Origin of the sequence: Nocardia wallacei (assembly GCF_029869545.1) — a bacterium.
In the GTDB taxonomy this organism is placed as follows: Bacteria; Actinomycetota; Actinomycetes; order Mycobacteriales; family Mycobacteriaceae; genus Nocardia; species Nocardia wallacei_A.
Genome location: NZ_JARWQD010000136.1, coordinates 1 through 57,671, shown reverse-complemented (window position 1 = coordinate 57,671; position 57,671 = coordinate 1). Strand labels below are relative to the sequence as shown.

General features: G+C 66.7%; 49 protein-coding genes and 1 pseudogene (1 of these 50 running past the window's edge). 34 read left to right on the top strand and 16 right to left on the bottom strand.

Annotated features, from left to right (window positions below):
- Positions 1-647, bottom strand: the 5' portion of a protein-coding gene (locus QH290_RS10895; RefSeq protein WP_280382765.1) for a helix-turn-helix domain-containing protein. Its footprint begins 466 nt before the window's first position; 647 of the gene's 1,113 nt are visible here — the first part of the coding sequence; it begins with the start codon at positions 645-647; its stop codon lies off the left edge, out of view.
- 531 nt (positions 648-1,178) lie between these two features.
- Between QH290_RS10895 and QH290_RS10890 the strand changes: the two genes are divergently transcribed.
- The 10 genes from QH290_RS10890 to QH290_RS10845 all read left to right on the top strand — a co-directional run bounded on the left by QH290_RS10890 (position 1,179) and on the right by QH290_RS10845 (position 10,095).
- Positions 1,179-1,448 (top strand): hypothetical protein, encoded by a 270-nt coding sequence (locus QH290_RS10890; protein WP_280382764.1) that lies wholly within the window; start codon positions 1,179-1,181, stop codon positions 1,446-1,448.
- A gap of 262 nt (positions 1,449-1,710) precedes the next feature.
- Positions 1,711-2,403 carry a 6-phosphogluconolactonase gene (gene pgl, locus QH290_RS10885; protein WP_280382763.1) on the top strand — a complete coding sequence of 231 codons (693 nt, stop codon included), beginning with the start codon at positions 1,711-1,713 and terminating at the stop codon, positions 2,401-2,403.
- Positions 2,375-3,478, top strand: a complete 1,104-nt coding sequence (locus QH290_RS10880) for an ROK family protein (protein WP_280382762.1) — start codon at positions 2,375-2,377, stop codon at positions 3,476-3,478. Before pgl ends, QH290_RS10880 begins: the two co-directional genes overlap by 29 nt.
- A gap of 11 nt (positions 3,479-3,489) precedes the next feature.
- The gene (locus tag QH290_RS10875) at positions 3,490-4,617 is read left to right on the top strand and encodes a sedoheptulose 7-phosphate cyclase (protein WP_280382761.1); all 1,128 of its coding nucleotides are present in this window, start codon (positions 3,490-3,492) and stop codon (positions 4,615-4,617) included.
- Positions 4,618-5,736 carry a hypothetical protein gene (locus QH290_RS10870; RefSeq protein WP_280382760.1) on the top strand — a complete coding sequence of 373 codons (1,119 nt, stop codon included), beginning with the start codon at positions 4,618-4,620 and terminating at the stop codon, positions 5,734-5,736. It begins immediately after the preceding gene.
- A gap of 128 nt (positions 5,737-5,864) precedes the next feature.
- A complete protein-coding gene (locus QH290_RS10865) occupies positions 5,865-6,818 on the top strand; it encodes an MDR/zinc-dependent alcohol dehydrogenase-like family protein (RefSeq protein WP_280382759.1) in 954 nt (317 codons plus the stop codon).
- A complete protein-coding gene (locus tag QH290_RS10860) occupies positions 6,818-7,936 on the top strand; it encodes a DegT/DnrJ/EryC1/StrS family aminotransferase (protein WP_280382758.1) in 1,119 nt (372 codons plus the stop codon). Before QH290_RS10865 ends, QH290_RS10860 begins: the two co-directional genes overlap by 1 nt.
- Positions 7,933-8,616 carry a ribulose-phosphate 3-epimerase gene (locus tag QH290_RS10855; RefSeq protein ID WP_280382757.1) on the top strand — a complete coding sequence of 228 codons (684 nt, stop codon included), beginning with the start codon at positions 7,933-7,935 and terminating at the stop codon, positions 8,614-8,616. The genes QH290_RS10860 and QH290_RS10855 overlap by 4 nt, the downstream gene beginning before the upstream one ends.
- A 221-nt stretch (positions 8,617-8,837) precedes the next feature.
- Positions 8,838-9,284: a GNAT family N-acetyltransferase gene (locus QH290_RS10850; RefSeq protein ID WP_280382756.1), complete on the top strand. Its 447-nt coding sequence runs from the start codon at positions 8,838-8,840 to the stop codon at positions 9,282-9,284.
- 163 nt (positions 9,285-9,447) lie between these two features.
- Entirely contained in the window at positions 9,448-10,095 is a 648-nt protein-coding gene (locus tag QH290_RS10845; protein ID WP_280382755.1) for an NUDIX hydrolase, read from the top strand.
- Positions 10,096-10,528: 433 nt separating this feature from the next.
- On the opposite strand, the gene QH290_RS10840 is transcribed toward QH290_RS10845, so the two are convergent.
- Positions 10,529-10,822 (bottom strand): hypothetical protein, encoded by a 294-nt coding sequence (locus QH290_RS10840; RefSeq protein ID WP_280382754.1) that lies wholly within the window; start codon positions 10,820-10,822, stop codon positions 10,529-10,531.
- 526 nt (positions 10,823-11,348) lie between these two features.
- Between QH290_RS10840 and QH290_RS10835 the strand changes: the two genes are divergently transcribed.
- From QH290_RS10835 to QH290_RS10825, 3 genes are read left to right on the top strand one after another with little or no spacing between them, the layout of a single operon-like run.
- Positions 11,349-11,714, top strand: coding sequence for a hypothetical protein (locus tag QH290_RS10835; protein WP_280382753.1), 366 nt, complete (start codon positions 11,349-11,351; stop codon positions 11,712-11,714).
- Between the two features lie 10 nt (positions 11,715-11,724).
- A complete protein-coding gene (gene mycP / locus QH290_RS37905) occupies positions 11,725-15,171 on the top strand; it encodes a type VII secretion-associated serine protease mycosin (RefSeq protein WP_342213724.1) in 3,447 nt (1,148 codons plus the stop codon).
- A 58-nt stretch (positions 15,172-15,229) separates the two neighbouring features.
- Positions 15,230-15,379, top strand: coding sequence for a hypothetical protein (locus QH290_RS10825; protein ID WP_280382752.1), 150 nt, complete (start codon positions 15,230-15,232; stop codon positions 15,377-15,379).
- 425 nt (positions 15,380-15,804) lie between these two features.
- Here QH290_RS10825 and QH290_RS10820 read toward each other — a convergent pair whose 3' ends face one another.
- Both QH290_RS10820 and QH290_RS10815 read right to left on the bottom strand, forming a co-directional pair.
- Positions 15,805-18,240 carry an ATP-binding protein gene (locus QH290_RS10820; RefSeq protein WP_280382751.1) on the bottom strand — a complete coding sequence of 812 codons (2,436 nt, stop codon included), beginning with the start codon at positions 18,238-18,240 and terminating at the stop codon, positions 15,805-15,807.
- A gap of 53 nt (positions 18,241-18,293) precedes the next feature.
- Positions 18,294-18,776, bottom strand: coding sequence for a hypothetical protein (locus tag QH290_RS10815; RefSeq protein WP_280382750.1), 483 nt, complete (start codon positions 18,774-18,776; stop codon positions 18,294-18,296).
- Between the two features lie 550 nt (positions 18,777-19,326).
- On the opposite strand from QH290_RS10815, the gene QH290_RS10810 reads away from it, so the two are divergent.
- The gene (locus QH290_RS10810) at positions 19,327-20,307 is read left to right on the top strand and encodes a nitronate monooxygenase (protein ID WP_280382749.1); all 981 of its coding nucleotides are present in this window, start codon (positions 19,327-19,329) and stop codon (positions 20,305-20,307) included.
- Positions 20,308-20,347: 40 nt separating this feature from the next.
- Here QH290_RS10810 and QH290_RS10805 read toward each other — a convergent pair whose 3' ends face one another.
- The 6 genes from QH290_RS10805 to QH290_RS10780 form a co-directional block, all read right to left on the bottom strand.
- Positions 20,348-23,020: a TniQ family protein gene (locus QH290_RS10805; protein WP_280382748.1), complete on the bottom strand. Its 2,673-nt coding sequence runs from the start codon at positions 23,018-23,020 to the stop codon at positions 20,348-20,350.
- Positions 23,017-24,156 carry an ATP-binding protein gene (locus QH290_RS10800; RefSeq protein WP_280382747.1) on the bottom strand — a complete coding sequence of 380 codons (1,140 nt, stop codon included), beginning with the start codon at positions 24,154-24,156 and terminating at the stop codon, positions 23,017-23,019. Before QH290_RS10800 ends, QH290_RS10805 begins: the two co-directional genes overlap by 4 nt.
- Positions 24,153-26,321: a Mu transposase C-terminal domain-containing protein gene (locus QH290_RS10795; RefSeq protein WP_280382746.1), complete on the bottom strand. Its 2,169-nt coding sequence runs from the start codon at positions 26,319-26,321 to the stop codon at positions 24,153-24,155. Before QH290_RS10795 ends, QH290_RS10800 begins: the two co-directional genes overlap by 4 nt.
- A complete protein-coding gene (locus tag QH290_RS10790) occupies positions 26,321-27,061 on the bottom strand; it encodes a TnsA-like heteromeric transposase endonuclease subunit (protein ID WP_280382770.1) in 741 nt (246 codons plus the stop codon). The genes QH290_RS10795 and QH290_RS10790 overlap by 1 nt, the downstream gene beginning before the upstream one ends.
- 155 nt (positions 27,062-27,216) lie before the next feature.
- Entirely contained in the window at positions 27,217-27,597 is a 381-nt protein-coding gene (locus QH290_RS10785; RefSeq protein ID WP_280382745.1) for a DUF397 domain-containing protein, read from the bottom strand.
- Positions 27,598-27,616: 19 nt separating this feature from the next.
- On the bottom strand, positions 27,617-28,438 hold the full coding sequence (locus tag QH290_RS10780) for a helix-turn-helix domain-containing protein (RefSeq protein ID WP_280382744.1): 822 nt from the start codon (positions 28,436-28,438) through the stop codon (positions 27,617-27,619).
- A 359-nt stretch (positions 28,439-28,797) separates the two neighbouring features.
- Here QH290_RS10780 and QH290_RS10775 point away from each other — a divergent pair, with 359 nt between their 5' ends.
- The 12 genes and pseudogenes from QH290_RS10775 (at position 28,798) to QH290_RS10720 (ending at position 36,002) form a co-directional block, all read left to right on the top strand.
- Positions 28,798-29,277, top strand: coding sequence for a hypothetical protein (locus QH290_RS10775; protein WP_280382743.1), 480 nt, complete (start codon positions 28,798-28,800; stop codon positions 29,275-29,277).
- Positions 29,274-29,420 (top strand): hypothetical protein, encoded by a 147-nt coding sequence (locus QH290_RS10770; protein ID WP_280382742.1) that lies wholly within the window; start codon positions 29,274-29,276, stop codon positions 29,418-29,420. The genes QH290_RS10775 and QH290_RS10770 overlap by 4 nt, the downstream gene beginning before the upstream one ends.
- Positions 29,417-30,268, top strand: coding sequence for a hypothetical protein (locus QH290_RS10765; protein WP_280382741.1), 852 nt, complete (start codon positions 29,417-29,419; stop codon positions 30,266-30,268). Before QH290_RS10770 ends, QH290_RS10765 begins: the two co-directional genes overlap by 4 nt.
- Positions 30,269-30,402: 134 nt before the next feature.
- Complete coding sequence (locus QH290_RS10760; RefSeq protein ID WP_280382740.1) at positions 30,403-30,702, top strand: hypothetical protein; 300 nt, start codon at positions 30,403-30,405, stop codon at positions 30,700-30,702.
- Positions 30,699-31,049: a hypothetical protein gene (locus QH290_RS10755; RefSeq protein ID WP_280382739.1), complete on the top strand. Its 351-nt coding sequence runs from the start codon at positions 30,699-30,701 to the stop codon at positions 31,047-31,049. Before QH290_RS10760 ends, QH290_RS10755 begins: the two co-directional genes overlap by 4 nt.
- Positions 31,034-31,291: a hypothetical protein gene (locus QH290_RS10750; protein WP_280382738.1), complete on the top strand. Its 258-nt coding sequence runs from the start codon at positions 31,034-31,036 to the stop codon at positions 31,289-31,291. Before QH290_RS10755 ends, QH290_RS10750 begins: the two co-directional genes overlap by 16 nt.
- Entirely contained in the window at positions 31,291-31,647 is a 357-nt protein-coding gene (locus QH290_RS10745) for a hypothetical protein (RefSeq protein ID WP_280382737.1), read from the top strand. The genes QH290_RS10750 and QH290_RS10745 overlap by 1 nt, the downstream gene beginning before the upstream one ends.
- Positions 31,631-32,050, top strand: a complete 420-nt coding sequence (locus tag QH290_RS10740; protein WP_280382736.1) for a hypothetical protein — start codon at positions 31,631-31,633, stop codon at positions 32,048-32,050. Before QH290_RS10745 ends, QH290_RS10740 begins: the two co-directional genes overlap by 17 nt.
- Positions 32,047-32,331 carry a hypothetical protein gene (locus tag QH290_RS10735; RefSeq protein ID WP_280382735.1) on the top strand — a complete coding sequence of 95 codons (285 nt, stop codon included), beginning with the start codon at positions 32,047-32,049 and terminating at the stop codon, positions 32,329-32,331. Before QH290_RS10740 ends, QH290_RS10735 begins: the two co-directional genes overlap by 4 nt.
- 289 nt (positions 32,332-32,620) lie before the next feature.
- The gene (locus QH290_RS10730; RefSeq protein WP_280382734.1) at positions 32,621-33,061 is read left to right on the top strand and encodes a hypothetical protein; all 441 of its coding nucleotides are present in this window, start codon (positions 32,621-32,623) and stop codon (positions 33,059-33,061) included.
- 14 nt (positions 33,062-33,075) lie between these two features.
- A pseudogene (locus QH290_RS38055) lies at positions 33,076-33,351 on the top strand (translation initiation factor IF-2 N-terminal domain-containing protein); the annotation flags it as partial.
- A gap of 1,505 nt (positions 33,352-34,856) precedes the next feature.
- A complete protein-coding gene (locus tag QH290_RS10720; protein WP_280382733.1) occupies positions 34,857-36,002 on the top strand; it encodes a hypothetical protein in 1,146 nt (381 codons plus the stop codon).
- Positions 36,003-37,178: 1,176 nt separating this feature from the next.
- Here the strand turns inward: QH290_RS10720 and QH290_RS10715 are convergent.
- The 3 genes from QH290_RS10715 to QH290_RS10705 form a co-directional block, all read right to left on the bottom strand.
- On the bottom strand, positions 37,179-37,397 hold the full coding sequence (locus QH290_RS10715; protein WP_280382732.1) for a hypothetical protein: 219 nt from the start codon (positions 37,395-37,397) through the stop codon (positions 37,179-37,181).
- Complete coding sequence (locus QH290_RS10710) at positions 37,394-38,377, bottom strand: TRM11 family SAM-dependent methyltransferase (protein ID WP_280382731.1); 984 nt, start codon at positions 38,375-38,377, stop codon at positions 37,394-37,396. Before QH290_RS10710 ends, QH290_RS10715 begins: the two co-directional genes overlap by 4 nt.
- Positions 38,378-38,454: 77 nt before the next feature.
- Positions 38,455-39,078, bottom strand: coding sequence for a hypothetical protein (locus QH290_RS10705; protein ID WP_280382730.1), 624 nt, complete (start codon positions 39,076-39,078; stop codon positions 38,455-38,457).
- A 465-nt stretch (positions 39,079-39,543) separates the two neighbouring features.
- Between QH290_RS10705 and QH290_RS10700 the strand changes: the two genes are divergently transcribed.
- The 8 genes from QH290_RS10700 (at position 39,544) to QH290_RS10665 (ending at position 53,002) form a co-directional block, all read left to right on the top strand.
- Positions 39,544-40,473, top strand: a complete 930-nt coding sequence (locus tag QH290_RS10700) for a hypothetical protein (protein ID WP_280382729.1) — start codon at positions 39,544-39,546, stop codon at positions 40,471-40,473.
- A gap of 83 nt (positions 40,474-40,556) precedes the next feature.
- Positions 40,557-40,871, top strand: coding sequence for a pilin (locus tag QH290_RS10695; RefSeq protein ID WP_280382728.1), 315 nt, complete (start codon positions 40,557-40,559; stop codon positions 40,869-40,871).
- A 2-nt stretch (positions 40,872-40,873) separates the two neighbouring features.
- Positions 40,874-42,883 carry a TrbL/VirB6 family protein gene (locus tag QH290_RS10690; RefSeq protein WP_483244246.1) on the top strand — a complete coding sequence of 670 codons (2,010 nt, stop codon included), beginning with the start codon at positions 40,874-40,876 and terminating at the stop codon, positions 42,881-42,883.
- A complete protein-coding gene (locus QH290_RS10685; protein WP_280382726.1) occupies positions 42,880-46,026 on the top strand; it encodes a TraG/VirB4 family ATPase in 3,147 nt (1,048 codons plus the stop codon). The genes QH290_RS10690 and QH290_RS10685 overlap by 4 nt, the downstream gene beginning before the upstream one ends.
- Positions 46,026-48,566 carry a type IV secretory system conjugative DNA transfer family protein gene (locus QH290_RS10680; protein ID WP_280382725.1) on the top strand — a complete coding sequence of 847 codons (2,541 nt, stop codon included), beginning with the start codon at positions 46,026-46,028 and terminating at the stop codon, positions 48,564-48,566. Before QH290_RS10685 ends, QH290_RS10680 begins: the two co-directional genes overlap by 1 nt.
- Positions 48,567-48,721: 155 nt before the next feature.
- Positions 48,722-49,636: a replication-relaxation family protein gene (locus QH290_RS10675; RefSeq protein WP_280382724.1), complete on the top strand. Its 915-nt coding sequence runs from the start codon at positions 48,722-48,724 to the stop codon at positions 49,634-49,636.
- Positions 49,633-50,604, top strand: coding sequence for a C40 family peptidase (locus QH290_RS10670; protein WP_280382723.1), 972 nt, complete (start codon positions 49,633-49,635; stop codon positions 50,602-50,604). Before QH290_RS10675 ends, QH290_RS10670 begins: the two co-directional genes overlap by 4 nt.
- 1,132 nt (positions 50,605-51,736) lie before the next feature.
- On the top strand, positions 51,737-53,002 hold the full coding sequence (locus QH290_RS10665; protein WP_280382722.1) for a cutinase family protein: 1,266 nt from the start codon (positions 51,737-51,739) through the stop codon (positions 53,000-53,002).
- A 538-nt stretch (positions 53,003-53,540) separates the two neighbouring features.
- Here QH290_RS10665 and QH290_RS10660 read toward each other — a convergent pair.
- The 3 genes from QH290_RS10660 to QH290_RS10650 form a co-directional block, all read right to left on the bottom strand.
- Positions 53,541-55,937 carry a WD40 repeat domain-containing protein gene (locus tag QH290_RS10660; protein WP_280382721.1) on the bottom strand — a complete coding sequence of 799 codons (2,397 nt, stop codon included), beginning with the start codon at positions 55,935-55,937 and terminating at the stop codon, positions 53,541-53,543.
- 439 nt (positions 55,938-56,376) lie between these two features.
- On the bottom strand, positions 56,377-56,754 hold the full coding sequence (locus QH290_RS10655) for a hypothetical protein (RefSeq protein WP_280382720.1): 378 nt from the start codon (positions 56,752-56,754) through the stop codon (positions 56,377-56,379).
- 330 nt (positions 56,755-57,084) lie between these two features.
- The gene (locus QH290_RS10650) at positions 57,085-57,231 is read right to left on the bottom strand and encodes a hypothetical protein (RefSeq protein ID WP_280382719.1); all 147 of its coding nucleotides are present in this window, start codon (positions 57,229-57,231) and stop codon (positions 57,085-57,087) included.
- Positions 57,232-57,671 lie beyond the last annotated feature (440 nt).

Genomic DNA, 57,671 nt, shown 5'->3' with positions numbered 1-57,671 from the left:
TCCACGCCGTACCCGAACGTCGCCCAGGTGAGGTCCAATAGCTGTCCCGGCCGAGGGTTCGGCAGCGTGAACACACTGATGTCGGGGTTGCCGTATTCGACGGTCGGCGCAGTCAACGTGAATTGCTCACCGACCTGGCTGGTCGGCCCACCGGCACCGGAGTCCCCGGTCTGCACCCACGCGGTCGCGGATTGCGCTGGGGTGCGCGGTGGTTGTGGCTGCGCGTCATGGGTGAACTGTTTGAGCGACAGCTGGTCTTCGATCGGCAGGCGTTCGTAGGCTTCGGCGACCAGTTCGGTCGGCGAGATCTGTTCGTCGGCAATGCCGAGCGGTCCGCGCCCGTAGGCGGTGCACAGGATCAGCACGCTCGACATCGACGGGGGTGAGCCTCGTCCGCGTCCGCGGGCCCAGGATTCCCAGGCGTTGATGGAGGTGCCACCGAGGCTCGTCTGGTGGTCGGTGGCCTCGTTGTAGCGCTCGGCAGCTTGATCCTGGGACAGACCGGCGGCGTACCGATGCGCCTGCAGGCTCGGCACATCCGGGTATCGGGCCATCAGCTCGGTCGCCGCGCGTGTTACCGACCCCATCTCGGTCCATAGCTTCTTGCCGACGGCGGCCATTTCCCGGCCGCGTGCCTGCGGGCTCAACGATTGGCTCGTCCGAGAATTCGCGTTCGACGGTCTCGATGAGACACCCACGGCAGACAGCCCTCCCCACACCCGGAACGGTCACGGCGCACTCAGGTTACCCATCGAGATGGGCAATCTCAGAGTTCCGGGGAAACCCGCAGGTCACGCCAACCCATGGACCGGGTGATCGTCGAACTGTCGCGCAGGTGTGAGGGGAACAGTGCTGGTGCGACGGTTATTGGAAGCCCGACGAACCACTACGGGAGGTAGCCGCATGACCGATGCCACGCAGAACACGATGCGCCGGTGTCGGCTGCCAACACAGCACCGCGACGACGGAACGCCTTCTGTCGCAGCGGTAGTCCGGATAGGCGAAGGGTGCCGATCACGGGTGCCTGAGCGATCCGGGCTGGGGGTTCGACAGGTGGCGACGGACCGTTCAGCGGGGGTGCTGGCATGACATATCCGTACATGCCCAGGCAGGACATGCCGGTGCAGCCTGGTCGGCCATCTGCGATCGGGTACGTGGACAGTGCCTTGCCTGCGAGAGTGGCCAACGAGGAATCCGTCCTCCGACGTGCGGACCATATGGGTTATCGCCTGCTGCGTGTAGTCGTCCGCAATTCAGCGAGAGTCGACGATCCTGTTGCGCGACTGGTTAATACAGCTCGCGGATACGACGTCGCCGCCGTGATCACGCCGAATCTCGATCACATCGGTGGTGACCCAGCGCCGATCTGCCAGGTGTGCGACGTCGTCACAGTAGAGCCGGACCAGACCTACGCACAGGCTCACGTATCGGCGAGCGCGGCACAATGAGCACCCTGGGGAGCCGAGAAAGTGGCTCGACCGCGCAACAGCGGCACTACGCACTTATGGCCGCGTATGAACGACGGTGCGACACCGACAAGGCGGATGCGCTGCGGGCTGGTGGTCCGCCGGAACCGGAACGGCCGGACAGGATTGCGGGCGTGCTGGCCTACTACGTCCACCGCGCTGATCACGGTGATGAGCGGGCGGCCCGCTTCGTGCGGCGGTTGCCTCCGCTGAGTGATCCTCGACAAACCAGCCTGGAGGGATAGTGCCACTCACCTGCGTGTTCCGTGAAACACCCGAGGAGGTCGCGTCGGCAGCGGCCGAACTGATTGCGACCCACGCACGCTCGGCGATCACCGAGACCGGCGAGTGCCTGATCGCGGTCGCCGGTGGATCGACACCTGCGCTGACCTACCGTCGACTGACCAGTTGCGATATCGACTGGGCCAGAGTGAATTTCGTGCAAACCGACGAACGGCTGATCTCGCAGGCCGCCGACCGATCGGCAGCGCTGATCGAGGCCACGCTCGGCCGCATCTTTGCCGGGCATCCAGCAGGCTGGCACCCAGTTCCCACCGCGGGTGACGGCGAGGTCGTCGCTGCGGAGTATGCCGACCAGCTCGCCGCGTTGCGCGCCGACGGAGTACCCGATATCGCGGTGCTGGGTCTCGGGACCGATGGGCATACGGCGTCGATCTTCGGTCACAACGTGAACACCGGCCAGGCCGAGTATGTCGTGTCGACTGTGTATCACGGCGAGCCACGGATCAGCCTCGGCGTCGACTATCTCCGGGCGATCCCGACACGTGTTCTGCTGGCGACCGGCGCCAGCAAGAAGGCAGCGCTGTCCTCGGTTCTGAGCCCTGATGCTCATGTCGTGCCGGTGCCGGCTGCTGTCGTGCTCGGCGACGACGGCTTCGTGTTCGCCGATGCTGCCGCATGGCCGGGAAGGGATTGAGATGCCGGATGTTGGAATCGGCGACCGGCCGGTGATTGTCTTCGATCTCGGTGGCACCTGGTGGCGGTCGGCGGTCTGGTCTCCCGACGGTGCACTTGACGTTCCGGACCGGCATCCCGCGGTCACGAAGGCGCGCACAGGCAGCAACGCCGCGACGCTTCGCGACTTGATGGTGAAGTTTCTGCTGGACCGGACACGCCAGTTGCTGGACCGCGAGCCCGGCGTGCAGGAGGTAGGCATTTCCATCGGGGCCGCGACGAATGGTCATACCGGGCAGGTGCTGGCCAGTGCACCGCTCTGGGGTGACAGCACCGATCGTTACGATCTGGCCGCCGCTCTGGCAGCGGCCGAGCCCAGTGTGCGGTGGTGGGTCGTCAACGATGTGACGAGCCTGGCGCTGGCGATCACCGCTAGCAGCCGAGTCGGCGACAGTGGTCTGCGAAGGATTGCGGCGGTGACGGTGAGCAGTGGAATCGCCGCCCGCACAATCGATGTGGCCTCCGGCGAGGTCCTGTTGGACCGCGTGCACGGAGTCCAGGGCGAGATCGGGCATCTACCGGCCGTGGCGGCCGCGCCCATGGGGATCGAGCAGCCGGTGTGTGACTGCGGCGCGGTCGGGCACGTGTCGTCGATCGCTGCGGGGAAGGCGATCGAGAGGCTGCTCTCGCAGTGGGCGAACATTCTTGGTCTCGGTGAGGAGGCCGAGGAGGGGACGGTCTCGTATCTCGGTCAGCTGTGCGCGGCGTTGGACGCGAACATCCCTACGGCGACAACGTTTCTCGACTACGTGACGGCTCCACTCGCGCGGGCGTTGCTGTATGCGATGGCCATCGATCCCCGTATCGACCACATGTACCTGTCCGGCGGGGTCGTCGACACCTTGGGCGACCACTACATGACGAGCCTGTACCGGACCTTGGAGGCCGACGGGCTCTATCTCGTATCCACCTATCAGCCCAGCGTTTTCCGAGACCGGATCTCGCGGTGGGAGTCCGATGGGCTCGATCCATTGCGCGGCGCAGGGTTGTTCGCTCGCCAACAAACGCTACCGGCCGGACGCCGGTACGGGGGATAGGAGTCGATGACGTGGACCGCATTTGGGGTGTCGGTGCGACACAGACGATTTCGTACAAGATCCGGCGGACTCGGCAGTGTTTGGATCCGGACAACAGCGATCTGGCCGACGCGGTCGGGGTGGGGAATCGGCGCACCCTGGTTTTCATCGACTCGACCGTCATGAGCCTGTTCGGCGACCGGATCGTCGGCTATTTCGCCGACTACACCGCGAACTGCACCGTGGTACCGATCGATACGACCGAGCGGAGCAAGAACTCCGACACCGTGAGCCGGATCATCCGCGAGTACGACAAGTTCGGGCTCAGCCGGCGCCGCGACGCCGTCGTCGCGGTCGGCGGCGGTGTGCTGACCGACGTTGTGGGCTTCGCGTCGAGCATCTACCGCCGGGGCGTGCCCTACATCCGGGTCCCGACCACCCTGCTGGGCATGGTCGACGCCGCCGTCGGCGTCAAAACGGGGATCAACTTCAACGGCCGCAAGAACCGGCTCGGCACCTACTTCGCCTCGTCGGAAACCGTCGTCGATCCGTGCTTCCTCACGACGCTGCCGGACCGGCAGATCTCCAACGGCATGGCCGAAGTGCTGAAGATAGCGCTGGTCAAAGACAGCGGACTGTTCGACCGGGTCGAACGAGAATGGACCACCGCGCGCCACTTCGGATCAGACACGACCGTGAGCGGCCCGGTCATCGATGCCGCGATCACCGCGATCCTCGAAGAGCTGGAGCCGAACCTGTGGGAGGACAACCTCGCACGGCTGCCCGACTTCGGGCACACCTTCAGCCCCGCGTTCGAGCTAGCTGCGAAACCGAAGCTGTATCACGGAGAGGCCGTTGCGATCGACATCGCCCTGTCGTGCCTGATCTCGCTCCATCGAGAACTCATCGATGACGACTGTGCAACGAGGATCGTCGCCCTGCTGTCTCGTGTCGGCCTGCCCCTGAGCCACACGTGCCTCACCGACGAGATCCTGCAGGCCGGACTGGCCGATTCGATCCGCCACCGCGACGGCAGCCAGAACATTCCCCTACTCACCAAGATTGGCACAGCCATCTTCGCCCAGGACATTTCCCCCACGGAACTGACAACCGCGGCCAACGCATTGCGCCCGCTCCACCGCGAACTGTGCGAGGCCTGAATGGCGACAACACTCACCATCGACAACCGTGCGCTCGTGCGCATCGGCAGCGGTCTCCAACTCCAGCGCACCGCCAGCCCATTCCAATCTGGAACGGGGCCGGTGCGGCGGGTTCTGCGAGTCGGTGTCTGTGGGACCGACCTGCAGATCCAGCGTGGCGTTCGTTCCGATCGTGCCGCGATCCTCGGCCACGAAGGTATCGCGGTACGGCTCAACAGCGGATCCGGCGCCCGCGAGCGCTGCGAGATCTTCAACCCTGTCGATCCGGACGACCAAGACGTGATCCTCGGCCACAGCCACGACGGGCTCCTGCAGGACTACTTGCTCCACGAGATACCGTCGCACCGTGTCGTCCCCGCCCACGGTGCGCTTCCTCTGGATCTGGGCCCGTTGGTCGAGCCGACTGCGACCGCTCTGTACGCCTGGGAGCTGATGCGTCCGCGGCTGCACTCGGGTGCATCAGTGGCGATCTTCGGGGGCGGGTCCGCCGGGCTGCTGTTGGCAATGCTGGGCGAAGACCTCGGCTACCGCATCCAGGTGGTGCACCCGCGCCGAGAACGGCGGCGATTCCTCCAGCAGCTCGACGTGCTGCATGCCGACGCCATCACGGACTCCGTGCGAACCGGCAGCGTGACCGGAGCCGTCGTGTGCGTGCCGCGCGAAGCCGCGTTCGAGGCTGTCGGCCGGGCCATCGACAGCCTCGCGGCCGACGGTGTCCTCGACTTGTTCGGCGGCATCCCCGCCGACCTGCGCCACCCTGGGCTCCCGGCCGCTGACCTGTCCGCGGTGCGGCGCACCAACGTCTGCGGGCACGGCGTCGCCCCTACCAACGTGGACACGAACCGTGGCCAGCGGCTGTGGCTCACCGGCCACCGCGGAACCTCGGCAATTCAGCTCGGCCACGCCCAGCAGCACCTGCTCGCAGCCCCCGCCCGTTACGCCAGGGTGATCACGCAAGTGGTCTCCTTGGACGAGGCAGCCCAGCGCATCCCGGCGATGGCACAGCGCGACCGGTCGCTGGGCGAGTACGCCAAGGTCGTCGTCGATGCGACCATGGCGCAGCGGACGCGCTCGGTCGACCTCCACACCACCGTGGCCGACCAACTCGGAGGCGCCTGATGAAGCCACGTGGTGCGGCGACCTATCAGCGCATCGAACACCACGATCAAGCCGCATTCATGACTAGCGTGACGCTTGCGGAGACAGAGCTTGGAAATGGTTGCAGCACAGTCCTTCTCGCTCCTCACATGGTCGGGATCTGTCGATCCGACCTCCGCGAGATCAGCGGCACACGGTACGAGCGCCGCGACTTCGGTCACGAAATCGCGGGTACCGTCTTCGCTGCCCCGCCCGCACTGGCGGACCTCCACGGCCGGACGGTCCTGTTCGATCCCCACCCGGCACTGACGGGACGGACCTCCGGGTTCGCCGAAATCGTCGAACTCACCGGTGAGCCGCAGCAGCTCCACGCCGCGCTGGTCCCGGTCCCGGCGGGACTCCCGGACCGGATCGCGGTATTCGGCGAACCCCTGGCGTGCGCGGTGCACTGCGTGACCCGCATGCACGAGGTCACCGCCGAACTCGCGATCGACCCTCACTCGCCGATCGCGGTCGTCGGCGCCGGGATGGCCGGCACATTGATCAGCGCTGTTCTCACCGCGCAACGCCACCGCTGCGTGCTGGTGAACCGGAAGAGCGAACGCATCGAGTTTCTCCGCGACCGCCGCGCGCTACCGCCCGAGATGCTGCGGCCGGTTCCACGCCACACCCAGTTCAACCGGGTTGTGCTGGCGACCGCCGCCGCGACACCGGATTATCTCGTCACCTGTCGGCGGATGCTCGCCGACGCCGGAGCGCTGCTGATCTTCGCTGGAACTCAACCAGGCTCCTGCTATCTGCACGGCATCGACATCGACCCGGTGCGGCGCAACCAGCTCGCCCGGACGGTCCACGGAAACGGCAGGTACTACACGGTGGCAGGCACCTACGGCGCGACCCGAGCCGATTTCCTCGCCGCCTTGTCGCTGCTGAGCCAGCCTTCCGGCACCGACGGGTGGTCCCTGGCCACCTGTGCGCAGCGCCTGACCACGCGCATTGTCGGTCTCGCTGAGGCCGCCGACTGCCTGACGGCCAGCGCGGTGGGCGGGGTGCTCGGCAAGACGATCGTGCAGATTCACCCAGCGATCCACCGGGAGTCGTAATGCACATTCCCCGCTACAACTACCGCGCCCAGTTCGACGACCTGCCCGCCACCTCCGAACGGATTCAGCGCGCGCTGGCCACCGGCGACTACGTCCTCGGCGAGACCGTCGCCGAGTTCGAGCGCCGCTTTGCCGAGTACCTCGGAATCGAGCATGCGATCGGGGTCAACACCGGCACCGACGCGCTCATCCTGGCACTCACCGCGCTCGGCATCGGGCCCGGCGATGAGGTCGTCACGGTCGCAAACACCTTCCACGCCACCGTCCTTGCGATCACCGCGGTGGGCGCCACCCCCGTGCTCGTCGACTGCGAGCGCGACACCTACCTCATGGACCTCGACGCCCTCACCGCGGCCTGCGGGCCGCGGACTCGCGCGATCATTGCCGTCCATCTATTCGGCCGGAGTCTCGACATGGACCGCCTCACCACGATCGCCGACAGCCACCAGGCCGTCGTGGTGGAGGACTGCGCACAAGCCGTCGGGGCCACCTGGCGCGGCCAGCGGGTCGGCACCTTCGGTGCTGTAGCCGCATACAGCTTCCACCCCAGCAAGAACCTCGCCGCCGCCGGGGACGCCGGTGCCGTGGCCACCAACGACGCCGAGATCGCGCGCACCGTGCGCATCCTGCGCGGCCTTGGACAGGACGGACAGAACAACCACGTCAGCCTCGGTACGAACTCGAAGCTCGACGCCCTCCAAGCCATCGTCCTCGACACCAAACTCGGCCACCTGGACGCATGGAACCGCGAGCGCCAACGCATCGCCCGCCACTATGCAGAAGCCTTGGCGCACACGGGAATCGCCGTCACCCCGATACCCGAAAAGCCCGGCGACCATGTCTTCCACCTGTTCCAGATCGCCGTACCGCGCCGAGACGCAGTGCTCGAACACCTCCGCTCCGACGGCGTCGACGCCGTCGTCCGCTACCCCGTCCCCATCCACCGCCAACCCGCATTCGCGCGCTACCGGTTCGCCGCGAACTACCCCAATGCCGAACACCAGGCGACCAGCACCCTCTGCCTGCCGATCCGGCCCGACCTCTCACCGACAGACATCGACTTCGTCTGCCAGTCCCTGCACACAGCCATCACAGCCACCGAGGAGATCCCCGCATGACCGTCTCTGTTGCACCCGCACTGCTGGGCGCCGATCCACTGCACCTGCAAGCCGCGATCGACGCCGTGAACGACAGCAATGCGCCGTACCTGCACCTCGACATCATGGACGGTCACTACACCCACGACATCAGCTTCGGCCTGCGCACCATCACCGCGATCCGCGACCACACGCAGCTGCCACTCGATGTCCACCTGCAAACCATCCAGCCCGACCGATACGTCGACGACCTCGTCCGAATCGGCGTCGACCGCGTCTCCCTGCACATCGACGCAGCAACCGACATCGACGCCACCCTTGACACGCTGCAGACCGCCGGTGTCCGCAAAGGACTAGTGCTCAACCCCGACCTCGGGATCGCGCGGCTCGCCCCCTATCTCGGCCGGCTGGACTTCGTCATCCTCATGACCAGCCAGCCCGGCACAAGCACATTCGACCCCACCGTCCCGGACAAGATCCGCAAGCTCCGAACCATCCTCCAGGACAGGTACCTCGACACCGTCGAACTCGTCGCCGACGGCGGCGTTGCCGGCCACACCGCACCCAAGGTAATCGAGGCCGGTGTCGACACCCTCGTCGCCGCAAGCGCAGTCTTCAAATCCCCCGACACCGATATCCAGACCGCAATCGACAACCTCACCAAATCAGGCAACCCTGCCGCTAACGTCGGAAACTCGTAGCGGAGCCCATTCGCATCGAAGCCGGAGCCGATGCAGCTGACCCGTGCAGGACGTGGGGGACGCGGCAATGCCGGGGCGGGCGGGCCTACCGGTTACGCTAGGTCCGCCCGACATCGCCCGAGAACGCACCTGGCTCCATCGCCTGGGCGGTGATGACGAAACACGGGATACCAGAACGACTTTCGCCGAATCGAGAACCAACGCACGGAAGGATTGCACTGTTGCCGGACACGTCCGAGGCCCTCGCAATCGAAACCGTGACCAATGTCGACGAGGAGACCTTGACGGCGCTCGCGGGCTTGCTGCCACAGCTGTCCACCACCGCCGCACCCCTCACCGCAGAACTGCTCGAGGAGGTTGCGACCAGCCCGTCCACACAACTGCTCGTGGCGCGTCTGGACGGCGACATCGTCGGTGCTCTGACCTTGGTCGTCTACGCAATCCCTACCGGGCTACGAGCCCGGATAGAGGACGTGGTCGTCGATCAGGCTGCACGAGGCCGCGGTGTCGGAAAATCCCTCACGACAACGGCATTGGACATCGCCAAACTACGTGGAGCGCGAACTGTCGACCTCACCTCCACCCCGTCCAAAGTCGCGGCAAACCATCTCTACCAGCAGCTCGGATTCAAGCCACGAGAATCGACAACCTACCGAATGCGCCTATGAGCGCCACGGGACTCAAAACATCCCGGACCGCCAAGAACCCGCAACATCCGCGACACCAGCTGCCAAACAGCCGCCCGCAACCAAGCCCGAAGCCGTACTCCGCCAACGTAATCGCAATCAGCCAAATCCCTGTATATGGCGGACCAACCACCCGAAGGGACGCATGATGGACGACTCGCAGCCGTCGCCGGAAGCTCAGATCCGTACATTCGCCCTAACCCTGGCTTCCATAGCCCACAACGGCCTCGTGTTCGCGACCGATGTGTTCGACCGGCAACGATACGAACAAACCAAGTCCATCGCCGTCGACCTCTTGGCGATGGTCAGCGACGGCGCGCCACACGATCTGAACAAGGTCGTCTCCCTCGAAGAGGGATACATGACCCCAAAGGTCGACGTCCGCGGCGGCGTCTTCAACGACGAAGGGCACATCCTTCTGATCCGCGACCGCAGCGACGAACGATGGACACTGCCCGGCGGCTGGTGCGACATCCTGGAACCACCATCGGTGGCGATCGAGCGCGAGGTCCAAGAAGAATCCGGACTCGTCGTTCGCGCCGGCAAGCTCGTCGCGCTACTCGACCGCGACGTACAGGGACACCAGCCCGTGTTCCCGTACCACGTCTACAAACTCTTCTTCCTCTGCGACACCGTCTCGCACGGCGAACCCAGCCCAGTCGAAACCATGGAGATCGGCTGGTTCCCCGTCGATGACCTGCCCGAACTGTCCCACACCAGGGTGCTCGACAGCCAGATCCAGCTGCTTCACGAGCATTGGAACAAGCCCGAACTGCCCACCGTATTCGATTGAGCCGTGCACGAAGTGGCGCTGGATCGAGCAAAGGGTTGAGTGCGGGCCGGGCCGCAACTGCCGATTCTGCCGCCGCCTAGCGAAGGGAGCGAAACCTCAGCATCGTGCGAACCAGCCGAGTCATGGCCAACCACTCTGAGACTTGGCCATGACTTTCGTGGCCCTGCATCAGTGTAGGGTCTCGAAAGTCGTGGCGGACCGCGAGCTCGCTGACCTGGCCGTTTTCTGGTTGTCTCACGTCGTGACGGGCGTTGCCAGTCTCAATTCGATGGCATTTCCTGATGCTTCGTTCGTGGTCACGAGATCCGACTGCGAGACTGCGCCACGCCACTGCCCGACCAACCACCGCCGGGCGATCGCTCGATAAGCGGCTACAGGATATGTAGCGGCGAGCTTGCAGCGTGGATTCCTGAACCATACGGAGAGGTATCGGCTAGAGGCGGTACTGCGGTGCGGACGAGGTCGGCGACGGCTTTGGATCTGCTGTGCGGTGGCCAGGCGATGACGGTCGTGACGTCGGCGCGTCCGGTACCGGCACGATGGCGTGCTTGTCGCGCAGGTGGGTTCGGACGGGCTCGGGCATGACCGCCCAGGTCCGGCCGAGGGCGATCAGCCGTGTCAGCTGGGTATGGTCGCGAACCTGCGGGCCGTCCGGATAGCTCCCATCGTGTCGAGGCCAGCGCGGCAACGGCAGGTCCGTCAGGTCGGAGACCTCGGCCGAAGACATCTGGGTCCGGTCGGCGAGGGGTGCACCGCGGAGCGCCGCACCCGACGCGCTGCCGTCGATCGACCGGGCGTGGTGCTGGCCACGAAGGTCGGAGCGTCCAGCGAACTGTTGTCGAAGCTGCTACGCCGCCGAACCGGGAGCACCACTCCACTGTCACCGACCTCAACGGCTTCCGCACCCCAACAGGGCGCGGCAATCGCGATTCACCTCGCGACCCTCCCCGATGACGGACCGACCGGCGGATTCTTCGACGACGCCGGAACAGTGCACCTGGTGACAGGCTGACTGGCGAACGGGCACATCCTGTTGCGTCGTGTGTGCGCGTGTGTTGATTCGTCATGTGCCGGAAGTCATTAGGCAGCCAGGACATAGTTCGGAAGCTGGTCGAGATCGGTGGGTGCGCGGTCCCTGGTGTGACGCAGGAGGAGAGGGCGCAAATCCCGTGCGCGGCGGCTTTCGACATTCCTCCCTCAGAGGATTTCCAGTAGTCTGTTGACCACACAAGCTCGTCACACGGGGGATGCGCATGGATCCACTGACGATAATCGCCACGGCGTTGGTTGCCGGCGCTGCGGCGGGGGGTCAGGACGCCGCGTCTGCGACGGTCAGAGACGCCTATGCAGCGCTGCGCGACCGCATCCGCCGCCACGCCGACGATAGCGACACAATCGCGGCAGTCGAATTGAACGAGGCGGCCCCCGGCAGCAATACTGTCGATCTGCAGGCGGCACTGGCCGCGGCGGGATTGAACGACGACCGGGAACTGCGGGCGGCCGCCGAGGTGCTCCTTACGCACCTGCGCCCCGATGGCACAGCAACCCGAATAGACCTCCGCCACGCTAAAGGCGTTCAGGTCGGCGAGCGCAACACGCAGACGAATACCTTCGGGTAAGCACGGCGAAATGGACGCCGATCGGGAACGTGGTGGGGCCGCGGGTGCGGGGGCAGCGGGTCCGGACGGTGAGGTCACGATCGATGCCAAGGGTGCCATGGGGGTACAGGTCGGGTCCGACAACACCCAGATCAACTACCACTATCACGGGACCTGGACAGACGGAGTCGCACCGCCGCCGCTGGTAGACGCGCACGGCGAGATCGAATCCCCGTATCGAGGGCTGGGCTCGTTCGGCGAGCGCGACGCGGCGTTCTTCTTCGGCAGGGAACACGCCACGGCCGAGTTACTGGAGCGGATGGCCCGCTGTGCCGACGGTCCTGGCTTGCTGGTGGTCTCCGGGGTGTCGGGCGCGGGGAAGACCTCGTTGCTGCGCGCCGGGGTGATCCCCCGCTTCCGGGGGGCCGGGTTGACGCCAGTTGCCGGGTCGGCATCGTGGCCGTGCCTGGTCCTCACACCGGGCCATGAGCCGCTCGACGAACTCGCCGTGCGCGTCGGGTCGTTGGCGGGTGCCGACGCCGGCTCCGTTCGGTACATGCTGGATGAGGACCCCACGCGGTTCGCGCTGACTGCGGCTCAAGCCGCATTGGCCCTACCGGGCGAGTCGCCGGTTGACGTCGCCGAACAGGACCAGGACCGACCTCGACGGCTGTTGCTGATCGTCGACCAGTTCGAGCAGACATTCACCCAATGTTCGGATGGGGCTCAGCGGCGCGGTTTCGTTGAGGCCCTGCATGCCGCCGCGACCAACCCTAGGTCGCACGGCACCGCACCCGCGCTCGTGGTGCTTGTGGTACGCGCCGACTTCGAGGCTCGCTGCGCGGACTATCCCGAGCTGACCGACGCGGTGCAGAGTCGCTACCTGGTGACCGCCATGACCGAACAACAGCTGCGGCTGGCGATCACCGAGCCACCCAGGAAGAGCGGTTCACGCGTCGATGCAGACCTCGTCGAGACGCTGCTGCGCGAGATACGGACCCGCAGATCGGATCCGGACGGACCGATCGCGGGCACCGGAGTACTGCCGCTGCTGTCGCACGCCTTGGACCAAGCCTGGCGCCACCGCACCGGCGACGTTCTCGTTCTCGCCGACTACGAGCGCACTGGGGGCATCGAACGCGCCGTCGCCGACAGCGCGCAACACACTTACGACCGACTCACGCCCTCGCAACAAGACCTTGCCCGCCAGATCTTTACCCGCCTGACCGCCACCACCAGCGACGGCGCTGACACCGCCGACCGAGCCGAGCGCAGCGAGCTGACCCGCAACAGAACCGAAGCCGACGCACGCGATATCGACGCCGTCCTCGAAGCGTTCGCAGCCGAGCGTCTGCTCACCATCGCCGCGGAAACTGTCGAGATCAGCCACGAAGTGCTGCTCACCGCCTGGCCGCTGCTGCGTGACACCTGGCTCGCTGAAACACATCAAGACCGTGCGGTGCTGACCCGACTCCGCGTCACGGCGGCCGAATGGGCCAGCCACGCCCATGACCAGGCGTATCTCTATTCCGGTAACGTGCTGGACGCCGCCATCAAGACATCCCGCCGCATCGCCGACAACACGACCCGCCACCCGCCATTGAGCGGACGAGAACGCGAATTCCTTCGGGCCAGCACCCGAGCGCAACGTCGTCGCGTGCGCCGCGGGCGGGCCTTTGTCGCGTTCTTGGTGCTTGTCGTGGTGTTGAGCACGGCCACTGTCATCGTGTACCGGGCGAACCAGAATACGACCCGCGAACGCAACGCTGCACTATCCCGCGAAGTGATCATGCAGTTCGAGTCCGCCATTTATGGCGAACGCAGCGGGGAGAAGGCGCACTCTCTGGTGGCACCCGAAGCGAACATCGGGTCGGCGTCGGAGATTCAGGCCGGCATCGATGCGATTCCGGACGGGGCCACTCACGTCATAGCTATCAGCATGCTCGGCGAAGACCACTACGCGGTGGAGATCACCGAGCGCGAACGCGGCGGTCGGACCAAGGTGTTCCGGCAGACTGCGACCACAACGGTCCGCGGCGGACGCGCGCTCATCACCTTCATCACGTTCGGGAGGACAGTCCCGCCGGTCGTAGACGACGCTGCGTTGGTCAAGGACGCGCAGGCGGCTCCGCCAGAGGCCACCGAGCAGCGGACGTTATGCGCGCAGCCGGTGTTCGATGGTGCCAACCTGCGCGAGCCGCCGCCCGCGCAACGAATGCTCAACCTGCCCGCCGCCTGGCAGTTCAGCCGCGGCGCCGGCCAGAAAGTGGCGATCATCGACACTGGGGTGAACCGGCATCCGCGGCTGCCGGGCTTACAACCCGGTGGCGATTATGTCTCGAACTCCGATGGCACCGAGGACTGCGACGGCCACGGCACTCTCGTCGCGGGAATCGTCGCGGCCCAGCCGAGTGCGGACGATGCGTTCTCCGGTGTCGCTCCCGACGCCACGGTATTGAGCATTCGCCAGCTCAGCCTCGCCTACGAGCGCAAGGACAGCAGTGATGAGCCGGAGCCGGGCTCGATCGCAGGCTCAGGCTACGGCAGCGTGCGGACGCTGGCGTCGGCCGTTGTGCATGCAGTTGACCTGGGTGCGACCGTCATCAACATTGCCGTAAACGCCTGCGCCGCAGGCGGAACCGACATCGGAGACGCCGCCCTCGGGGCGTCGGTGAAATACGCCTACGACCACAACGTGGTGGTCGTCGCGGCGGCCAGCAACGTGGAGTCCCGCTTTAGCTCGTCGGCCAGCAACGCGGAGTCCCGCTCGAGCTGCAGGATACAGAACCACAATCCCGACGTCTCCGTGCCGGGATGGTCGACGGTACAGACCGTCGCGAGCCCGGCCTGGTTCGTGCCGTACGTGCTGTCGGTTGCGTCGGTCGACCCGGACGGGAGCCCGTCACACTTCTCACTGAGCGGCCCGTGGGTCGGTGTCGCGGCGCCGGGTGAGGGAATCGTCTCACTGGACAGTGCACCGGGCAGCACAGGACTGGTCAACGGGGTGCAGACAGCGGCCGGGGTCGGCTCGATCCAAAGCACAAGTTTCGCCAGCGCGTACGTAGCGGGGCTCGCGGCGCTCGTCCGGTCCCGCTTCCCGTCGCTCACCGCGCGCGAGGTGATCGACCGGATCACTCGCACGGCACACGCGCCGGGTTCCGGGCGCGACGAGCGGGTCGGCTTCGGGCTAATCGATCCGCTCGCCGCGCTCACCGCCCAGCTACCGAATCGGCCGGACGACCCAGGGGTGAATGCGGTCCAGACGCCAGCGCCATCCGTCGGTTCGCAGAACCCGCTGACCCGGCGGGTCGCGATCATCGGCGCGCTCACCTGTCTCGTCGCGTTGCTGATCGCTATAGCGCGAACCTGGATCCGCAGGAGAAGGCGTTGGCTTCCACCAAGGACGCCATCACGATCTGTCGGCCGCTGGCCGCGGCGAACCCGGCCGCGTTCGAACCCGACCTCACCAAGTCGCTGAGCAACCTCGGATGCGATTCCCCTCATATCGTGGAGGCCGGACCGAAGAGCATAGGCAGGTGGCGGAGAACAGACGCAAGTTCAATTCGGAGTTCCGCGAAAGTACGGTGCGGATCGTGCGGGAGATCGGCGACCGAACTCGCAGGCAGTCCTTGGTGAGCGATCCGTTCCACGGAGGCGTTGTCCTCTTCGTCTGCGCCGAATCGTGACCGCTTCGCCCGGCAAATGTCATAGGTGGACAGGAGTCAGCTTGTCGTGTGATGACCGGCTGAACCTGCAGGCTTTCGTGGACTCGCCGTCCAATGCCCCTTCTTTGCATCGTCTGCCTGCCAATCCAACCACCCGATCATCGGCATTTCCGGATGCTATGCGTCGCGGTCGATCGATCTCGCTGGCGTATCCGGTGGCGCGGCGGTGGTCTTCCGGTTTCGAGACCGCGGAGTCGTCGAGCTGTGTGACTGGCGGGTACAGGCCCGGTATCGCCGCCTTCGGCGGTGGCGACCGGCCGGAGATGCTGTCGGCCTCTGGCCCAAAATTCTTGGCGGACAGGGTGTTTCACTCTTCGGATCGGGCTGAGTGTGAGCACACGTATCTTGGGTACAAGGTATGGACCTCGGCCAGCCGGCTTTGGTTGTCAGTGTGGCGGGGGGTCAGGTGTCAGTGTGGCGAGGTATTCGGCGGCGGGGCCGGTCTGGGGTGCATCGATGCGCTGGTAGATCTCGACCGCCTCTCGTAGTTCGGTGATGGCGGTGGCCGTGTCGTCGAGCCCGACTCGGCACCGGGCTGCTCCTTCCAGTGCACGAGCCTGTTCGAGTTGGTTGCGGATCGTGCGTGCCAACGCGAGCGCGTCGGTGAACTGTAGGAGTGCGTCGCGTCGCTCACCGGTCTCGAGCAGCAGTTGTCCGACTTCGTTGAGCGTCTCGGCTTCGCCGCGGCGGTCGCCGAGCTCACGGAAGAGGGGCAGTGCCTGCCCGAGCAGGTCCGTAGCGTCGGCATAGGCTCCAGCCGATCGGCGCACGACGGCGAGGTTGCCGAGGGTGTTGGCCTGGCCCAGTCGGTTGCCGAGTTCGCGGAAGAGGGTCAGCGCCTGCTGCTGGAGGTCGGCGGCCTCGGCGTAATCTCCGGTCAGTTGGTGCACGACACCGAGGTTGCCGAGAGTGTTGGCTTGGCCGAGCCGGTTTCCGAGTTCACGGAAGAGGGCCACCGCTTGTCGGTGGAGGCTGGCGGCCTCGGCGTGGTTCCCGGTCCACATGTGCACGAGGCCGAGGTTGGTGAGGGTGTCGGCTTGGCCGCGGCGGTTGCCGAGTTCGCGGTAGAGGGCCAGTGCTTGTTGATGGAGGTCGGCGGCGTCGGCGTAGTCCCCGGTTAGTCTGCGGACAAGGCCGAGATGGTCGAGGGCGCCGGCTTGCCCCAGTCGGTCGCCGAGTTCGCGGTAGAGGCCCAGTGCTTGTTGTTGCAGGTCGGCGGCGTCGGTGTGGTCTCCGGTGCGCTGGTGCACGATGCCGAGGTTGCCGAGCGCGTTGGCCTGGCCCAGTCGGTTGCCGAGTTCGCGGTAGAGGGCCAGCGCCTGCCGGTGGAGGTCGGCAGCGTCGGCAAAGTTCCCGGTCAACTGGCGCATGATGCCGAGGTTGGTGAGGGTGTTGGCTTCGCTGAGGTGATCGGCGCCGAGGTGGTGGGCAGTGTCCAGGGCGCGCTGGTGGAGATCGGATGCCTGTGGCCATGGTCCGTCGCGTTCGAGCAGGCCGGCGAGGATGTCGGCCAGGCCGATCGATCGTGAAGGCTGGGAGGTGGTGGTGTGTTTGAGGCAGGCGAGCAGGTTGGCGCGTTCGGTGCGCATCCACGCCAGCGCCTGCATCTCGTCGCGGAATTCCGGCACCGCAGCGTCCGGCAGTGAGGTGACGGTGTGGGTGCTGGGGCGGGCAGTGGGTCGTGTGCGGCGGGCCAGGTGTCGGTCGGCCGCGGCGGCCGTGGCCTGGTAGTAGTCCAACAGCCGATCCACCGCTCGACGGTTGGTGTCGGTCAGGTCGGTGTCGGCCAGGGTGCGGGCGTAGGTGCGGAGTAGGTCGTGTTGTCGGTAGCGGCCGGGCTGGGTTTCCTCGACGAGATGGTCGGTGTAGAGCGCCTCCAACTCGGTCTGCGCCGCCGCGACGGGGACACCGGCCAGCGCAGCGGCCGTGTGCATGTCGGTATCGGACCCCGGATGCAGGCCCAGACACCGGAACAGGCGTTGCCGTTGAGGGGGTAGGTCTTGGTAGGACATGGTGAACGCGACTCGCACCGCCCGTGGTCCGGCCTCGAGTTCACCGAGCCGGTCCGCGGTGGCGGCGAACTCGCCCGCCAGCATGGCGATGGTCCAGGCCGGGCGCTGCGCCCACCGGCCGGCCAGCAGCACGATCGCCAACGGCAGGAACCCGCAGCGCCGGACGACCTCGGCGACCGCAATCGAGTCTGTCTCTGTGGGGGTGCGGTGAGCGAGGGCGAGGAACAATTCGACGGCGGCATCGGGGGCCAGCACGTCCAGCGGCACCGCAACGGCGCCATCGAGTGCGACCAGGCGACGCCGGCTGGTGACCAGCGTCAGACAGCCGCCGCCCGCAGGCAGCAATGGTTCGACCTGCGCGTGGTCACGCGCGTCGTCGAGGACCAGCAGTATCCGTTTGCCATTCACGCGGTCCAGCCACAAATCCCGGCGCCCCTCCAGGGTGGCGGGCAGGGACCGGGGATCGACACCGAGACCGGTGAGCAGCCTGGCGAGCACGTCGGCGGGATCCGCGGCAGTCTGTCCCGGCGTATGGGCGTGCAGCTCGACGAAATACCGTCCGTCGGGGAATTCGGTCGCCAACTCGTGGGCGGCGCGGGTGACCAGGGCGGTCTTGCCGACTCCGGGCATGCCGTCGATGGTATGGATCGACACCACCTGCCCCGGCCCGGCCGCGTCCACGATTCGCTGCAGCTCGGTGTCGCGTCCGACGAAGGACGCCACGTCCCGGCGCAGCGTGCTGGTCACCACAGGACGCGGCGACGGCTGGACGACCGAGTAGTGGACAGTGAGATCCCGACCGACCTTCACACCAGTGATGACGATCGCGGGTTCTGGTGGCGCAGCAGTACCCCGGTCTACCCCTACTGCGCCGCTGGAGGGTGCGGCGATCGCCCGTCCGCCCGTATCCCGCTGATCCTGAACGAACCTTCCACGGAAATGTTCTCGGCGATCACTCCGGCACCCGTGGCAGCGGTGACATCGGTGATCTCCAGCTGACCGGCGCGGATCTCCCGCAACCGCACACCGACCGTCTCGGCGACCTGCGGCGCGTGGTGCTGCACTGCCACCAGCACCTGCCCTGCCGCGGTCAGCAGTTCCTCGTCGTCTCCGGCGCCGGCCTGTGCGAGTTCCTCGACCAGCACCGCCCGACGTGCAGTCGACTGCGGCTGCCGTTCCACGACCTCCACATCCACCGACCGATACCGGCCGGTGATCAGCCTCTTCAATGCCTGATACGCATCAGTGACCGCCCGCTCGGCCGTGCCCGTCAATCCCGCCGCCGCACCGGCAGCCACCGCGGCCACCACCATCGTCACCGGCTCCACCCCACCGACCTCCCGCACTCGAAGCCACCCCGGCGCGATAGGGGATCCGTATCACTCAACCAAGCAGGAACCACCCGGCGCAAGAGATTCGACCGAACCATAACAACCGGTCTGAAACGACACTTCCGGCAACTCGCTGTCCGTAACACCACTCGCTCATCGGCTACTTACAGGGCAGTCGGCGGGGTTCCTTCGGTCACCCGCGCGGTGGCCGAGCCATCTGCCAGCGGGAGTTCGCAATCTCAGAACTGTGGCAGGTCCGCCACGTCACCGCCAAACTTTCTGAGATTCCGCCACGAGTTTTGAGACCCTACAAGTCATGTAGGGTCCCAAAATTCGTGGCGGATGCGATCCTCCTGACCTGGTGATTTCTGGCTTGTCTCAGGTGGTGGCCAGAGGTGGTTGTCTCGTTTCGGTGGCATTTCTGTCCTGGTGCCGGTCGGCCTGGCGTCGGTTGACGCTCTTGCCGTGTCATGTATTGGACAGGTCTTGGTTCGGATCGTCGCCGGATGGCAAACGCGAAATGTTGTCCGGTCGGGTTGCGGCCCAAGCGATTAGGGTCGGGCTTGTGGATGTTCTGGACAGGTTTCGGTTGGATGTTCCGGTTGCGCAGGCGGGCATGCCTGGCATCGCGGGCGGTCGGTTGGCCGCTGCTGTTGCGGGCGCGGGTGGGCTCGGGACGATCGGTTTGATGCCACCGACCCCGTTGCGGGCCGCGATCGGCCGGGTGCGGGACGAGGCTCCCGGTCGGTGTGTGGCGGTCAATCTGTTGATGCAGTTTGCGCGTCGTCACCATGTCGCAGCCTGTGTCGAAGTCGGTGTCGATGTCGTGGTGGTTGCATTCGGCGGAGACGCCGCGCTGGTGCGTGAGCTTCGCGAGGCTGGCGTGTTCGTGCTGGTGATGGTCGGAACCGAGAACCAAGCTCGTCAGGCAATGGGATGGGGTGCGGACGGTCTGATCGCTCAGGGCCGCGAAGCGGGCGGGCATTTGGTGGGAACTGTTGCGGCCCTGGAGTTTCTGCCGCGAGCGCTAGCTATTGCGCAGGAGCGGCCGGTGTTTCTGGCCGGAGGTGTGGCGACGGGTGCTGACACCGCCGCCGCGCTGGCTGCCGGTGCGGCCGGGGTGGTGGCCGGGACTCGCTTCGTCCTCACCGAAGAGTCCAGTGCTCACCGCGAATACCAGGAGCGAATCCTCGCCGCCCGCACGACGCTGGAGACAACCGTGTTCGGGTTGGGTTGGCCTGCCCGGCACCGGGTGGTGCCCAACTCGGTCACCGATCGCTGGTGCCGCCCAGACGGGGCGGCGCGTCGGCTTCCGGCGCTGATCAATGCACTCAGTGGCCCGCTGGCCCGTTGGGCGCCCGAGAACAGCGAAGGATCGGTGCTGCGGATGCAGCGCCCCGCGATTCCATTGTTCAGTCCGGCAGCGCAGCTGGAAGGGATGCCCGCGCAGTGGGTCGATCGGGCCGCACTGTATGCCGGTGAGTCCGTGCTGCGGATCGACGGTGTGATTCCCGCTGAACAAGCAGTCGCCGAGTTGGCCGGGTAGGAACCTCACAGTCGCGCCAGAATGGTGGCAGCGCGTCAGATCAGCTGGCAGAGGACAATTTCCTCGGTCTGCTGTTGGTGTGAATCGTTTCGGTGGTGGTGGGACGGGTGATTGTGTCATCTTCGTCGTTGGTGGCCCCGATCTCATTGATCGCGTTCAGGACGGCTTGGCCGAGTGGTGTGAGTGTCATGGCCCGGTTCGCGCGGGCGCGGTCCAGGAGTGCGCCGCCGAGGTCTCGTTCGAGTTTGTAAATTCTTCTTCTGATCGTGACGGGGTGGCGGCCGATGGTTCTGGCGGCTGACAGGAGGCTGTCGTATCTGCAGGCGATGACGAAGTCGTTGAGGCGACCGCTGTCGGTCTTGATGAGGGCCTGCCGCAATAGGATCGGTGATGCTGCGAGGTCGGCCGCGGTGGGGTGGTTCGGGCGGTCGTGGAAGGGGGGTCGGCGGGGTTGGCGTCGGAGGGGAATGTTGTAGCGCTCAGCCCATTTAGCCAGGGTGCCCGAGGTCATGCCGGTTTCGTGGGCGAGGTGTTCCATGGGGCGGCCCAGGGTGATGTATTGCTCGTGGAGCCAATCTCGGTCGACGTGGGTGATGCGTTGTCGTCCGGGGGTGCGCAGCGGTATGTGGTAGTCGCGGGCGAGCAGCGCGATGACGGTGGCGTCGACGCCGATTCGTGTGCCGATCTCGGCGGTGCTGAGGCGCTGGTGCAGGTAGAGGTCGCCGAGTTTGCCTGGGGGCAGGGCCGCTTTCGCGGTGAGGTAGGCGGATCGGTTCGCTGCGGTGTCGGCGGAGAGCGGGGCGGGGTGGATCTCCAGGAGGTGCCGGACTGTGTCGAGGGTGGTGCCGAGTATTTCTGCTGCTCGACCCGGGGTGTGTTCTTCGTGGCGGATCAGGCGGTGCAGGTGGGTGATATCGATGTCGGCGGGGTCGGCGCCGGGCAGTGACAGTCCGTGCAGCAGGTGGGTGGGCGGCTGCCAGCTGGGTGGTTCGTCATCGATGCCGTGGGTGGTGAGGAATTCGAGGGCGTGGTCGTCGAGGGCGCGGGCCAGTTGCGGTGTGAGCCGGCGGACGAAATCGGCTGTGCGGGTATGGAAGTGCTTGTTGTTGACGGCGGTGGGGCTGGCATCGTTGGGCAGGCCGCTCAGGCGTTCGAACAGGTAGCAGCGGGCGCGTTTGGCGGTGGCGCTGTTGAGGGCGACCGCGCCGATGTCGCGGCAGATCCGCTGCCAGGTGTGCTCGGGTAGCAGGCCGGTGTAGTCGAGGCTGCGGCGGCGCTGGTAGTCGATAGGTGCGCCGACGTCGGCGAGGTAGTCGCTCATCAGAGTGAGCGACCGCCGGACGTCGTCCCAGTGGCCGCAGTCGGCGAGCAGTTTCAACGCCCGGATGGTGCGGCCGTTGTCGGTGACACCGCCGAGCATCTGGGCCGCGTCGGCGATCGGCAGCATCGTCCCGACGATCAGCAGCGCGACCGAGAGTCCGGGCCGGAGTTGTCGTTGCTGAGGGCGTGGCATCGCCAGCCGCAGTGACCAGACCGGCCAGAGCAGCGTCGGGAGGTTGCGAGCGAGCGCGGTGATTCTGGCCGGTCGGCTGTCCGGGCGCTGGGGAAAGACATCGGCGATGCGGTAGCGCAGCTGGTCGCCGGGGTTCATCGACGGGGCGAGGGCGGACAGCTGGACCGCGTCCAGCACGGGGCTGGCGCCGGTTCGCCGCAGGGTGGAGGCGTTGGTCTTGGTGGCGGAGTGGGTTTTTCCTCGGTAGTCGCGTGTCTCGGTGATCAGCCAGCGCAGGGCGTCACCGCCTCGGTGGGCGTCGGGCGCGCCCAGGGCGGCGAGGGCTGCGGTGACGGCAACGGCTGCCGTGGGCGCGGCCGGTAAGGCGCGGCCGGGCCTGTGGGTGTCGGCTCGATGGGTGGCCTGGGAGTGCGCGTCGAGCAGGTCGGGTGGGATCACCTCGGCCAGCGATTCCGGGCTGGCGTAGGTGAGGACGCGGTCAGCGACAATTCTGAGGTCGGTCAGTGCCGTTTCGCCCGGCATGGGTGCGGTGGCGTAGACGCCGAACGCAGCGGTGCCGGTGTCGATGATGTTGTCGATCCGGCGCTGGGCGTGCAGGGCTGGGTGATCGGTGTCGAGGTGACCCGTGTCGGCTCCGGTCAGGTCGGCGCCGCAGCGGGCGGGGGCGATGCCGACCGCGCCGGGCAGTGGGCTGGCGCAACGGCCGGGCGCGGGGACCGCGAGGCCGGGCAGGGGAAGGCGGCGTTGACGATGCCGGCAGACCGGGCAGGTGTCGGCGAGCAGCCGGTGGTGGCGCAGGCAGGCGAACGACCAGGCCAGGCGCCAGCGCAGCTGCCAGCGGCCACCGGTCTCGGCAAGACATTGCGGGCAGAACCGCGACGAGCTGACCGGGCTCCAGGGGAAGGCACTCAGTTTGCGGGTGACGGGGTCGATCCGCAACGCGGTGCCGTGGTAGCGGTCCAGCGTGGCCGCCGCGATGTCGGCAGGGTCGCAGGTGGTCGCGGTGGTCAGCGTGGTCATCTCGTGCGGCGTTGGCCGGGCGATCCAGGCGGTCACCGTAGATCTGGGCTGGGTGAGCCCGACAGCGTCGAGCATGTCTTGCCAGCTGGCGCGGTGGCGGGCGGCGAGGGCTTCGAGCCAGGAGTCGATCGCTTCGCCGGGCAGCGGCTCCACCCGGATCGGCAGCGTCCGGGCGCTCAACCGGTCTTCCGCAGCCGGGTGGTGACCTTGCGGGCCGTGATCGCGGCTTCCAGTTCCTGGCGGCCCTTCTCCGCGGCGGCGTCGTTTTTCACCTGGTCGAGCAGCGCGATATCGAGCTTCTCGGCGCCGGTGCGGACCGCTCTTTGGCAACCGCGATTGATCAGGGTCATCAACGATCCGATATGGCCGGTGGAGCGGGCGAACAGGTAGTCCGACAGGTCGTCGGCGATCATCCCGGGGTGCTTGTCGGCCAGCACGACGCGTTGCTCGATGCCGAGCAACAGCTTGCGCCACTGTCTGCGGCCGGTGTCGGTGTCGACGGTGAACCCGGGCATATCCAGCGCAGTGGCGCGCCGCCCGGTCTGGGCGAGCACCGCGTCGTGATAGTCGGTGCCCTCGGAGAACAAGCCTTTCGCAGCCAGCCCGACCCCGACGAACACCAGGGTGACCGGGAATTCGTTGGCGATGTATTTGAAGTGGTTGCTGATCTCGACCCCGCTGCGGTGGTTCCATCGCAGAAAGTGCAGGTCATCGACCACGATTATGGTTGTGCCGCAAGACAATACGCAGTCCAGGGCGCGGTGGGCGAACTCGGCGGCCGTGCCGCGGTTGACCCCCGGGTGGCCGTAGAACTCCAGCATCGCCCGGTTCAATTCACGCATACCGGTATTGCCGGTCAACCCGACCCGGCAGACCGGCCAACGCTCGTGTCCGGCGTCGGTTTCCTCTCCGAGCACGGCGACCTCGCGGCGATGGAATTTCTTGGCGAACGCCAGCACCGCGGTGGTCTTGCCCAGGCCCGGGAAGGCATCGACCGCGACCGCGCCCTTGGCCTTGTCGCCGTCCTGGCAGTTGCTGTCCACAATGTCCCACAAGTCCTCGTGCAACGCCTCCATCTGCGGCGTCATCAACGGACCGAGGTTGGCGTGCCATTCGCGCCGCTGCCGGTTGTGGTCTTCGAACGCGTTCTCGCCCAACGCTTCCAGTTGCCGACGCGTCAACGACTCCGGCCGAATCCGGGCCGGGGTGTCACAGAACCGGCGCCAGCCCTCCTTGCGGGACAAGGTGAGATTGTCCAGCCGCGGCGCCGATGGCGTCGGCGCTGATGAATTCTCGGTGCCGGGCCGGGCGCTCACACATCCTCCAGGGCGTCGGCGTAGAAGTCCTCGTCATCGAAATCGTCTCTGCCGTAGTCGAATTCGTCGTCAGTATCGTCGGCGTCACCACCTTCGGGTTCGGACTCCGGCGGCGGCGCGGGCGCGGCACTCTCAGCGGCTCCGGCGGTGCGGGCCAGGATCTTCGCCACCGATGGCAGCGTGCTCACCTCGTCGGCGGTGGAAGTGCCGTCGAAGGTGGCCGCTTCGCGCGACAGCCGCAACGCCATGCGGCGCTCGACCACCGACGAACCCAAGCCGAGGTTCCAACGTTCCAGCAGGTCCGCGACCGCGAGCCGGTCGTCGGGGTAGGTATATTTCGCCGCGGCCAGCTGGCGGGCGAACTTGAGGGCGTCCTCGCTGAATGGCATGTCCGCGACCGGGGCGTGTTCCCAGCGCAGCGCCCGCCACCCGGTATCGGGATTTCTGAACCAAGCGCGGGTGATGTCGTCGGGGTCGTAGTGGATCGGCCAGCGGCGTTTGGCTTTGGCTCCGGCGTAGGGGCTGAGCTTGCCGCGCAGCCCGTCGAGAGCATCACCGTTGTAGCGGCGTCCGCCGAACTCGACACCGTAGTGCTGGATGGTGCGCCACTCGACCTTGAGGAACTCGTAGGCCAGGTCCGGATCCCTCGGGACCTCGATGTAGCCGGCGCGGGCCATGCCGTGCTCGAACATCGCCGCAGGTGAAAACCGCAGCCCTTCGACCTGCGGGTCGACCAGGCCGTCATGGGGGCGGCAGTGGTAAACCGTCGCCACCCATTCCCGGATGATCGCCTCCAGCTCATCCAGATAAAAGAACGCCTCCGATTCCGGATCCAGCCCCCGCGAATGAACATCGGGACCCTTGTAACCGGGCAGCGCCTGGAGTAGATCCTCGCGCAGGGTGCGGAAGAACCGCTCGACCGGGCCCTTGTCACGACCCGTTCGCAGCCTGGCCGGTTGGATCGAGATCCCCATCCGCTGACACACGCTGGTCAGATGCTCCGAGACATAGATCTTGCCGTGATCGATCACGATCGTCTCCGGCACCACCGCCGGATTCGCCGCCCCGCGCAGTGGGCCCTCGATCGCATCGACATCGACCAGCACCGACCGCGGAATACCGTGCTCGGGCCAGACCGCATGGCGCGGCCACTCCGCGCCGGCCGGGCGGGGCCGGAACGCCTGGAACAGCGTCGCCGCCGCGTCCACCGACTTCGTCGACACCGGCGTGATCCGGATCCCGCAGATGCAGCGCGAGTACCAGTCCATCGACACCGTGAGCTCGGCCTGCATCCACCGCAACGTCACCGGATCCAGCGCAAACACATCCAGCCTGGTGGTGTCCATCAGCAGATACTCACCCGGCCGTGTCGGGCGCAGCTTCCCGTAAACCCCGTCCGGACGCCCCGCGATATCCCGATTTCGCTTGGTGCTCAACCGGAACAACGGATTCCGCCGCTCCAGCTCCTCCAGAATCCGGAACGCCGTCGCCCGCGACGGCAACTCCACCACCCCCGCACCGAACCGTCCGGTCACCCGCGCGTTGGTCCGCTCGATCACCAACGTCCGCGACGGCCGGGACTGTTCGGTGTGCTCGGCCATCACCTCCAGCGCAGTCTCGGCCCAGCGGGAGTCGGTGCTGCCGAACGAATTCCGGCCCGTGGACCTGCTCTCCACCAAGCCCGCTTCGCCGGCCCTGCGATAGTCGGCGACCCAGCGCTCCACCGTCCGGACACTGACCCCCAGCTCGATCGCTTTCGCCTCGTACCGGGTAGTCGACGGCAACGCCGGATCGTATTCGGCCCGTGGCTCTTCCGCCGCGGCCAGCTCGGCGGCGCCGGACTTGTAGCCGGTCAGCACTTCCCGGACATGCGCGGCCCGCTCGAGCAAACGACACCGTTCGGCGTCGCTCAAGTTGTCCAGAACAGCGCTTGCCAACGCCTCGTCGTCGGTGCCTGCCGGGCCGTCCTCGACCGGGACCACCCGGACACTGTCGGAGGTGAGCAACTCGCGCACCGACACACGGCGCACCGACCGCTCCGCCGACTGCGACCGCAGGACAACCTCATTGCCGACCGGCGTGAGGATCATCTCCACGACCTCGACAGCCTCGCCGTCATAGATCAACCGAGTACCGACACCGAATCGGGTTGCCGCCCTGGCCATCACGCCGCCTGCAGAATGCTGCCCGACCTGAGCCGCGTGGACATATCCACCACGAACTCCTGCCGCCACAACAGGTGCAACAGTCCTGCCCGGACCACCGCTCGCGGAAGCGTCGATATCGAAGCAAGTACCTCGGCGATAGTCATCCCGCTCGTTACCGAGCCCCGCACCCCATCGAGAACGTCCGGCTCGAACAACCAGGCCCGCCGGTAGCCGGCGAGGAATCCGACATTGCCCAGCTCAACCGGCTCCGGTTCGATCCAGACCTCGTATCGCCAGCCACGAGCCGTCACCACCTGCTCGGTCCACCCAAACGTGAACGCGACCTTCGGATTCTGTAGCCGCGCAGCAGGTTTCACATCGACCACCACCGGGCCGGATCCGGTGAACAACAAGAAGTCCGGGACGTGACGGCGAACCTTCCCGCCGCACTCCGCCCGCAGCAGAAACGGCTGCGCCACGATCCGCCGCACCGAGCAATCGAAATCGGCGAACAACAGCCGAGCCAGCTCGAGCCGCGACTCATAGACGACATGCCCGGACTCGGTCGCCGACCAATACGACCCCGAATAGTGCTTCTGATCGTGATACCAGCGGAACCTCCGCCACGGAGCCGCCCCGCCCAACACCTCAGCCCCCACAGCTTCCAGCGGCTGGACCAGCTCGGACCCATCGGCACGCCGGAAAGCGACCTCGACAGCATCGACACCGACCGACCGCTGAGAGCCCGGCACACCCACGCTCGACAACTCGAAACCTCCTGCCGCGGAAGCTAACTGGCGACGATCATTCACCAATCAGCCCGCGACGGGAGCGGAATCTCAAAACTATGACGGATCCGCCACGTCACCGACACTCATTCTGAGATTCCGACACGAGTTCTGAGACCCTACAATCAGGCCCTTGCGAACGCCTCTTCAGCAGCGAACTCGTTGTCGAGGACAGCTTTTCGGAAGGCTGTCCACTCGATCTCGTCGAAGACGAAGGCGGCAGAGCCATTGACCGCGGCAACATGCCAAGTTCTTCCCGTAACGGTGACCTCGACACAACCGTTAGCGTTGGTCAGCCGGTCTGACGCGACCTCGTTCTGCCATGCGGACCATTGGGCAGGTGTGAACAGGATGGCCGGGCTGTCGGCCAGTTTGGTGTCGGTTACCTCGATCAGGGCTGTCCGGTTGCCGGTCGAGTCGCTGAGGAAGTCGACTGCTACGCATCCGTTGGCGTGGTCGCTGTAGGTACTTTTCCTGCGGCCTGCACGTCGTGCGCCGGTAAACATCGTCTCTCCCAATGGTGCGTTACGCATCGATGAGCTCTCTGATCGCCTCGGCTGTAGCTTCCGGCGAGAGCGCAACGTCGCGTAGTTGTTCGACGGTCTTAGTGTACCCATCCACGTATTTCGACTCCTGCAGGTAGACGGCGCCGTGCCGCATCTCGACGTACGCGATCGAGCTGGCTTCGGCGAAGTCCAGCAGGACGAACCGTCCGGCGATAGCTTCGTGATGGCCGATGCTGGTCAGCAGCAGTCGCAACGAGACATTCGGGAGATCTGCGAGCTCGAGCAGATGCCGGTACTGCTCGATCATCACTCCGGGCGGACCGATCGGCCGTTCCAGCGCGGCCTGCTCGATGAAGGCTTCGAGTTCGAGCGGATCGTCGCTCTCGGTCACTCGCCGTTGCCGCTCTTGCCGCAACGCGGCGACCCGGTCGTTGTGGTCTGCTGGCACGCGCAATGTGCCTTCGGTCGCCGCCAGGCTATAGCCGGAGGTCTGCACCAGGGCCGGAAGTACCTGGGGCGCGTAGATGTGGGCGTGCGTTGCCAATCCTTCGAGTCCGACGAACGTTCGCAACCAGTCGGGCACGACATCGGACCACGGCGCCCACCACGCGGCACGCTCGTCCGCCGATGCCGCCAACGCGCACAACCTATCGATGTCGACCTGGCTTGATCCGTAGAACCGCAGCAACGTGTCGACCTCGTCGGGTCGTTGCTGATTGCGACCCGACTCCATGTTGTGGATCTTGCCGGTTGAACAGCCGAGCGCCTTGGCTGCATCCGCGATGGTCTTGCGGGCCTGGCCGCGCCTGGTGGACAGCTCGGCACCTACCAGATATGCCACGGCTGCAGAGTCGCCTCGAATGGCCACGTGCCCTCCTGCGGTCTCGGTCCTCATGAGCATGCCCAGTCTGCCCGATCATGGATTCGGGCGCGACAACCAGGGGATTCTCCACATGATACCGCACGTATAAATCCGCCTATTGCTTCACGTGAATTTTCATGTGACTATTTCAATGTGTCGGGGATCACCACCCCAGGGGCGACGGTCCGATCCGGGCCAACCCCCGTGGCAGGGGCGATGCCACCGGCTACCGGCCACAAGCCCTTGACCCTGTGACCGGCGGAAATCAGGCGTTCGGGTAGTTCGTACACCCGACCAACCGGCCGTCTGGTGAAGCAGCGAGACATGAGGTGGGACGGATGTTTGCTGATTGGGAAAGCACAGACGAATCGACCCCGGCATTGACGACGCACCAGCGGCGCGATCAGGCGGGGTGCCGGGCCGCGGATCCAGACCCGTTCGCTTTCACCGAACCGGTCGTGATCGAAATCGCTGATCATGCTGAGGGGAGGTCTCCGACAAACGCTGCACCGCCCTTGGCGTATGGGTATTTGCGTACGGATCTCGTCGGTGATGGTGATCGTGCTGAGCGCCAGATGATCCGGGCTGCTTGGGATCTGGGCTTCCAGTTGGCTGCAGTTTTCCGGGAGCAATCACCTCAGACGGCCGCGGTGCCTCCTGCGTACGTGGATCTTGTGTGTGAGTGCTGCCGCGCCGAAGCGCACATGGTGATCACCGTTCCGGGACATCTGTGCGGCATGGCGGTTCCACGCATGGTTCTGCTCGACATGCTGGCAGTACGCGCCCATGCGCAGGTGTGCGAGGTGACCCTGCGATGAGTGCAGAGTCAGTAGTACCGCGCGGTATCGGCGCGAAACTGAATCCTTTGATTGTCGAAAAGCCGCCCGTGACGGGCATTCTGTGCGCCGCCTGGACGGCAATGGCGCACCTGGGAGTGCTGTCGGTTGGGGGGCTGCTGTGAATCCGCGACCGTTGATGTTGGGGTACTTCCGCGAGGAGTGGGTGCTCGACGTGCTGGAGACGGAGCATCGATTGCGGGCGTTCGCCGAGGGCGAGGGTTTCTGTCTGGATCGGGCCTATTCCGATGCCGGAACGGCGACGGGATCGTTGTGGATGCTGACCAACGAATTCGAACGCGGCGAGTGCCGTGACCTGGTGGTGCCGTCGCGGCTGCATCTGCATGCGGAGTCGGGGCCGCGACGGATGCTGGTGGCGCGGCTGTGCGCAGCGGATCCTGCGGTGCGGTTGTGGTCCCTGGATCGCCGAGAGGGCCAGGTGGTGCTGCGCAGAAACGAGCGGGGTGCCGGCCGGGCGCGGGCGGTGAGTGTTACCGAACTCGATGGTTTTCGGTGCTCGGTCTCGCGAGCCGGGTTGGAGTGCGCCCGGCTGCATGTGCACGAGAGCCTGACGCGGGCGGGGCTGCGCGACATGGTGCCGATGGTGGACACCGTGGTCGGCGCGCTCTTCGACGAGGCGATGGAGGCCACCCGGCAGCGGACCTCGCGGGAGTATCCGATCTACACCCGCACCGCGCAGGCGCTGCATCGGCTGGCGAGTGAAACGTTCAACGAGTTGTCGATCCGGCTGCTGATCACCCGATCGGACGAGCTGGTGGTGGAGGTCGTCGAGCCGCGTGTGCACGAGCAGGATGGGCTGCCGATGGCCGTCATGCCGCTGGGGCGCTACGGGCGCATCCGGCCGCGTGAGGGCGGCACGTTGACCTGGTGTGCGCTACCCCTGACGGCTACGTGGACGGAAATGGCGCACCTGATTCACACCCATCACATCGCCGCTGGGGGTGCGTCGTGACGCCGAGAACCTCTGCGCGAGAAGACCTCTCAGAGACCACGGGGGGACCACCGCCGACAGAAGCCACACAGCAGCACACCAGCACCCTCGACCCGGACGCGAACGTCGATCGCCGTCCGAAAGCGATCGCTCTCGTGCGCCGAGACATCTCGGGATTGAATGCCCCACGGCATGCACTCGACATCGAAAAGCACGCGGGCACGCTGGGCTACCAGCTGTTGTACATCGTTCGCCCGCCGACCGATTGTGACGATCCGGTCGGTTACGCGCTCGGAATCGCCGCGGGTCTCGACGTCGAGATCCTGATCGTGCACGGACTCGACACCCTCGACAACTCGCCAGCGCGAGTGTGCGAGGACGGACTGGACGTCGAAGTCGTGTACCCGCCGGAGACATGGACACGCGCCCGAGTAGCGGCGGAGGTCGACCGGTGACTACCTGGGCCGCCGTCTACACCGCCGCCGCTGTGCTCATGGCTGCATTCGTGCTCCTCGTCGCGCTCGCGTGTCTGTGGCCTGCGGACCACCACGACGACATCCATCCACTCACCGTCCGCCAGGGTGCACACGGGCGCGTGGACGCCGCTGTCCCCCAACAGGTTCTGGTCGACTGCACGGCCCCGGACGGCCCGATGACCGTCGCCCAAGCCCACCGGGACATGCAGCTGCATCGCGAATGCCGTTGCCCACGACAGCGTTTCGCGAGACAAACACTCATCGACGCGGGACATCTCAAACCCGACACCCACAGGGAGCCGTTCGACTCATGGATTCTGACGTGATCGCCGACCAGCGCCGAGCATTCCGCGTCCGACGCGCACTGTATGTCGTGAGCGGATTCCTGATCGCTATCGGCGGAGGTCTGCTCACCGAAGGCGCCTGGGTGCGCGGCCCTGCCGTCATGGCGCCCGTCGCGGTCCTGCTGTGGGCCGCCTACACGAACTACGAGATGGCCACCGACCTGGAGGTCCATCGCAAGACGTTGTCCCAGTTCCTCGACGGCCCAGGGCAGGACGAGGGCTGATGGGCTGTGCCGCGCACCCCCTCGAAGGGCTGCGGCAAGGCACGTGGTCCGAGGACGAGAGTGCTTGTGCGACATGGACTGTGCACGACCACGTCATCTACGTGCACGGTGCTTCCGCGAGCCTGTGGGGTGGGCGGCCCCGCATGTTCGATCCACCCGCGCGGCTCGGACAGGTGCGGCACGAGTACCCGGAACTCGACGCGATTCTGTGGCAGGAAATTCAGTTCGAAGCCGACTACCTCCGCGACCGGCACGACGGCACGGTGACACACCTACACATGCCGGAATTCATGAAGCGAGCGAAAGCAAAACACCTACGGGAAAGGGGAATCAGTGTCGATGACAGCGACCAGTAACGGAGCCAATTCTCGTGCGGAGCCGCATCCGCTCGATGTCGGCGTGCGGCGCTACTTCGGTGTCCGGGCGCTCTCGATACGCGCGGGCGTCAATCCAGATCACGTGTACAAGGCGAGGACCACGAATTCCCGATTGTTGTGGGTTCCGGCGCCGGACATACAGGTCGGTCGCCGGGTCGGCTGGTCGCTGCCGTGCATCGAGCACTGGTGCGCCCACAGCTTCGAGCCGTTCGAGCGTGCGCCGACGATCCGTTTCGCGTCCACCCGCGAGATGGAGAAACACCACCGGATGCGCCGCGAAACGATCTGGCAGGAGATCCGCGACGGCCGCATCCCGCATCCCGCCGTCTGGGTGGACGAGACACCGGGCTGGATCCTGCCCGACGGGCAGGTGAACCAGTGACCAAGCAACGCACCAGGTTCCGCAACCACACCACCGAGATGGACGGCACCCGGGTCGTGTGGCGCGGCGACGAACACGGCAGCATCCATCTTCTGTCGCTCTACGTTCTCGGCGGCGTCTCTGTCAATTTCGGAGCCGAGTCAATCCTCCTCGAGGATGCACAACTTCGCTGGCCGGAGCACCGGAATCTCTGGTCCTACATCTGCCACACATTCGAGGTGACCGACCGGCGAGACATACGACGGAACAGGAAAGCATCATCTGGTCGTCACGGTGGATGACGAGGTGCAGGCGGACTGTCCACCTCTGCCGTGCGGCGAACCGCCGGACTGAACCGTCAAAGCTTTTCTTTTCCAACGCTTTCCCAAGATTGCTTGTTGAAAGGACGTGCCCTTATGCCCGACGCTCGACCCGAGTACGTCGTCTACAGCCTCACTCCGGATACGCCCTTCGCCTTCACCCCTGCCGCCGACGGAGGCGACACCGGACCAGCCCTTGCCGGGTTCCGGGCTGTTCCTGCGAGTGTGCGCCGGGAGGGAAGAACCGAGCACCCTCGTCGGCCGAGTCACCGTGCAGCTGGTCGGTACCTGGCGGTACATCCACGAGCAGCGGCCCAAGGACACCCGGGATATGGCCAGGTTGAACGAACAGCTCGACCTGGCCGTCTGGCTGATCGACCGGGAAGCAGGCGCGCATACCAGAAACATCGTGTACCAGGTCGATGCACCGTTGAGTCCGTCAACGTATGGCCAGTGGGTGGCATGGCTGGTGTGGAAGTACGTGCTGTACGGACTCCGGCAGCACGACCCGCAACACCACGAACGAGACGCGGCTGAACTGTCGTGGTGTATCGAATCGTTCACCGAGCTGGTGACCGCGGTGCAAGCGGGGCGGCTGCGGCTGCCGAAGGAACAAGTACCGGGGGGATTCATCACGTCCAGACTCCGCATTCCTGAGAGAATCGTGCGGAGTCCTGGGCCGCCACGGTGGGGACCGCTAGTCACGCCTTGACACAGGAGCATCAGATGGCGGGAAAGATCCGGGTACACGAGCTTGCGAAGGAGTTAGGGGTTCCAGCGAGTACCCTTCTGCGACGACTCCGCGAGCAGGGAGAATTCGTCAAGTCTGCGTCGAGCACGATTGAGGCACCGCTTGCACGAAGGCTCCGGGATGCTACCCAGCGTGGCGTTGGCATTGAACCAGGCGCAGGCCGACGGGCCGTTACGCCGCCCGCTGACCCACATCCTGTCCCGTCGATGTACGGATGGAACGCGAACCCAGTTAAGGAGCCGACAGCACCCGAAGTGCTCGATGGGATTGCGCAACTTGGACGGCTCTTCCCCGAGGCAATTGACCACCTCGACGCATTGCGCCGACTGGGATCCCAAATGGTCCACGCGTCGACGGGCACCCGTCAGCTAAAGGACTGCGGCATCGCGCTTGTGAGGTTCAGTGGAGCCGTGGAAGCAGCCTTCGGGCTCACACGGGAGGTGCTGGTAGTTTACACACCCTATCGAGACCTGCAGGTACGAACCTTCCAAAATGCGAAGGAAACCTTGCGGACGATGCATCGCGAAGCGACTCCTGACTTGATATTCGTGTGCGCACCTGACCCTCGGATTGGCGCAAAACTGGAGGACTGGAGCGCCTCGGGGTTCCTCGCTATTCCGCTGCGTTCGGACGAAGAGATGGATGCTATGTCATTCATCACAAGAATACGAGATTATGTATACAGCCGAGACTTGTTCTATGAGACTACACCGGTAAAAGGTGGACAATTCTTCGGACGGAAGACGCTCCTTCAGACCCTACGAGACGATGTCAAGCGCCAACGCGTCGCCGGCATCTTCGGACTTCGCAAGGCTGGTAAGACAAGCGTTCTATATCAACTCTCCGCAGATCTTGAATCCACCAGGACTATACCGCTTCTACTGGATCTAGAGGCATTTCCAGCTCCACCGGACGACGACCCCATTCCACATATAATCGAAGCCCTTTCGGTCAAGCTGGTTGACGAACTCCAGTCCCGAAACTTGCGCACCAGTGAAATTAGGCGGTTGAACGATCGGGCCAGTATCCCGCAGTTCAAAACGGTCCTCACAGCGGCTCTCAAGAGGTTGGAGAATGAAGACTACGGGCTGCTTCTCCTCCTCGATGAGATCGAGTTTCTCACGCCAGCGGATCGAATCGATGTAGCCGAGGGCCCGATGCCTCAAATTGCGCAATTCTTGGGCGCGCTACGGAGCGTCGTGCAAGAGTGTAAAAACTTCACATTCATACTGTCCGGACTGACTAGCGCAATCCTAGAGAATGGCCGCCTGTACGGGCGTCCAAATCCGCTCTTTTCGTGGGCGAAGTCCCATTATGTCGGACCGCTGACCCGAGATGATGCCGACCATCTCGCCACGACCATTGGTGCGAAGATGGGGATTGAAATAGAAAATTCTGCGTTGCGCTCTCTTTATGACGCATCCGGCGGACATGCTTTTCTTTACCGAAATCTCGCTTCAACAGTAGTCGGAAGACTCCCAATAGATATATTCCGGCGGAGGATAACGAATTCTGACGTTCTCTACGCGCTTGCGCCCTGGAAAGGAGAAATAAGTGGAAATATTGCCGAGATGATCGATCACGTAAAGCGATACTACAGCACAGAGGCACTCCTATTGGACGCACTTTCCGAAGACTACGACACTTTTTCGGAATTTGCTCAGGAGTATCCGCAGGCGTTGAGTCATCTCCTCAGCTTGGGGTTAGTCCGTCCAGTCGATAATAGGTACGAGATCAACAGTTTATTGGAGTTGCTGTGACCGAAAATGGGCAGACTTATATCTCGCAGTGGATCGCTTCATTGCTGAGATCCGCCAATCGTCACGGTATTGTTTTCGTGCCGCTAGGCGCTGGATTCGATGGGATCCGCAGTACGTGCGAACGATGCGTACCAGCAAACATGACAGCGATAGAATACCTAGATGGCGAGCTTGGCAACTACCCAGAATCGTCGACGGTGGCACTTCGCGAGCTTGAAGTATTCTGCCAGGGCGGTGGGCCACAAAATCTGAGTTCGTTGCGGCAGAAGATTCACGAAGACTGTGAGAATGGGAATAAATTCATCCTTTTCTCACGGCTTCCCAAAAGTAGATATCCTGACGTTCCTGGAAGTTCGGTTCTTATCGACGCAAAGGTAGTTACTCCGCCGCTAATGCCCGTTATCGATGATAACGGTGAAATGGCCTTCGTTTTACCTACCGATGACGGAACCGCGATAGAACCATCTGGGGACCTGATAGTTACCATACTTAGCGAACTCGGCATGGATGCCGTTTCAGATATGGATCGTATTATCTTTGAATCTATGGTCTCACGTGACGAAGTAATCGCGAACCTGCAGTCGCGAACTGTTGAAGGTTTGGCTGGCGCCGGGTTGGTGCGAGTGGCCGATGATGAATACGTATGGGCGTTTCCGCGTTCCCACAGCCTGCTACGCCGCGCATTGGCGGACGGTATCGCCCGATACAACGCACCTCCAAGTGGCGTCACTGAGGCGTTCGGCCTCATATGGAGCATCGAGCGCTCTCTCAGGTGTGCGATGCGCACGGCCGCAATCATGAGTTGCCCCAATCAGACGTGGCAGACCCACGCATTGAACGGCAATCTCCCTGCCGAAGTGCTGGAGCGCGCCTCTGGCGACGCCTACCCAGCCGCCAAGAGCATTAAGGAAATCCGGGATCCGTTGGAATGGCTCACTCTCGGAGAGCTCCTGGAACTTCGCCGCTCCAGGCCGAAGGTCTACGGAAGTTTGGGGGTCGAGGATTATGTGTGGCGGTCATTCACAGTCGAGGTACCCGCAATTCGAAACAGGCTATCGCATATGAGACTCCTGCAAGAAGGTGATCTTGGGCGCCTGAAAAAATGGCATACGACGCTCACCCGAAAGTTGAAGATGGTCTAAATGTCACTCCAATGCTGACGAGATTTTCTTGGTGAGTCAAAGGGAGGAAGTGCGCTGACGGATCGGCCACTGATCGGGGCGGGCTCTATACCGGTGCCCTTGTGGACGGTCCGGTCATATCGGAGACATCGGGAAGTCGGCCGACCGGAATGAACCGAAGCGCGGTAGTCGCGAGTCGCACGATGAGGTTGTTCGAAACTATGCCAGCTCACGTGCTCGTCGGTGACAGTGATCTCGGCGAGCAGCGGCCAGCAGACCGTTTCACCACACTCATACGCGAGTGCCGGAGTCTTCGAACCTATTGTCCTGCTCGAACTTCCATGAGAATGGCCGTCCAACCGAGATCTAAAGTCCTCCGGTCGGAGAAGACCGTTTGCCTGACCTGCGGGGTTGCATACCGGTGCGACCTCGAACGTGTCGATCAGATCGGTCAGTGGCAGACCGTCGACCTGGGCATGACTTGCCATTCCGCACAATCGGGAGGACACCCGCGAGCAGCCAGTGGCGTGGGCCGGGGAACCGGCCTCCGTTGTCGAACCGGATCATATTGTGGCCGGTACGAAGCGTTTTGGTGAGATCATCGGGCTGGTCGTCGCCATGGCCGGGATTAGCCCGGTGCTGGGAGTCGCCGGCAGGGGCGCAAGGGTGCCCTTCCGCAGGAAGGGTCAAGGGCCCACTGCATCTGCTCTTCTACCGCCTGCGATGCACCTCCCGGCAACTACCGGTGGCCCGACCTGGAAATCTGTCGAGCCGCCAGTGTCGTTGCGAAACGTCGTCAGAATTCGCAACGACGCCGGTGTCACCGTTCTGCTGACATTGCCAGAATTCCGTCCGCATCAGTTTGATTGAGCCAAATCCCTCGGTAGCGGCTCAAGCCAGCTGATGCGTCCATGGTCAACAGCGCAGCCTGGCATTAGATTCGTTGGGCCGGGACATTGCTGACCGCAGCACTGATTTCCGGCTCTGTGCGTACTGGAAGTCGACCGACACCCCTGGTCGGTCCTCGCCGGTTGGGGCGATCTGCCCGTACCCCGCGCGCAACAGCCGTTGCGAGTTCCCGCTTGGGGAGAAGATGTCGCAATAAGAAGACGGTGACGGGCCCAGCCGCAGAGAGCCTAGCCCGGTCAACCGTTCAACGTGCTCACCCGGGGGAGCAGGTATGGCTGGGAGGCGGCGTCATTGCGGGTGCCACCATCGGCCGTCGGGGCTCTGGATGCACGCGGCCCAGTACTTGCCTCCGTCGCAGGACTGTTTTGTGGAGTAGCCCTTGTTGCACACCACGAGTACGGGCAGTCCTACCGGGCAGTCGGTGCCGCCGGAAGTGTCAGCCGAGGCCAGCGGGGCTACGAGCATGCCGGCCAGCAGCGCGAGGATCGTTGTCGCGGCCGTCTTCATGCTGCCCTCCGGTCCCCGTCGACGGGGCGGCGTCGCGGCAGTACGGCCGCCGGATCGGTACCGGCGCGGCGGCGTTGTACTTGGGATTCGTTGGGGGGCAGTTGATTTCGGCGGTACACTAGGACGTCCTCGTGCGCGATGAGTGCCAGGGGTAGGCCCGCGTCGCGGTTTTTGAGGACGAAGTCGCGTTGGAAGAAGCTGGAGTGCGCGACGATGCCGCCGTCGGCGAGGCGTCCGAGCAGTGCGGCGGCGCGGTCGACAGGGACGAGCCCGGCGGTGGCGGCGCATTCGGACAGCATCGATGGCAGGTCGATCAGTTCGGCGTGCTGACGCCAGGGGCGGGCGGTGATGACGACGTGTCCGCCGGGTTTCACGTAGTCGGCGGCGGCGGTGAGGATGCGGGTGAATCCGGACAGCAGGCGGGGCACGCCGAGGTTGGCGAGGTTGCCGCGGTCGAGGGTGTTGCCGTAGCGGTGGTTGTATTTGCGGACTCCTTCCCCGGCCCGGACCTGCACACGCCCATGGATCGAGTCGCCGTAGGGGGGTGAGGTGATCAGTAGGTCGACGGTGCCGTGCAGCTCGGCCGGGAGGAATCTGGCGAGTTTGCGGGCGTCGCCGGCGTAGACCTCGGCGTCGGTGTCGTGTCCGGCGGCGCGGGCCAGGGCCAGGTTCTCGCGTGCGATGTCGGCCCATCGCTGCTCGTATTCGACGCCGAGCGCGCGGCGGCCGGTGTGCACGGCTTCGACGAGGGTGGTGCCGATGCCGCACATGGGGTCCATCACCAGGTCGCCGGGTGTGCTGTAGCGGGCGATGGCTTCGGCGGCGATGGCGGGCAGCATTTTCGCCGGATGCGCCGACGAGGCCCGGGTGTAGCGGGTACCGCGCTGGGCGGCCGGTGCGGTCTGCGAGGTCGCCCACACCGAGACCGCAGCCGGGGTGTCGGGGACCGGGGTGTCGGGGGTGGCGTCGGGAGTGGGCATGGAATGCTCACCTTTCGAGGTGGGAGCGGGTGCGCGGCGTTCGCACGGTGCGGGCTGGCGGGGTGTGGGGCGGGGGTTCATGCGGCGGTGGTGAGGTCGTGCGGTTGCAGGAAGACCAGGACGTCGGTGTGCACGATGTCGCTGGGCTCGCTCGGACTGTCCGAGTCACCGGGATCGGTGGGGGTGGCGACGATGGCGCTGTCGTGGACGGGGGCAGCGATGAGGTGCTGCAGGTAGAGCAGGTCGTTGTGCTGAGCTTCGGTGACCATGTCGCCGGACAGGTCGTGGAGCTCGCCGGTGCTGTCGTGGCGGCAGCGGGTGAAGACGACGAGCAGGCCCCCGGCTCGCAATCGGGATGACGCCACCTCGGCCGGCATCCAGGGGCGAACGTCCTGGGCATGCGCCGCCAGGGTGGTGGCGATGATCAGGTCGCTGTCGGAGACCCGGGGTTCGTCGGTCGCGGGGACGGGGACCCGGTCGAGTTCGCCGACCAGGACATCGGCAGCGAGCTGGTGGGGGATCAGCAAGACCCGATCGCCGGGGCTGCTGTATTCGAGCACTGCGCGGGCGAGGATGCGGGGCGGCCAGGACTCGTCCGGGCCGATCGGCACGGGCCCTGCCGCCCACAGAGTGGAGGGGATCGCTGCGGGCGCCGGACCCTTCCGGCGGGTAGTGCGGCGGGCGGGTTGTTTGTCGGTCATCGGATGGACCTCGTCTCCGGTCGGTATTGAAGCGGGGTTGCTTCTGCCGGAGGACTCCTGTTTTCAACCGATTTATGGACATGCACCGCTCGATTTCTTTCCGCGCTCTCTCGCGAACGTGAATTTCGGCTGGAGATGATCGCGCGCCGGGTGCCCAGACATCGCTGTGCAACACCGTTTCTTGCATGCACGGCCTGGGTGCCCTGCCATGCCTGTCGGCGGAGCGTGACTCCCGTCGAACGTCCGCCGCAAGGGTATTTCACCGCAGGTAGGAGGCCCTTTGTCTGGGTGGTGCGGGGGCGGTTCGGCGCGGCCGTGACAGTGGCGTCTGTGTCGGTGATTTCAGCGATGAATTCGTTGTGAGGTCTTTCTGAATTCGCTGTGAATTGCTTTTGAGGGTGTTTTGTGGCGGGGTGCGTGTGTCCTTGCTCGGTCGAATTTTTCACCGAGCACAGGAGATGTGTGATGACGAATTCAGGAAATCCGCGCCGAGGAAACCCCCGTCGCCGGGACAAGATGCCGACGCCGCTGGCGGTGATCAGGAATCGGTTCGCCAAGCTGGCCGATCACCCGATGGCAGGTTTGCCGCCCGGCTGGGAGCAGCTGACGGTCGGTGAGGTCGGCCGGCGGCTGCTCGGCCCGCAGGTGCCCGCGGCCGAGGTCGATGCCATGTGGAGGCAGCTGGTGCGCCGCGCACAGACCCGCGAAGAGACTGCGGTGCTGATCTGTGCGGGGGCTGCATTGCCGATGCTGAGCACGATCGCGCTCAAGTTGTGCGGGCATTGGGAGTTCCGAGCCGACACCGAGTCCATGGTGATCGTCGCGTTTCTCGACGCGATCGCCGGTTTCGACGTGGAGCGGCCGAATGTGGCGAATCGGTTGCGGTGGGCGGTGTTCCACCGGACCTGCCCGATGGTGCAGGAACGCAAGAGGGCGCCGATCCCGATGCGATGGGCTCGCGAGCACCGCGACGCCCCGTCAACGGGCGAGGTGGTGCAGTCCCCGGCCGGGCATCCGGAACAGCTGCTGCAGGTGGCGGTGGACGAGGGCGTGATCACCCCGGCGGAGGCCGGGCTGATCGCCGAGACCCGTCTGGACGGGCGGCAGCTCAAGAAGACCGGCGCCGACGCCAGCATTGGCTACTCCGGGCTGTGCCGACGCCGCCGCAAAGCCGAGCAGCGGTTAGCGGCCTGGCTGCGTGACCGCATCGCCGACACCGCCGAATTCACCGAGGTCGAAACCGCCGCCCTCGACAACACCGCCCGCCGCGACAACACGCATCGGCACGAATCTGCGGCCCGGATGTCCATTAACGGCCCCGAAACAGGAGTCCCCCCGGCGAAGGAGTCCGCGACTCCGCCCGACCAGACATCCGCTCGCAAGGAGGTGCGCTGATGCGCAAGTCCCGTTCCCTCGTTCCCCCACCCTTCGTCCCGCGCGGTAGAGGCTGTCCCTGCTCACCCCGTCCTGCCGCGGTCGTGGCTGCGGCCGTCGGCACTGTGGTCGCCGTGTGCGCTGCGGCGGCTCCGGCGACGGCAGCCCCGGCGGTGCTGGCGGTGGCCGGATCGCTCGCCGAAGTGCTGAACAATCTGCGGAACTGGCTGATCGGCATCCTCGCCACCGTCGCCACGGTCTATTTGACGGTCGGCGGGGCCCGCTACCTGCTGTCGGGTGGTGATGCCGGCGAGGTCGAGCGCGCGAAGTCGTGTGTGCGGGCCGCGTTGATCGGCTACAGCCTGGCCATCCTCGCCCCGGTCGTGGTGGAAGTCCTCAAATCGCTGGTCGGAGGCTGACCATGCCCACCACACCCACCCACCAGGCGCGCCCCGGGCCGCCCCACCGCCGCCGCTGGTGGTGGATCCTCGCGGCCGGACTCGCCGCCGCGATCTGGGCTGCCACCACCGGCCCGGCCACAGCGGACCCCGCCCCGGTGCCACCACCGCCACCGGTGGCCACCACACCGGCCGCCCCGGCCCCTGTCCCTACGCCGCCCCCGACACAGACCCCACCAACCGGGCCGTCACAGGGACCGCCGACGGCGCCGCACGCCACCCCGACGACGCCTGCTGTACCGACGACACCGGGTGCTCCGGCACCCGGTACCGGTTCGGGGCCGGGGGAGGTGGCCGACCCTGATTGCGGGATCAACCACATCAGTGGGTGCGTGATCAAGGCGATGGACGGGTTCTTCTCCAACCTCGTCTCGGTCGCGTTGAATCCGCTGCTGGAGTTGCTGTCTTCGACGCTGCTGACCACTCCGGACCCGGCCAGCTTGCCGCGGGTCGGGCAGTTGTGGTCGTCGTCGTGGGAGATCACGGTGACCGTGTACGGGCTGCTGGTGATGGCCGCCGGGGTTCTGCTGATGTCGTATCAGACTCTGCAGTCACGCTGGTCGGTGGGCGACATCGCGCCCCGGCTGGTGATCGGCATGGTCGCGGCGGCGTTGAGTTTCCCGCTGGCCACCGAGGCGGTTCGCGTCGCGAACGCAGTGTCGGAGGCGGTCGCGGGCGACGACATCGACCAGGACTCGGCGTCGCAGGCACTGCGGCAGCTGCTGACCGCGCACAACGGGGCGGGCATTTTCGGGCTGCTGTTGTCCACGGTGCTGGTGGTGCTGGTGACCGCGCTGCTGGTCGGGTACGTGATCCGGGTCGTGGTCACGATCGTGCTGATCGTGGCCGCCCCGCTGGCGTTGATGTGCCACGGGTTCCCACCGGCCGAGCCGATCGCCCGATGGTGGTGGCGTGCCATGAGTGCGTGCCTGGCTATCCAGGTCGTGCAGTCGCTGGTCCTGATCGCCATCGCTCGCGTGTTCCTCACCCCGGACGGATCGAGTTTCTTCGCTTCGGTGTCGACCGGGCCGGTCAACCTGATCGTGTCCATCGCGCTGCTGGGCATATTGGCCAAGGTCCCGTTCTGGATGCTGTCGGCGATGCGGATCGGCCACGGCCGCTCCATGACCGGGCAGCTCGTGCGCGGCTTCATCGCCTACAAGACCTTCGGGCTGCTCCGCAAAGGCGGGAGCGCGCTGGCCGGCAGTCTCCGTCCCTCCAAACCCGCCGTCCCTCAACCGCCGCCGCGCAAGCCGAGCCGTGCCGAACGCGACGCCCTGCGCGATGCGGCCGACCCGTACTGGCGGGAGAAAACCACCACCGATGGGCAGATGCTGCTGCCCCTGAAAGGACTCCAGCGAGTCAAACGCAACCCCACGCCACCGGCACCGGCGACGAAGCCGGTCCGCCGAGTCCCGGGCGCACCGCCGTCCCCGCACGCCGGAAAACAGCTGGCCCTGGATCTGTTCAAACCGGGACCGCAGCTTCCCCCGGAAGCGGCTCGCCCCGACGGCCAGCGCGCCCTGTTCTACGCCAGCCCCGCCAGGAAACGCCCCCGCCCAGCCGAACCGGCTCGCGCGGCACGACCGCGCACCGCATCGGCCGCGGCCGGTGGTTCCCCGGCGGCCGGGGACGCGACACCGCCGGTGAGGCCGGTGAAGCGGGCTCCGAAGGGCCGTCAGCTGGCGCTGCGGTTCCCGCCGCCTCAGCCAGCCGCCAGCGCGTCTCCGCCGCCCGCTCCCGGGCCTCGGTCACGCCCGCGTGACCCGTATGCGCGACCGCAGGTCACCGCCGAGGGCCAGTACGTGCTGCCGCTCGGCGTGACACGGGTGCCGCGCCCGGCTCCGGCCCCCGCCCCGGCGTGGGTGGCTCCGCCCGCACCACGTCCGCAGGGCCGTCAGCTGCATCTTCCCTTGCCCGATCTTCCCGTCCGCCGCCGTCGGCGGCCCACCACCCCTGGAGGTGCCTCATGAGCATGTACCGCATTCCCTCCGATGTAGAGCGGCCCGACCGGATCGTCGGTCCGTTCACCGCCCGCCAGCTCGCCCTGCTCACCGGCACGGGCCTGGCCATGCTGCTGGCGTGGGCCGCCACCCGCGCCGTACTGCCGATCACGGTGTTCGCCGCCGCAGCGGCCCCCGTCGCCGCGATCGTGACCGCCACCGTCCTCACCACCCGCGACGGCCTGTCCGGCGACCAGCTCCTTGTCGCGGCTGTGCGGCACCGCGTACAGGCGCGGCACCTGGTCGCGGCCCCCGACGGCGACGTCGCCACCGCACCGGGCTGGATCACCGCGCACACACCGCGACGATCCCGGCCGAAGGCGGCACAGCCGATCACCGCCAGCACCGCCGCGCTGCCGCACACCGTCACCAGCGGCGGGAACGGGGTCGGTGTGGTCGACCTCGGCGCGGACGGGCTGGCGGTGATCGCCGCCGCGACCACGATCAACCTGTCGCTGCGCACCCCGGACGAGCAAGCGAGTCTGGTCGCCGCGCTGGCCGGATACCTGCAGGGCTTGTCCGGGCACGGGGTGCAGATCCTGCTGCGGTCGGTCCGCCTCGATGTGACCGGCCATGTCGCCCGGCTGCGTGGCGCGGCCGAGGACATGTCACCCGAGCTGGCCGAATTCGCTCGCGACCACGGTGCGCATTTGGCCGAGCTTGCCGACGACGACACCACCGCCCACCGGCAAGTCCTGCTGGTCTGGCGCGAACCCCTCGCCCCGGCCACCACACTGGCCGCCTCACCCCTGGCCGGGCTCACCCACCGGGGCCGCCGCCAGCAGCATGAGTCCGACGCGGCACGCCGCGCGGCGGAAGCGCGGCTGCTGGCACGGGTCGAAGACGCCTCCGGGTTGCTGGCCCCGCTCGGCATCGGGGTCCGTGCCCTCGACGACGTCGCGGCGCGGGCGATTCTGACCAGCTGCACCAACCCCGCCAACCTCGTCCCCTACGGCGCCGACACCGCCGGACCCACCGAGATCATCACCACCGGCGACAGCGACTACACCGGCACCACACTCGACATCAGCACCGACAGCAACAACGGCGACGACTCCGGCACCGACGATAGCGACGGCGATCCTGCCCGCGCGGGCGCACGCCGCCTCCTCGGCGTCAGTGGGCTCCATCGCCGGGCACGGCGGGCCCGGGGCCTGGCGGAGTTCGCGCCGGAGTCGCTGACGATCGGCACCCGCCATCTGGAGGTCGGCGGCGACTTCGTGGCGACGATCGCGGTCACCGGCTACCCACGTGAGGTGGCCGCCGGATGGCTGACCCCGTTGGCGGCGTACCCGGGCCGGGTGGATATCGCCCTGCATATCGAGCCGATCCCGGCGACCACCGCCGCGGTGCGGCTGCGCCGTCAGATCGCCCGCCTGGAATCGTCGCTGGCTTCGGCGGAGATGCACCGCCGCGTCGGTGACGCGGCGGTCGAGGTCGCCGCCGAGGACGCTGCCGCACTGTCGGCGCAGCTTGCTCGCGGCGAGTCTCGCCTGTTCCGGGCCGGGCTGTATCTGACCGTGCACGCCAGCTCGGCGGGCGAGCTGGCCGAGCAGGTGACCGCGCTGCGGACCCTGGCGGCGAGTCTGCTCATCGACACCTGCCCCCTCACCTACCGCGCCGTACAGGGGTGGGTGGCCACGCTCCCGCTCGGCCTGGACCCGATCCGCACCCACCGCACCTTCGACAGCCACGCCCTGGCCGCGGCCGTCCCGTTCGCCTCCGCCCAGCTGCCACCCGCCGACCCCGCCTCCACGACCCCCTCGGGGACCTTCTACGGCCGTGACGGCGCCGCCGGGCTGCTGTTTCACGACCGGTTCGGGCCCGGCATGCACAACCACAACGAGGTGATCCTCGGCCAGTCCGGGGCCGGCAAGTCGTATCTGGTGAAGACCGGGGTACTGCGGTCGCTGTTCCGGGGAATCGAGGCGACAATCATCGACCCCGAGGACGAGTACCGCGCCCTCGCCGACGCGGTCGCCGGCACCTACATCCAGCTCGGCGCACCGAACGTGTGCGTGAACCCGTTCGACCTGGAGGTCCACCGCCGTCCTGACGGCCGGTGCTCCGCTACCGCCGACGCGCTCACGCGCCGGAAGCTGTACTTGCACACCGTCATCGCCGTCCTGCTCGGCGAACAGACCCCCGCCCAGCGTGCCGTCCTGGACACCGCGCTGACCGCCACCTACGCCGCCGCCGGGATCACCGACAACCCGGCCACGTGGCTACGACCGGCTCCCACGATGAGCATGCTGCGCGACCAGCTCGCCACCACCGGCGGCGACCCGGTCGCGGCCGAGCTGGCCGCCGCCCTGGCCCCCTACGTGCGCGGGGGCGCGTTCGGTGAGCTGCTCGACGGCGCCACGACCACTCCGGCCGAGTCCGGGCTGATCGTGTATTCGCTGCGGGCGCTGCCCGAAGAACTGAAAACGATCGGCACCGTCCTCGCGTTGGACGCCACCTGGCGGCGGGTGAGCGACCCTGCCACCCGGCGGCCCCGGCTGGTGGTCGTGGACGAGGCATGGCTGGTGATGCGGCAGCCCGCCGGGGCTCGGTTCCTGTTCCGGCTGGCCAAATCCGCCCGCAAGTACTGGGTTGGTCTCACTGTCGCCACTCAGGACAGCGGTGATGTGCTTGGTACCGACCTCGGCAAGGCCGTCGTCGCCAACGCCGCGACCCAGGTGCTGTTGCGGCAGGCAACGCAGTCCATCGACCAGGTAGGCGATGCGTTCGGGCTGTCGGAGGGAGAGCGTCGGTTCCTGCTCACCGCCGACCGCGGCCAGGGTCTCTTGGCTATCGGCGCCCACCAGCGCACGGTATTCGGATCGGTCGCCTCGCTCGCTGAGCATCAGCTGGCCACCACGACCCCGGAGTGGTCCACCGGCAACGACACCGCCACCGACCCCAGCTACATCGAACTCGCCAACGACGACGAGAGCGAAGCCGACCTCCACGACACCATCGCGGCCGTCGAGATCGACCTCGGCGCCGACGAGGAGCACAACGCCGGCATCGACTTCGAGGACGAACAGCTCGAGGACCTCGCCGACGAGGACGAGGACGAGGACGACGGTGATGCCGAGGAGTTCATCGATCCGGCGGAGGCGGCCTGATGAACACGATCTCGCACGCCCAGACCCCTCCTTCCGGCGGGCACGGCGCCGGTGGCCTGCTCACCGACCCCGGTCTCGTCTGGAGCCGGATCACTGATCTCGCCGGGCGATTCGGCGTCCCGGCGGCCTGCACCGCTGTCGTCGCTGCTGCCGGCATTCTCGTCCTCGCCGCCGGGGTGCGGCGGATGCGGCAGCGGCGGTGGGCTTCCGGGGCCCGCCTCGTCGAGGTCTTCGTTCCGCCCGAGGTGAAACCCGCTAGCGCCGAGATCTGGTGGGAACAGCTGCACGGCGCGCTCACTTCCACCCGGTGGCGCCGGTGGCTTTCCGGGACACCACATCTCGGGTTCGAGTATCGGGTCAGCCCCGAGGACGGGGCGGTGATCCGCATCTGGGTACCCGGCTGCGTCCCACCGCATCTGGTCGAGAACGCTGTCGGTTCGGCCTGGCGCGGTGCCCGCACCCGCACCGTGGCCGCCGCACCGCCACTACCCGCTCCTCCGGCCGGACAACAGGGACTGCTGGCAGGCGGGGCATTGCGGCTCGCGCAGCACGAGCGGTGGCCGATCCGCACCGACGGCCACGGCGACCCCGCCGATGCCGTGATCGCCGCCGCCGCCGGGATGCCACCCGGCTACACCGCCTGTCTGCAGATCCTGGCCCGCCCCGTCGTCGGCCGCCGCGCCCGCCACACAACCGGCCCGACCAGCCGCCGAGGGGTGCTGCTGGCCGGGATGCCCGGCGACGTGGCCCGAGACGTGTTCGGCCTGTTCTTCGGCCGTCCCCGCACACGCACCGGGCTGCGGGGCGTGCCGGAGCCGGTCGACCGGCAGGCGAGGCTGCAGCAATCCGCTCGCGATCACGCCGCGGCGAGCAAGACCCGCGGCACTCACTGGTCCACCGTCATCCGCTACGCCGTCACCGCCACCGTCCCGGCCGACGCCGACCGTGACACCGTGGCCAGGGCCGGGCGGGTGGTGCGGGGCCGCGCGCACGCAGTGTCGTCGTGCTTGTCGGGCTGTTCAGATCTCAACCACTACCGGCGCCGCCGCTGCCGTCGGCTGCCGGAAGTGCTTGCCGGACGGCGGCTCGGACGCGGGGACCTGCTGTCGACCCCGGAACTCGCCACCATCGCGCACCTGCCCCTCGACGCGGGTATCGCCGAGATCCACCGCGCCGGAGCCCGCGCCCTGGCCCCCACCGCGGCCATCCCGATCGGTGGGCCCGGCACGAAACCCCTCGGTGTCGCCGACGCCACCCGAGGCCGGAGGGTCGCGATGCGGGTCGCCGACGCCCGCCACCACGTGCACGTACTCGGCCCCACCGGCTGCGGCAAATCGACACTGCTCGCACACATGGCCCTCGCCGACAGCGACGCCGGGCGCGGGCTGGTCCTCATCGACCCCAAAGGTGACCTCGTCACAGACATCCTCAAACGGCTGCCCCGGCACTGCGTGGGCAAGGTGGTGCTGCTCGATGCCGACTCCGCCAGCCCGCCCCCGTGCTTCAACCCCCTTGACCTGTCCACTGTTGGCCGGGATGTCGCGTTGGTGGTGGACAACCTGGGCACGGTCTTCCGCCGCATCTACCACCAGTTCTGGGGCCCCCGCACCGACGACCTGTTCCGCAACGCCCTGCTGACCGTCTTGGCGCAACCCGCGACCGCCACCCTCGCCGATGTCGCCCGCCTGCTGACCGACGACACCTACCGGGCCCGGCTCACCGCGGGCGTGAACGATCCTGTGGTGCAAGGGTTCTGGCGGACCTTCGAAGCCCTCGGCGACCCGGGCCGCAACCAGCTCACCAGCCCGCTGCTGAACAAGTTGCGGCACCTGCTGCTGCGGCCGTTCGTCAAGACCGCCCTTGCCGCAGGCCCTGCCACCGTCGACCTTGGCGGCGTTCTCGACCAAGGCGGGCTCGTGCTGGCCCGGCTGCCCAAGGGCCGCCTCGGCGAGGAAACCACCCGCCTTGTCGGCGCCCTGCTGGTGGCCCGTACCTGGCAGGCTGCCACCGCACGCGCCGCCACACCCACCACCGAACGCCGCGACGCCGCGCTCTACCTCGACGAGTTCCACAACTTCCTGCACTCCTCCACACCGGTGGAGGACATGCTCGCCGAGGCCCGCGCCCTGAAACTGTCGATGGTGCTGGCACACCAGCACCTCGGTCAGCTGACACCCACGGTGCGGGAAGCGGTTTCCACCAACGCCCGAAACAAGATCGTGTTCTCGGTGTCGCCCGAAGACGCCCGCGACCTGGCCCGCCACACCCAACCCCACCTCGGCGAGCACGACCTCGCCCACCTCGACGCCTACCACGCCGCCACGCGCCTGATCGTGCGCGGCCAGAACACGCCGCCGTGCACCGTCGCCACCGAGCCACTGCCCCCGGCGATCCGAGGCCGGTCCGCCGAGATCCGCGCCGCGGCCCGTGCCCACACCACCCGCACCAGCACCGCGCGGCCCGTACCCGCTCCGCCCGCGCCCCGGCCACCGGCACCGCCCGGTCCAGGTGCCTCCGACAGCGACCCACGTCGCCGCTGAACCATCACTGCCGCAAGGCATTTCCGTTCATCCCGCCATGCGCTCTCTCCGATTCGGAGGTGTCCTCCATGACCCGAACTCCGCCCATCCGGCCCCGCCCATCCGGGCCGTCTGCGTCCGCCCGGTCCCTGTCGCGGCAGGCAGACCTAGCCGCGATGCTCACCGGCCGGGATCGGTGGTTGTTGTGGATGCTCTACGAGCATCGCGTGCTGACCACCACCCAGATAAGCACGCTCGCGTTCACCGCGACCCGCCGCGCCAGCCGCCGACTGCTCACACTCCACGACAACCAGGTGATCGACCGGTTCCGGCCGCGCCGTGACCTCGGCACCGCGCCCTGGCACTGGATCCTCGCGCCAGCCGGAGCCGCGGTCCTGGCCGGCGAGCACGGCCTCGATGTCCGCGAGCTGCGCTGGCGACACGACCGCACGCTGGCCCTCGCGCACAGCCTGCGACTGAACCACGACATCGGCGTGCACGACTGGTTCACCCGCCTGGCCACCCGACCCGCAAGCGAGATGACCCTGACCGCGTGGTGGTCGCCCACCCGATGCGCACGGCTGTGGGGCGATCTGGCGCGTCCCGATGCCTACGGCCGCCTCGACCCCGCCCGTCCCGGCCAGCGCGGACTGGAGTTCTTCCTCGAATACGACTGCGGCACAGAACCTCTCACCCGAGTCTGCAGCAAGCTCACCGGATACGCCGAGCTGGCCGCCGCCACCGGCATCACCACCCCGCTCCTGCTATGGCTGCCCACCACCCGCCGCGAAGCCACCGCCCGCACCGCCCTACGGGCCGCAGCCGCCGCGCTATCCGCCCCGGACACCGTCCCGATCGCGACCGCCGCCGCCGACTACGCCACCACCGGGCCGGACGGGCCGGTCTGGCTGCCGCTGCACCCACCCGCCACCGCCCGCCAGCCCCGGCTCACGCTGCACCAGCTCACTGCCGCCTGGCCCCAACTCCCGGACACCAACGGCTCGGCCTTCGACATCGCGAGCCCGGCCGTCGACCCGCGCACGGTGCTGCCACCGCCACCTCCCCGCCCGCCCCGGGACGCGAGGCCATGATGCTCCGCATTACCGCCGCAGCCGTCGCCCTGTTCGGGGCGGTGACCATTGGCGCGTTCACCGTCACCGTGGTCGCCGTCGACTCCGCCCGCACCACCATGCCCGGCCCCGCCGCCAGCGGATCCGCCCCGAGCCCCGACGCTCGCGCCGACATCCCCGCCGACAAGCTCGCGCTCTACCAGAAAGCCGCCGCTGCCGACTGCCCCGGCCTCGACTGGACCGTCCTGGCCGGCATCGGCAAAGTCGAAACCGACCACGGCAGAAGCCAACTGCCCGGCGTGCACTCCGGCGAGAACAGCGCGGGCGCTGCCGGGCCGATGCAGTTCCTGTCCGGCACCTTCGACAGCGTCGTCGACCGCCACCCGCCCCCGCCCGGCGGCGCGAACCCGCCGTCGCGCTACAACGACAGCGACGCCATCCACACCGCCGCCCACTACCTGTGCGACTCCGGCGCCCCCGCCGACCTCTACCGCGCGATCTTCGCCTACAACCACGCCGACTGGTACGTGCAGCAAGTCCTCGACCAAGCCGCCAGCTACCGACTCGACCCGCCACCCGGCACCGGCGACTGCCAGCACATCCAGGCCGCCACTCCCACTGCCGCACAAGTGATCTCGTTCGCCTGCGCGCAACTCGGGCAACCGTACGTGTGGGGCGGCAACGGCCCCGAAGTCTCCGGCGGCTGGGACTGCTCCGGACTCACCCGAGCCGCCTACGCCACCGTCGGCATCGACCTGCCCCGCACCACCCACGACCAGGTCAACGTCGGGCCACGGATTCCGGAGAACGCGCTACAGCCCGGCGACCTACTTTTCTTCGGCACCGACGCCGACGTGCACCATGTCGGAATTTACCTAGGCGCAGGAAAAATGCTCCACGCTCCCGATTTCGGAATTCCAGTGCGAATTGACGATTACCACGGAAAAGATTTCTACGCGGCTACACGACCAGATAATCGCGCCTTATAGCCGCCATCGGCGCAGCCGCCAGAGGTCATCGTCCTAATTGGACAAACGTGATTCGTGTTCGTCAGCGATTACAGCTTAACGGAGAGTGGAATGCGCAACAGGAGAAGAACAGTTGCCGCGCTAGTGGACAACCGTCTCACCGGCGACTATCGCACGGGAAAGGTCGAGCGCTTCAGCCAAGTCGAGCTGCGGCTCGCGTGCAGCCCCTACCGTTGCCGCCACCGAAACACTATCTGTGAGTTCTGCGTCGCCGCTTGGCGGCTCGAATACCTCTTCACCGAACCACTCCCATGGGACAACGACCTCCTCACACCATCGGACGACAGCACATGAGACCACCCAGCCCAGCATCTCTATCAGAACCGATACGAGCTACTCACCCCCAACCAGGGATAGGCACCTCCACCCGAAAGGAAACCCTTGCGATGTCCGTGAAAAAGAAGACCGTCAGCGCCCTGCAGGAATGCGCCTCCATCTCCGGTAACGCACAACAGACGGCGTTCCATCTAGAAGAAGTCGACATACCAGTGGCCGCCTCACCGAAGTTGTGCGATCACGAAAGGTCCGTCTGCAGGGACTGCGCCGCGACATGGCATGAGATGTTCTTGTTCACCGAACGACTCCCTTGGGAGCGCACAGCGCCGTGAATGGCGCGGAAGATTCGGAGGCCGTACCACTGATTAATACGGCGACTAGAAGCCGGGCATCTTGTTTAGAAATCGGGTTTCCCGGATACCGATGGACCCTGGCGGCCAACACCGGGACCGACATGGGCCCATACGAGTTCCCCCCGATAGACCGAAGCAGGGCTGTGGCGTCCCCGGGGCCGACTCGCCCGAACTGATTGATCTTCGGTTGTCCATTTTCGGCCCCCGAACAGGAGTCCCCAGGCAGCGGAGCCGCAGGCAGCGGTTCCCGCGTCCGGTACTCGACCTGTTCGGAGGTTCTCATGATCGGTTCACCAATCCGCACCGCGCAATGCGGTGCGCAGCGACACCGCCAGCCCGTGCGGTGGCGCGCCGCGTGTATGGCGGTGAGCATCGCCACCGCCTTCACCGCGTCTACCGCCGCTGCCGCAGGTATCGCACTCGCCGACCCCGGCGCGGGACCCGGGTGTCCCCGGTGGACGGCGGTGCTGGTTCCCGGCACCGGGGAAACCAGCTCTGCTGCCGATCCCGCCCAGCCCCAGTCGGGGATGCTGCGGCCGATCGGTGACGGTCTGGTCGCGCGCTACGGTGGCGACATCCAGGTCCGGTACCTGCCGTATGCGGCCTCGCTCGCTCCGACCTACCGAGCCTCGGAATCCGCTGGCGTCCAGGCCCTGTCGGACCTGTTGGGCGGGCTGTGCGCCTCCACCCGAGTGGTACTCGCCGGCTACAGCCAAGGCGCCGACGCCGCCGGAGACATTGCGGCCAGGATCGGGCACGGGCAAGGCCCGATCCCCGCGGACCGGGTCGTCGGGGTAGGACTCCTCTCCGACCCCCGCCGAAACTCCGGCACCGCGCAACTCGGGTCCGCGGTGCCGGGCGAGGGTATCGCCGGACCCCGCGACTCCGACTTCGGAGCATTGAACGGGCGGGTGCGCACTGTGTGCGCCCAGGGTGACCTCTATTGCGCGACCTCACCCGAAGCGTCGCCCGCGCTCGCTGCGGTCGGGCGTGCGTTCACCGGCAGCCCCAACCCCACCGACCCGGGCACGGCATCGTCGGGCACGAGCAGTCTGTCCGGGCTCAATCCGTCCGAGGTGACCCGCCAGGTAGTCATCGTGCTCGCCGGGCTCGCCGAGACCGCGGCGAACATACCCGCCATCCTCGGCGGTATCTCCCAGCTGCCGCAGCTGGTGACCGCCATCGACATCCCCGGCCTGCACAGGGTCAGTGGCGAGTTGAACACCCTCTTCAACCCGCTGGTGGCCATGGCCGCGCAGGTGGACCTGCATCTGGTCGCGCAAGCACTGTCCATGGCTGCGCCGCTGGACACCAGCGGCTGGACCGCGGTCGCGGCTCAGATCGTGAACATCCTGGCCAACGTCGATGTCAACCGTGTGGCCACCGATATCGGCATCGCCCAGGAAGTCGGGTGGCGAGCGGCCGAGAAGCTCGCCATCGGTGACCCCGTCGGCGGTGGCCTGGAACTGATCGGCCTGGTGCCTGTCGCTGCGGATCTCGCCGCCGCAGCCGCCTCAGCTCTGGCTGGCGACGCCGGCGGGCAGCTCGCCGGACTCGCCACCACCCTCCACACCTCCACAACCCCCGCCACCACCGGGGCCTTGGCCGACCTCGCCCGGCAAGGTGCCGACGCCGCGCAGTTCTACAGTTCCGGCGTCCACCAAACCGGCTACGACAGCGGAGTCCGCCAATTACTGGAGTGGCTCACCAGCCAAATCGACAAGCAATAGCCGGATACGGTCTGGACCACGATCAGGGCGTTGTGTTATGTCGCAGGCGCGCATGTCCCCGGTCTGTCCGCCGACCGTCGACGACCGGTCGGGGGTCGGTCATGCCGGAATCTCCCAATCATGGTGCGGTAGACCGATTTTCACACCTTGGGGGCTGTGTGCGGCTAGGCGGTCCCAGGGGTGCACGACTACAGCCAAGGGGTTCGGTACTTTCTCTGAACCACTTAGGCGCCTACCGGGGTTGATGCGGTGATGGGAGGTGGTGCACGGCCTCCTCACCGAACACTGTTGCCGCATCGCCTCGGTGAGCAGTCCGGACCGGGGCGGCAATTACCGTCGGTGGGATCCGGGCTGAGTACTCGTCGACACAACGCAATCGCGCGGTATTGCCGGATGGAGCGCGCGATTCGAAGCGGCCGTACGGAGGGTTCGAAAGATCAAGGGGCCGAGATTATCTCGGCTGCCTCGATGGCACTGTATTGCGACATGCGGAGATGCGGGTTCCGGATTTCGGCCTGAGCGAGAGGATCTCACCAGCCTACGGGCATAGTCGGGGACGCATGTCCTCGGGGATATCCGGTGGCCACCGTGGTGCGGCGAAGGCGTCCGGCTCTTGGCTGCAGAGGATTTTCTCGGCACTGACAGTGAATTCGATGTTCCATAGCTGGGTTCCGTATAGCTCGCCGGTAGCAAGAAGCCTTCCGTCAGGACTGAACGCCACCGACTCGATGGCGGCGGAGTCGGATTGACCGGTGAGTAGATCACCGATGGGCTGGCGTGTGGCGGTATCCCAGAGCCCGGCGGCGCCGTCGCTGCTGCCGATGGCGAGGAGGTGCCCGTCGGGACTGAACGCCATGGACTTGATCAAGGCGTTGCGGGTGACGGTGAGTCGTTCACCGACGGGCTGGCGTGTGGCGGGGTCCCACAGCTGGACGGTGCCGTCGCTGCCGGTCGCGAGGAGGCGGCCGTCAGCGCTGAACGCCACCAAGTTGACCGTGTAGGCGTCGGTGGGCAGTTCACCGACGGGCTGGCGTGTGGCAGGATCCCACAGCCTGACGGTTTTACCGCTGCCGGTGGCGAGGAGGCGGCCGTCGGGACTGAATGCCACCGACTCGACGGAGCCGGTGTGGCCGGTGAGTGGTTCACCAAGGGGTTGGCGTGTAGCAGGATCCCATAGCCTGACGGTGGCGTCGCCGCTGCCGGTGGCGAGGAAGCGCCCGTCGGGACTGAACGCCACCGAGTAGACGTCCCTGCTGTGGCCGGTGAGTGGTTCGCCGACGGGCTGGCGTGTGGCGGGATCCCACAACTGGACGGCGCCATAGAAGCGGCCGCCGGGGCCAGTGCCGCCCCCGGCGGTGGCAAGGAGACGTCCGTCACGACTGAACGTCACCGACTCGACGGAGCTGGGGACGCCAGGGAGTGGTCTACCAACAGGCTGGCGCGTACCGGGGTCCCACAGGACGGTGTCGTCGCTGCCGCCGGTGGCAAGCAGCGTTCCATCGGGACTGAACGCCACCGAGCCCACCGAACCGCCGGAGGTACCGACGAGTGCTTTACCGATGGATTGTGGAATGGCAGGGTCCCATACCCGCACGGTGCTGCCGCCATCGGCGGCAAGGAGGGTTCCGTCAGGGCTGAACGCCACCGAGGCGACCCGGCCGGCATGGGCGGTGAGTGGATCACCGATAGGCGCGCGCGCAGCAATATCGAACAACTGGACGGTGCCGTCCTCGGTGCCGATGGCGAGCAGGCTTCCGTCGGGACTGAACGTCATCGTCGTGACGGTGTCGTTGTTGTCGTCGAACGGGGCGAGTTGTGCGATGTCCAACGGCGAGTCTGCGGTTGGTTTCCACAATCGGACCGTGGCGCCGCCGGTGGCGAGCAGGCTTCCGTCGGGACTGAACGCCACCGACTCGACAGAGCCGGTGCGTGGTTTACCGACGGGTCTGCCTGTGGCAGCATCCCACACCTCGACGGCGCTGCCGACGGTGGCGAGGAGCCTTCCGTCAGGACTGAACACCACGGATTCGACAGCGCCGTCGGTGTCGAGTGGTTCACCGACGGGCTGGCGTGTGGCCGGGTCCCACAACCGGACGATCCCGTCGGCGCTGTTGGTAGAAAGGAGGCGTCCGTCGGGACTGAACGCGATCTCGCCTCCCCGGGTGTGCCCGGCCAGTGGTTGACCGACGGGACGGCGGGTAGCCGGGTCCCACAATCGGACGGTCCCGTCGACGCTGCTGGTGGCGAGGAGGCTTTCGCCGGGACTGAACGTCACCGACTCGATGGAGCCGGTGTGCCCGGTGAGTGGTTCACCGATGGGCTGGTGTGTGGCCGGGTCCCACAACCGGACGGTGCCGTCGACGCTGCCGGTGGCCAGGAAGCGACCGTCACGACTGGACGCCACCGACTTGACCCCGGCGGTGTGGCTGTCGAGCACGGCGGTGAGCGGATTGCGTGCGGCGTTGAACATCGCGCGATAGGTCTCGGGGCTTTCGTGCAGACGCCAGGCGGCCAGTGCCGCCAAACGCGATGTGTAGGGGTCGGTTTCGGCTGCGCGCTGGCTTCGGCCGAGAAGGTCGCCGGCGACCTCGGCCCTGCCCGGAGGACCAGATTCTCTGTCTTGCTGGAGTACGACAGCAGACGTAGCGGCGGCCAGGGCGATGACCAGACCGATCAACACCGCGACGACGGGTCGGCGCCGCAGCGTGCGGTGGCCAGTGTGGTTCGCTGGCACACGGAGTTGGTGTTCCCGGTCGGTCGGTGATGCGGTGTGTTCCCGGTCGGCGACACTGCGAGCCGCTGTCCCGTCGGCCGATTCGGGAACACCGGTGTCCGCGTGGGCTACGGCGGCGCTGACCCCAGCATGGGCCGGAACCTCTTGAACCTGCTCCAGCAGACGGCGTGCCAGCGCCGCAGTCTCCTGGTCGTCACTCACCCGAGCACGCCTTACGACGCTCTCCACCGCGGCACGGTCTTCACCGCCGGTGGCCTCGATGGCTTCGAGCGCGGCCGTGGCTTCCTCGTCGCTACCGTCACGTGTTATCCGCTGGCGGAGCGCAGAATACGCATCACGCACCCCCGCTGACGTTGCGCCGTGCCCACCTGCGGCTGCACCACTGGCCAATGCAGTCACGATGAGTGAAAACGGGTCCACTATCCCCCCACCTCGCTCAGAATCTGCTGTGCAGGAAGGCTACACGACACCTTTGGCGACCGTGCCCGAGTCACAGCAGGCCAGGGGAACGGTCGAGTGGCGGAAATCGGTGGCTGGTGGCCGTCGACACCACCACGATTGCCGGGCATGGACCGAGGGCTGGGCCGGTGTGAATATGGAAGTGGAGATGCTCTGCGAGCTGTGACTTGCGAACGTACTGTTACCCGGTTACCAGCCCGGCGGTGTCGTCCCGGCCGCCGTTGTGCCAGAGAGGTCGGCACAGCGGGCACAGCCCCTCGGCGGCGGCGCGGGGCGCGAGAAGGTACTCGGCGTACCCGGTCAGCCTGTCCATGATCTTTTGCCAGCTGACCGCCTTGCGGTGCTCGTCACGGGTGTAGGGGCTGGTGATCACCATCGTGTGCGGGGCGGTGTCCGCGTGTTCGGGCCCGCCGAACGTGTAGGCCGCTTGCGGAATTGCCCAGAGCTGGTTCCATTGCCGCCCAGCCGGGTCGTATGCCTCGATGAAGAAGTACGACTGCCGGATGTGACTGTCGATGTGCAGGGGTGTACCGCAGCGGCCCACCATACCGTTCGGCAAGTAGGGCCACATCGTTGCGCTGTTGAGCGCCGCCGATGATATCGGCGGTACTCAGTCGGGGGCCTTCGATCGCGTTGCCGTTCATAGTTCGTGTCTCGCTTGCTGTTTTGGCGCGTGAGTGAGGGGTCGTGCGCGCCGGTGCTTGGGCGTGGTTGGGGATTGCGGTATCGCCGGGCGCGGCCTGCCGCTGGCAGTTCGGTCGTGGGGACGGACGCGGCGGATGCAGTCGGCATCGGTTCCGTGTGTGTGGCGAAATAGGTTGTTATCGAACGGTTTTCACCCAACCTCAACCCGCGCAGCGGCGGCTGCGCAGGGTGAGGTCGGTCTAGTTCACCGGAAATCCGGTTCGCTGGTGGGCTCGGGCGGGGCGGGCGGGCTGCGGTGGTAGCAGGCGTCGCGGATAGCGGCGGCGCGGGCGTCGAGCCAGACCCACAGTGCGGGCGTGTGTTGACGCTGCCCGTGGCGGGTGCGGTCCACGATGAAGACTGTTCTGCACGACTGCCCGTCGGTGTGATATCGGCTAGGTTAGAGCGTGAATATCGTTCCCGCGTAGTCGATTTCGGTCCATGCCGCGCCCCGGTGGGCGGGGCCCCGGTGTGCGGTGTCGTCGGTGCTGGGTGGTGCATGCGCGGTGGGTGAATGCGGGTGCGGGGGTGTCGGGGGTGTGGTCGGCCGGTATCGGCATGGCCTTGCTCCGCAGGCGCGGGTCGGCGCGGCCGGGCGGGAGGTGGGGGGGGGGGGGGGGGGGGGGGCCCCCCCCGGGGGGGGGGGGGGGGTGGGGGGGGGGGCGCCCCGGGCCCCGGACCCCCAAACCCCCGCGGGGGGTTGGGGGGGGGTGGCAGACGCCCCCGCCCCGGGGGGGGGCGGAGAAATGCCGGCCACCACCCCGAAGGGAGAAAATGACACGGCGAGTTGTG

Excerpts from the sequence above, each read along its gene's own strand:
- QH290_RS10880 (WP_280382762.1), top strand. The coding sequence starts at position 2,375 with ATGCTGCCGCATGGCCGGGAAGGGATTGAGATGCCGGATGTTGGAATC.
- QH290_RS10870 (WP_280382760.1), top strand. The coding sequence starts at position 4,618 with ATGGCGACAACACTCACCATCGACAACCGTGCGCTCGTGCGCATCGGC.
- QH290_RS10865 (WP_280382759.1), top strand. The coding sequence starts at position 5,865 with ATGGTCGGGATCTGTCGATCCGACCTCCGCGAGATCAGCGGCACACGG.
- QH290_RS10860 (WP_280382758.1), top strand. The coding sequence starts at position 6,818 with ATGCACATTCCCCGCTACAACTACCGCGCCCAGTTCGACGACCTGCCC.
- QH290_RS10855 (WP_280382757.1), top strand. The coding sequence starts at position 7,933 with ATGACCGTCTCTGTTGCACCCGCACTGCTGGGCGCCGATCCACTGCAC.
- QH290_RS10845 (WP_280382755.1), top strand. The coding sequence starts at position 9,448 with ATGATGGACGACTCGCAGCCGTCGCCGGAAGCTCAGATCCGTACATTC.
- QH290_RS10840 (WP_280382754.1), bottom strand. The coding sequence starts at position 10,822 with ATGTCTTCGGCCGAGGTCTCCGACCTGACGGACCTGCCGTTGCCGCGC.
- QH290_RS10835 (WP_280382753.1), top strand. The coding sequence starts at position 11,349 with ATGGATCCACTGACGATAATCGCCACGGCGTTGGTTGCCGGCGCTGCG.
- mycP (WP_342213724.1), top strand. The coding sequence starts at position 11,725 with ATGGACGCCGATCGGGAACGTGGTGGGGCCGCGGGTGCGGGGGCAGCG.
- QH290_RS10795 (WP_280382746.1), bottom strand. The coding sequence starts at position 26,321 with ATGGCCAGGGCGGCAACCCGATTCGGTGTCGGTACTCGGTTGATCTAT.
- QH290_RS10785 (WP_280382745.1), bottom strand. The coding sequence starts at position 27,597 with ATGTTTACCGGCGCACGACGTGCAGGCCGCAGGAAAAGTACCTACAGC.
- QH290_RS10775 (WP_280382743.1), top strand. The coding sequence starts at position 28,798 with ATGTTTGCTGATTGGGAAAGCACAGACGAATCGACCCCGGCATTGACG.
- QH290_RS10770 (WP_280382742.1), top strand. The coding sequence starts at position 29,274 with ATGAGTGCAGAGTCAGTAGTACCGCGCGGTATCGGCGCGAAACTGAAT.
- QH290_RS10750 (WP_280382738.1), top strand. The coding sequence starts at position 31,034 with ATGGATTCTGACGTGATCGCCGACCAGCGCCGAGCATTCCGCGTCCGA.
- QH290_RS10745 (WP_280382737.1), top strand. The coding sequence starts at position 31,291 with ATGGGCTGTGCCGCGCACCCCCTCGAAGGGCTGCGGCAAGGCACGTGG.
- QH290_RS10740 (WP_280382736.1), top strand. The coding sequence starts at position 31,631 with ATGACAGCGACCAGTAACGGAGCCAATTCTCGTGCGGAGCCGCATCCG.
- QH290_RS10715 (WP_280382732.1), bottom strand. The coding sequence starts at position 37,397 with ATGAAGACGGCCGCGACAACGATCCTCGCGCTGCTGGCCGGCATGCTC.
- QH290_RS10710 (WP_280382731.1), bottom strand. The coding sequence starts at position 38,377 with ATGCCCACTCCCGACGCCACCCCCGACACCCCGGTCCCCGACACCCCG.
- QH290_RS10705 (WP_280382730.1), bottom strand. The coding sequence starts at position 39,078 with ATGACCGACAAACAACCCGCCCGCCGCACTACCCGCCGGAAGGGTCCG.
- QH290_RS10700 (WP_280382729.1), top strand. The coding sequence starts at position 39,544 with ATGACGAATTCAGGAAATCCGCGCCGAGGAAACCCCCGTCGCCGGGAC.
- QH290_RS10690 (WP_483244246.1), top strand. The coding sequence starts at position 40,874 with ATGCCCACCACACCCACCCACCAGGCGCGCCCCGGGCCGCCCCACCGC.
- QH290_RS10685 (WP_280382726.1), top strand. The coding sequence starts at position 42,880 with ATGAGCATGTACCGCATTCCCTCCGATGTAGAGCGGCCCGACCGGATC.
- QH290_RS10680 (WP_280382725.1), top strand. The coding sequence starts at position 46,026 with ATGAACACGATCTCGCACGCCCAGACCCCTCCTTCCGGCGGGCACGGC.
- QH290_RS10675 (WP_280382724.1), top strand. The coding sequence starts at position 48,722 with ATGCTCACCGGCCGGGATCGGTGGTTGTTGTGGATGCTCTACGAGCAT.
- QH290_RS10670 (WP_280382723.1), top strand. The coding sequence starts at position 49,633 with ATGATGCTCCGCATTACCGCCGCAGCCGTCGCCCTGTTCGGGGCGGTG.